52 protein-coding genes and 2 pseudogenes (2 of these 54 only partly in view) are annotated in these 56583 nt (G+C 60.4%); 18 read left to right on the top strand and 36 right to left on the bottom strand.

Annotated elements, in window-relative coordinates; genetic code table 11:
• The 17 genes from RYZ20_RS07270 to mutM all read right to left on the bottom strand — a co-directional run.
• On the bottom strand, positions 1-50 hold the start of the coding sequence (locus RYZ20_RS07270; protein ID WP_317671923.1) for a cysteine synthase A. The gene continues 982 nt to the left of window position 1, outside the view; 50 of the gene's 1032 nt are visible here — the first part of the coding sequence; it begins with the start codon at positions 48-50; its stop codon lies off the left edge, out of view.
• A gap of 62 nt (positions 51-112) precedes the next feature.
• Positions 113-1273, bottom strand: a complete 1161-nt coding sequence (locus RYZ20_RS07265; RefSeq protein WP_317671921.1) for an NUDIX domain-containing protein — start codon at positions 1271-1273, stop codon at positions 113-115.
• A gap of 41 nt (positions 1274-1314) precedes the next feature.
• On the bottom strand, positions 1315-1794 hold the full coding sequence (locus RYZ20_RS07260) for a TrgA family protein (RefSeq protein WP_317671919.1): 480 nt from the start codon (positions 1792-1794) through the stop codon (positions 1315-1317).
• Positions 1795-2045: 251 nt separating this feature from the next.
• Positions 2046-2405: a hypothetical protein gene (locus tag RYZ20_RS07255; RefSeq protein ID WP_317671917.1), complete on the bottom strand. Its 360-nt coding sequence runs from the start codon at positions 2403-2405 to the stop codon at positions 2046-2048.
• Positions 2406-3485: an EscU/YscU/HrcU family type III secretion system export apparatus switch protein gene (locus RYZ20_RS07250; RefSeq protein ID WP_317671915.1), complete on the bottom strand. Its 1080-nt coding sequence runs from the start codon at positions 3483-3485 to the stop codon at positions 2406-2408.
• Complete coding sequence (locus tag RYZ20_RS07245) at positions 3482-4258, bottom strand: flagellar biosynthetic protein FliR (protein WP_317671913.1); 777 nt, start codon at positions 4256-4258, stop codon at positions 3482-3484. Before RYZ20_RS07245 ends, RYZ20_RS07250 begins: the two co-directional genes overlap by 4 nt.
• Entirely contained in the window at positions 4255-6342 is a 2088-nt protein-coding gene (gene flhA / locus RYZ20_RS07240; protein ID WP_317671911.1) for a flagellar biosynthesis protein FlhA, read from the bottom strand. The genes RYZ20_RS07245 and flhA overlap by 4 nt, the downstream gene beginning before the upstream one ends.
• Positions 6342-7115, bottom strand: coding sequence for a lytic transglycosylase domain-containing protein (locus tag RYZ20_RS07235; protein WP_317671909.1), 774 nt, complete (start codon positions 7113-7115; stop codon positions 6342-6344). Before RYZ20_RS07235 ends, flhA begins: the two co-directional genes overlap by 1 nt.
• 150 nt (positions 7116-7265) lie before the next feature.
• Positions 7266-9716, bottom strand: a complete 2451-nt coding sequence (gene gyrB / locus RYZ20_RS07230; RefSeq protein ID WP_317671907.1) for a DNA topoisomerase (ATP-hydrolyzing) subunit B — start codon at positions 9714-9716, stop codon at positions 7266-7268.
• Between the two features lie 81 nt (positions 9717-9797).
• On the bottom strand, positions 9798-10418 hold the full coding sequence (locus RYZ20_RS07225) for a LysE family translocator (protein ID WP_317671905.1): 621 nt from the start codon (positions 10416-10418) through the stop codon (positions 9798-9800).
• On the bottom strand, positions 10415-10843 hold the full coding sequence (locus RYZ20_RS07220; protein ID WP_317671903.1) for a VOC family protein: 429 nt from the start codon (positions 10841-10843) through the stop codon (positions 10415-10417). Before RYZ20_RS07220 ends, RYZ20_RS07225 begins: the two co-directional genes overlap by 4 nt.
• On the bottom strand, positions 10840-11913 hold the full coding sequence (gene recF / locus RYZ20_RS07215) for a DNA replication/repair protein RecF (protein ID WP_317671901.1): 1074 nt from the start codon (positions 11911-11913) through the stop codon (positions 10840-10842). Before recF ends, RYZ20_RS07220 begins: the two co-directional genes overlap by 4 nt.
• Positions 11914-11947: 34 nt before the next feature.
• Positions 11948-13066 carry a DNA polymerase III subunit beta gene (gene dnaN / locus RYZ20_RS07210; protein WP_317671899.1) on the bottom strand — a complete coding sequence of 373 codons (1119 nt, stop codon included), beginning with the start codon at positions 13064-13066 and terminating at the stop codon, positions 11948-11950.
• A 100-nt stretch (positions 13067-13166) separates the two neighbouring features.
• A complete protein-coding gene (dnaA, locus tag RYZ20_RS07205; RefSeq protein ID WP_317671896.1) occupies positions 13167-14525 on the bottom strand; it encodes a chromosomal replication initiator protein DnaA in 1359 nt (452 codons plus the stop codon).
• 457 nt (positions 14526-14982) lie between these two features.
• A complete protein-coding gene (gene rpsT, locus RYZ20_RS07200; RefSeq protein ID WP_317671894.1) occupies positions 14983-15249 on the bottom strand; it encodes a 30S ribosomal protein S20 in 267 nt (88 codons plus the stop codon).
• Positions 15250-15417: 168 nt separating this feature from the next.
• Positions 15418-16194: an enoyl-CoA hydratase gene (locus RYZ20_RS07195; protein ID WP_317671892.1), complete on the bottom strand. Its 777-nt coding sequence runs from the start codon at positions 16192-16194 to the stop codon at positions 15418-15420.
• Positions 16195-16281: 87 nt separating this feature from the next.
• On the bottom strand, positions 16282-17127 hold the full coding sequence (gene mutM / locus RYZ20_RS07190; RefSeq protein ID WP_317671890.1) for a bifunctional DNA-formamidopyrimidine glycosylase/DNA-(apurinic or apyrimidinic site) lyase: 846 nt from the start codon (positions 17125-17127) through the stop codon (positions 16282-16284).
• Between the two features lie 84 nt (positions 17128-17211).
• On the opposite strand from mutM, the gene ubiE reads away from it, so the two are divergent.
• Positions 17212-17964 (top strand): bifunctional demethylmenaquinone methyltransferase/2-methoxy-6-polyprenyl-1,4-benzoquinol methylase UbiE, encoded by a 753-nt coding sequence (ubiE, locus tag RYZ20_RS07185; RefSeq protein ID WP_317671888.1) that lies wholly within the window; start codon positions 17212-17214, stop codon positions 17962-17964.
• A 1-nt stretch (position 17965) separates the two neighbouring features.
• Entirely contained in the window at positions 17966-19498 is a 1533-nt protein-coding gene (gene ubiB, locus RYZ20_RS07180; protein ID WP_317671886.1) for a 2-polyprenylphenol 6-hydroxylase, read from the top strand.
• A 3-nt stretch (positions 19499-19501) separates the two neighbouring features.
• Here ubiB and RYZ20_RS07175 read toward each other — a convergent pair whose 3' ends face one another.
• Both RYZ20_RS07175 and RYZ20_RS07170 read right to left on the bottom strand, forming a co-directional pair.
• Entirely contained in the window at positions 19502-20170 is a 669-nt protein-coding gene (locus tag RYZ20_RS07175) for a flagellar hook capping FlgD N-terminal domain-containing protein (protein ID WP_317671884.1), read from the bottom strand.
• Between the two features lie 10 nt (positions 20171-20180).
• Entirely contained in the window at positions 20181-22034 is a 1854-nt protein-coding gene (locus RYZ20_RS07170; protein ID WP_317671881.1) for a flagellar hook-length control protein FliK, read from the bottom strand.
• A 111-nt stretch (positions 22035-22145) separates the two neighbouring features.
• Between RYZ20_RS07170 and RYZ20_RS07165 the strand changes: the two genes are divergently transcribed.
• From RYZ20_RS07165 to RYZ20_RS07130, 8 genes and pseudogenes are all read left to right on the top strand, one after another.
• Positions 22146-22427: a rod-binding protein gene (locus tag RYZ20_RS07165; protein WP_317671879.1), complete on the top strand. Its 282-nt coding sequence runs from the start codon at positions 22146-22148 to the stop codon at positions 22425-22427.
• Complete coding sequence (locus RYZ20_RS07160; protein ID WP_317671877.1) at positions 22420-22761, top strand: hypothetical protein; 342 nt, start codon at positions 22420-22422, stop codon at positions 22759-22761. The genes RYZ20_RS07165 and RYZ20_RS07160 overlap by 8 nt, the downstream gene beginning before the upstream one ends.
• Positions 22762-22966: 205 nt before the next feature.
• Positions 22967-24202 (top strand): flagellin N-terminal helical domain-containing protein, encoded by a 1236-nt coding sequence (locus RYZ20_RS07155; RefSeq protein WP_317671875.1) that lies wholly within the window; start codon positions 22967-22969, stop codon positions 24200-24202.
• Positions 24203-24291: 89 nt separating this feature from the next.
• Positions 24292-24672, top strand: coding sequence for a flagellar biosynthesis regulator FlaF (gene flaF / locus RYZ20_RS07150; RefSeq protein ID WP_317671873.1), 381 nt, complete (start codon positions 24292-24294; stop codon positions 24670-24672).
• On the top strand, positions 24669-25073 hold the full coding sequence (flbT, locus tag RYZ20_RS07145; RefSeq protein ID WP_317671871.1) for a flagellar biosynthesis repressor FlbT: 405 nt from the start codon (positions 24669-24671) through the stop codon (positions 25071-25073). Before flaF ends, flbT begins: the two co-directional genes overlap by 4 nt.
• Complete coding sequence (locus RYZ20_RS07140; protein ID WP_317671869.1) at positions 25070-25885, top strand: DUF1217 domain-containing protein; 816 nt, start codon at positions 25070-25072, stop codon at positions 25883-25885. Before flbT ends, RYZ20_RS07140 begins: the two co-directional genes overlap by 4 nt.
• Positions 25886-25892: 7 nt before the next feature.
• A pseudogene (locus RYZ20_RS07135) lies at positions 25893-26084 on the top strand (integrase core domain-containing protein); the annotation flags it as partial.
• 161 nt (positions 26085-26245) lie between these two features.
• Positions 26246-26581 (top strand): annotated as a pseudogene (locus tag RYZ20_RS07130) (DDE-type integrase/transposase/recombinase); the annotation flags it as partial.
• Between the two features lie 11 nt (positions 26582-26592).
• Here the strand turns inward: RYZ20_RS07130 and RYZ20_RS07125 are convergent.
• Complete coding sequence (locus tag RYZ20_RS07125; RefSeq protein WP_317671867.1) at positions 26593-27987, bottom strand: phosphohexomutase domain-containing protein; 1395 nt, start codon at positions 27985-27987, stop codon at positions 26593-26595.
• Between the two features lie 343 nt (positions 27988-28330).
• Here RYZ20_RS07125 and RYZ20_RS07120 point away from each other — a divergent pair, with 343 nt between their 5' ends.
• Entirely contained in the window at positions 28331-29146 is an 816-nt protein-coding gene (locus RYZ20_RS07120; protein WP_317671865.1) for a YihY/virulence factor BrkB family protein, read from the top strand.
• On the opposite strand, the gene RYZ20_RS07115 is transcribed toward RYZ20_RS07120, so the two are convergent.
• From RYZ20_RS07115 to RYZ20_RS07095, 5 genes are all read right to left on the bottom strand, one after another.
• Entirely contained in the window at positions 29140-32649 is a 3510-nt protein-coding gene (locus RYZ20_RS07115; RefSeq protein WP_317671863.1) for a translocation/assembly module TamB domain-containing protein, read from the bottom strand. The two genes, RYZ20_RS07120 and RYZ20_RS07115, sit on opposite strands and share 7 nt — an antisense overlap.
• Positions 32649-34430, bottom strand: coding sequence for an autotransporter assembly complex protein TamA (locus RYZ20_RS07110; RefSeq protein ID WP_317671861.1), 1782 nt, complete (start codon positions 34428-34430; stop codon positions 32649-32651). The genes RYZ20_RS07115 and RYZ20_RS07110 overlap by 1 nt, the downstream gene beginning before the upstream one ends.
• 111 nt (positions 34431-34541) lie before the next feature.
• Entirely contained in the window at positions 34542-35069 is a 528-nt protein-coding gene (locus tag RYZ20_RS07105) for an isopentenyl-diphosphate Delta-isomerase (protein WP_317671859.1), read from the bottom strand.
• 102 nt (positions 35070-35171) lie between these two features.
• Positions 35172-35669, bottom strand: coding sequence for a protein-export chaperone SecB (secB, locus tag RYZ20_RS07100; RefSeq protein WP_317671857.1), 498 nt, complete (start codon positions 35667-35669; stop codon positions 35172-35174).
• A 53-nt stretch (positions 35670-35722) separates the two neighbouring features.
• Positions 35723-36205: an FxsA family protein gene (locus RYZ20_RS07095; RefSeq protein WP_317671855.1), complete on the bottom strand. Its 483-nt coding sequence runs from the start codon at positions 36203-36205 to the stop codon at positions 35723-35725.
• A 116-nt stretch (positions 36206-36321) separates the two neighbouring features.
• On the opposite strand from RYZ20_RS07095, the gene RYZ20_RS07090 reads away from it, so the two are divergent.
• From RYZ20_RS07090 to RYZ20_RS07080, 3 genes are read left to right on the top strand one after another with little or no spacing between them, the layout of a single operon-like run.
• Complete coding sequence (locus RYZ20_RS07090) at positions 36322-36981, top strand: Tim44/TimA family putative adaptor protein (RefSeq protein ID WP_317671853.1); 660 nt, start codon at positions 36322-36324, stop codon at positions 36979-36981.
• Positions 36982-36985: 4 nt separating this feature from the next.
• Positions 36986-37873, top strand: coding sequence for an MltA domain-containing protein (locus RYZ20_RS07085; protein ID WP_317671851.1), 888 nt, complete (start codon positions 36986-36988; stop codon positions 37871-37873).
• Positions 37870-38463 (top strand): Smr/MutS family protein, encoded by a 594-nt coding sequence (locus RYZ20_RS07080; protein WP_317671849.1) that lies wholly within the window; start codon positions 37870-37872, stop codon positions 38461-38463. The genes RYZ20_RS07085 and RYZ20_RS07080 overlap by 4 nt, the downstream gene beginning before the upstream one ends.
• Here RYZ20_RS07080 and RYZ20_RS07075 read toward each other — a convergent pair.
• The 11 genes from RYZ20_RS07075 to regB form a co-directional block, all read right to left on the bottom strand.
• Entirely contained in the window at positions 38460-39539 is a 1080-nt protein-coding gene (locus RYZ20_RS07075) for an alpha/beta hydrolase (protein ID WP_317671847.1), read from the bottom strand. The genes RYZ20_RS07080 and RYZ20_RS07075 overlap by 4 nt on opposite strands.
• Before the next feature lie 64 nt (positions 39540-39603).
• Positions 39604-40905 carry an ATP-dependent protease ATPase subunit HslU gene (hslU, locus tag RYZ20_RS07070; protein WP_317671845.1) on the bottom strand — a complete coding sequence of 434 codons (1302 nt, stop codon included), beginning with the start codon at positions 40903-40905 and terminating at the stop codon, positions 39604-39606.
• Between the two features lie 17 nt (positions 40906-40922).
• Positions 40923-41480, bottom strand: coding sequence for an ATP-dependent protease subunit HslV (hslV, locus tag RYZ20_RS07065; protein WP_317671843.1), 558 nt, complete (start codon positions 41478-41480; stop codon positions 40923-40925).
• A 123-nt stretch (positions 41481-41603) separates the two neighbouring features.
• On the bottom strand, positions 41604-41924 hold the full coding sequence (trxA, locus tag RYZ20_RS07060; RefSeq protein ID WP_317671841.1) for a thioredoxin: 321 nt from the start codon (positions 41922-41924) through the stop codon (positions 41604-41606).
• Positions 41925-41979: 55 nt separating this feature from the next.
• Positions 41980-45360 carry a double-strand break repair helicase AddA gene (gene addA, locus RYZ20_RS07055; RefSeq protein WP_317671839.1) on the bottom strand — a complete coding sequence of 1127 codons (3381 nt, stop codon included), beginning with the start codon at positions 45358-45360 and terminating at the stop codon, positions 41980-41982.
• Entirely contained in the window at positions 45357-48284 is a 2928-nt protein-coding gene (gene addB / locus RYZ20_RS07050) for a double-strand break repair protein AddB (protein WP_317671837.1), read from the bottom strand. Before addB ends, addA begins: the two co-directional genes overlap by 4 nt.
• Positions 48281-48970, bottom strand: coding sequence for a nucleotidyltransferase family protein (locus RYZ20_RS07045; protein ID WP_317671835.1), 690 nt, complete (start codon positions 48968-48970; stop codon positions 48281-48283). Before RYZ20_RS07045 ends, addB begins: the two co-directional genes overlap by 4 nt.
• Positions 48946-49947, bottom strand: coding sequence for an aminoglycoside phosphotransferase family protein (locus RYZ20_RS07040; RefSeq protein WP_317671833.1), 1002 nt, complete (start codon positions 49945-49947; stop codon positions 48946-48948). Before RYZ20_RS07040 ends, RYZ20_RS07045 begins: the two co-directional genes overlap by 25 nt.
• A complete protein-coding gene (gene tsaE, locus RYZ20_RS07035) occupies positions 49940-50422 on the bottom strand; it encodes a tRNA (adenosine(37)-N6)-threonylcarbamoyltransferase complex ATPase subunit type 1 TsaE (protein WP_317671831.1) in 483 nt (160 codons plus the stop codon). Before tsaE ends, RYZ20_RS07040 begins: the two co-directional genes overlap by 8 nt.
• 42 nt (positions 50423-50464) lie before the next feature.
• Positions 50465-52063, bottom strand: coding sequence for a PAS-domain containing protein (locus tag RYZ20_RS07030; RefSeq protein WP_317671829.1), 1599 nt, complete (start codon positions 52061-52063; stop codon positions 50465-50467).
• Between the two features lie 98 nt (positions 52064-52161).
• Positions 52162-53556, bottom strand: a complete 1395-nt coding sequence (regB, locus tag RYZ20_RS07025) for a sensor histidine kinase RegB (RefSeq protein WP_411572336.1) — start codon at positions 53554-53556, stop codon at positions 52162-52164.
• A 94-nt stretch (positions 53557-53650) separates the two neighbouring features.
• On the opposite strand from regB, the gene RYZ20_RS07020 reads away from it, so the two are divergent.
• The 4 genes from RYZ20_RS07020 to RYZ20_RS07005 all read left to right on the top strand — a co-directional run.
• A complete protein-coding gene (locus tag RYZ20_RS07020; RefSeq protein ID WP_317671827.1) occupies positions 53651-54301 on the top strand; it encodes an SCO family protein in 651 nt (216 codons plus the stop codon).
• 49 nt (positions 54302-54350) lie between these two features.
• Positions 54351-54902, top strand: coding sequence for an ActR/PrrA/RegA family redox response regulator transcription factor (locus RYZ20_RS07015; RefSeq protein ID WP_317671825.1), 552 nt, complete (start codon positions 54351-54353; stop codon positions 54900-54902).
• Positions 54903-55003: 101 nt separating this feature from the next.
• Complete coding sequence (locus RYZ20_RS07010) at positions 55004-56497, top strand: hypothetical protein (protein ID WP_317671823.1); 1494 nt, start codon at positions 55004-55006, stop codon at positions 56495-56497.
• Positions 56498-56559: 62 nt separating this feature from the next.
• On the top strand, positions 56560-56583 hold the start of the coding sequence (locus tag RYZ20_RS07005) for a TldD/PmbA family protein (protein ID WP_317671821.1). The gene runs 1326 nt beyond the window's last position; only the first 24 of its 1350 coding nucleotides appear in the window; it begins with the start codon at positions 56560-56562; its stop codon lies off the right edge, out of view.

The raw sequence follows: 56583 nt of genomic DNA, 5'->3' as shown, positions 1-56583 counted from the left end.
ATAAGCGGCGTGTTTCCGATTGCCGAAGCCAGATCCTCACAAATCCGCATTGCGTTCTCCTGCTGCACTTTGGTCCAGTTCCTGAAATACTTAGGACGCCCGTGCCTGCGCCTCAAGCCGAAACCGGCCCGCGCGTGTCGGCAATCCCCGCTTCGGCGCGCAGTTTCGGGCGCAACCGCTCCAGCCAAAGCGCGAGGACACACAACGGCCCATTGCGCGCCTCTCCGCTCTCCACCATCGCCATAAGCTGCGCGAAAGGCACCAGATGCGAGCGGATGTCCTCGCCCTCGTGCTCCAGACCTCCTCCTTGCGGCAGGGTGTCGGGCAGATCGGCGAGCGCGATGTAATTATACAGAAATTCCGCTTTTGCCGCAGGTGAGGGATAGTAATTCGGCGCCGCAACCAACCGATCGACGGACAGCCCCGCCTCCTCGACCGCCTCGCGCCGCGCGGCCTGCTCCGGCGTTTCATCGGGGTCGACACGCCCCGCAACCGGCTCCAGCAGCCACGGCGAGCGATCCCCGCGCGCCATCGGGCCGGGGCGAAATTGCTCGATCAGCAGCACACGGTCACGCACCGGATCGTAAGGCAGCAGGCAGGCCGCATCGGCCGAAATAAACACCGCCCGCTCCAGATCGGCACCCTGACCGCCGGCGAATGTCTTGTGCGCAAGCGTGTAATCCTCGACTGCGAAGAAATTGGCGTAACCCAAGGCGCGCGATTTCACCGAGACATCCGCAGCCGTCATCGGCCGGTCCAGCGTATCTGGCACCGTTTCGGCCTCTGCCCGCAGACGGGACGCGGCACGCGCAAGGATCAGCGGCCTGCGCGCCGCCATCACGCTGGCCGCATAGCGCCCGAAGCCAAGCATCACATCGCTTGCCGCGGCACGCACCAGGGCCGCGCGCTCGGTCGTCCATACATCGAATGACCAGCTCCGACCGCCCGACCGCGCCCCGTCAACGGCAAGCCGGTAACAAAGCGCCGGAACAGTCTCGTCAGCAACCTCGACCTCAACCTGCTCGGCCGACAGACCGTATTCATAGAAATCGACGCGGTCGCGTTCTGGCGTGGACAGCCGCACAAGCGCGCCCTCGACCACCCCCTTGCCCTCGTCCAGAACCGGAAGATCCGGCCCCGGATCGTCCCGCGACACATGCGTCACGCAATACCCCCGCAGGAGTGCAGGCTGCGCATGAGAAGGCCGCCCTATCACGATCCTGCGCAGGCTTTCATCCCGCAAGGGGCCGTAAAAGAAGAAAAATTCAGACACTAATGGCTCCGCTTACACGAGCGGGCAGGCAGGTTCCCCGATCAGGACCAGCGCCGCGCGCCCCACCGCGCCACCATACCCGAAAGCGCCCCGCCGACAAGCAAGGTCGCCAAAACCTGAGGCTGCGCCAAAACGACCGAGAAATAGAGCCCCTGCGTAAAGATATCGAGCAGCGCCTCGAACACCCCGTCATACTGCTGGTTCATCGACAAGCGCAGCATTTGCGCAGCACCCAGATAGGTCAGCGTCCAGAAACAGACATAGACAGCGGCACGAAGCCCCGCCCCGATCGACTGCACAAAGCCATAGCTTTTCATTGGTGTCATGACGCGCCAGCCAATCAACAACCCGAAGCTCGCCGCAACCACAGGGAGCACCTCGGCACCACGCAGCATGAGGGGCAAGACCGGCAGCACCAGATTCCCCAGACAAAGCCCGGTTACCGCCATTCCGGCCGCCCCGAAAAGCTTGGCGATGGTTGGCATCTGGTGCGAGATATTTCGCTGAACTACACGTTGCATTTGGCTTACCTTAACACTCAAAAAACCCACTTACGGGCGAACAAAGCCCACATATATTGACATAATGCGGCGAAAATAAGGTGGGCGTCCAAGCCTGTTTGTGGAGCGACGAATTGCCAGATCCGTTCCGGAAATCTCGGGCCGATTGGTTCCTTGCCCGGATTTGCCCTGGACCGTCTGATCTGCTCTCTCGCGGATTGCCGGGATTTTGTGCCTCGTATTGAGCGCGAAGCGTCAGTCTGCCCGGAAGTTCAAGCCACCGACGAACTCCGGTTTCTCGATTGCGCCCGCAGCTTTTTTATAGCCTGCGATTTCCCGAAATCGAGCCGCGCCTGTTCCTTTAGCTGTGCAGCATTTTCTTGTAACCGCGCAGTTTCACTCTCCAAATTAGCACACCGGATGCGCACCCAGTCCCGATATTTGCCAAGCGCCTGAACCTCCAGTGCGGTCATCGCCGAACGGGCAATGTGCGAAAACCGCCGCTCCAGCTCCTGCTTCTCACTTTCCAAAGTGGAAATCTGACGGTTCACCTCGGCCAACCGCGCCAGCGCAAGGTCGCTTTTCGTATCTGCTATCACCTGTAGCCGCTGCAAAGATCGTCCGCGCTGCATCTAGAGCCTCTTCTTGGCGGCTTTGCGCAGTTTCTCGGCAAAGCGGATCGCGGCGGCAACCGGTTTATAGTGTTCCGGTCTGATTTCATCGCCGACGTCGATTGCGGCGAACAAAGCGCGGGCGGTGGGCGGGTCTGAATGAATCGGAACGCCGGATTCCATTGCGATCTCGCGAATTCTGCGCGCAATTTCATCAACACCTTTCGCAACGCAGATCGGGGCGCGCCCGCTTGCGCGGCTCCATTTCAGGGCAACCGCATAATGGGTCGGGTTGACGATAACAACATCCGCTTCCGCCACATCCTGAAGCATTTGCTTTGTCGCGATCTCAATACCCTTTTGGCGACGTTGCTGCTTGAGATGCGGGTCTCCTTCGGACTGCTTCATCTCATCCATTAGCTCTTTGCGCGTCATGCGGTTGCGGCGCATAAACTCGAAATACTGCCACAAATAGTCTATGGCGCCGAAAACAACGGCGACCAGCATGACAAGCGCGAGAAACTGAACAACAAGTTGCCCAAGCGCCGCGATTACTTGCGCGGCCTCCTGCCGCTGGGTCGCCAGAACAACACCGGATTTCCTGACCAAGAATGTCCCAAGAAACACCGAGATTATTGCCAGCTTCACAAAGCTCTTTACAAACTCGAACAACCCGCTCCGCCCGAATTTCTGTTTCGCGTTCGCAATCGGGTTAATACGACTGAGCTTCGGTTCAAGTTTCGAGCCAGAAAACACAATCGCCCGCTGCGCCATCAAAGACACCAGAACCAGCGCGGCGGGCACCAGCAGCCATGGCAGGACAGCCACGGCAAATCGTGCCAGTAACGGCCCGATAACTGCAGAACCACCCTTGAACACTTGCTCTGACAATGGCCCCGCCTGTTCAATGATCTGCGCCGCCGTGCCTCCGAAGCGCGAGATCGAAAACCCGGACATTCCAAGAAAGGCAATCAGAAGCCCCGTATATGTGGCCGCTACCGTTATTTCGTTCGAGCGAACAAGCTCGCCACGTTTGCGCGCCTGTTCAAGCTTTTGCGGGGTTGGGTCGAATTCCTTTTCGCTGTCGTCGGTATCACTCATCGTGAGACCTCGAACGGGTTTGCAAAGAAATCGAGGAAGGCGCCGTGCCAGACCTGAATTGCCATCGGCCCGGAAATCGCAAGCAGGATAAGCCCGCCAGCGGTTAGCGCCGGAGCCCCGACAAACGCGACCATAAGCTGCGGCATCGCACGGTTGATCGCACCAAGGGCAACATTGTAGATTAGCCCCGCAATAACAAAGGGGGCAGCAAGCACAAACGCTTGCGAGAAGGCGCGGGATACCCCGCTGACCCCCCAGTCTTTCAAGATGACAAGTGTCGGCAGCGTTCCAATGGGCATGGCGTCATAGGACTGGATCAAGAACTCCGCCAACCGGACGTGCAGCCCCAGCCCCATCGCGAAGGCCAGCGCTCCAAGCATCAGCAGGTTGCCAATTGCTGGCTGTGGCTCTCCTCCGGTGCCACCGAATAACTGCGACAGCGATGTCGCTTGAGCCGCGATAGTTCCGGCAAGCTGGAGCGCAATGACGAAAAATCGCAGCATGGCCCCCATTGACAGCCCGATCAGAGTTTCCAGAAGAATCCATGCGGACAGTCCTTGCTCGGCGATCCGGGCGGATAGAGTCTCGGAAACCGCCGGGGTTACAACCAACGTAAATGCAAAGGCTATGATTAGCCTGAACTGCGTCGGGATACTTCGCTCTCCGAAACCCGGCGTCAGGGCCATCATCGAGCCGACCCGCAGAAGCACAACAAACCAAAGCTGAAGGCTCTGGGTTCCAAGCGCAAGAATTTGGGCCAGTGCCTCTGTCATACTGGCACCACACCAACCATCGCAGGGCGCGCATCAAGGCCGATTTCATCGAAGCTCAGCACGGGTGCGGCCAGCCCCTTCGCTCCAACCACGGCCTTCACGAACCGGCGGCGGCGCGACGACGTAACGATCGCGGGGAAGACCCCGTTCTCGCCCGCGCGCGACAACCGGTCGGCAATATTGGAGGCCAGCCGGTTAAATTTGTCCGGGGGCAAGGCGATGTCCGCCGGACCGCGTTCCGCCGGAAGCTGATAGGTCGTGAACAGGTCTTCCCACTCGGGGGCGAGCTGGATCAGGGGAATCGACCCATCCTCACGGCGCAACTCGGCCACAAGCTGGAAGCCGAGGCGCTGCCGGACATATTCGCAAATCGCGTCGGGACTTTGCTGATGGCGCGCTTCGGCAATCGCTTCAACGACAAGCATCAGGTTGCGAATCGAGACCCGCTCTTCAAGCAGCAGGCGCAACACCGCCAACAGCATATCAAGCGGAACCTTATCCGGGATCAATTCATCCAGAATTCGGCGATTGGCATCGGCGCGTGCCGGATCGGACAGGTTGGTCGTTTCATCAAGCAGCCGCTTCAGGGCACGCAGCGTCATCAGGCGCCCGAAATTCCGCTTGATAACCTCAAGCAGATGCGTTGCCAGAACCTCGGTCGAGGACACCACGGTCGAACCCGCCAGAGCCGCCTCCTCTTGTGCCGACGACGGCACCCACCGCGCAGGCGCGCCATACACGGGTTCGCGCACGTCCTCGCCATCGGGCAAGAAATCACGGTTATCCGCGATCAGCGCCAGAACGTGGTCAGGGCGAAGCCGGTCCTTTGCCTGCTCGGCCCCCTGAATGCGAATACGATAGCACCCCGCAGGCAAGGAGCCGTCATCGGTCAGCCTGATCTCGGGCAGGATCAGCCCGAAAGCCGTGGCGACATGCTGGCGCATATTCGCGATGCGTGCATCCAAGCCGGTCGCCGGATCAAGCGCCATATTCACAAGGTCAGGGGCGAATTCCACATGGATGTCATCCATATCCAGCACATCACCCATAGATTTTGCACGCGGCTTTTCCTCTGGCGCAGGCATTTTCATCGCCTCGCGTTTCCGGCGTCGATCCTCTTCGCGCTTCAGCATAATCGCCGAGCCGCACAGGATAACCGCCCCCGCCATGAACGGCAGAAACGGCAGCCCCGGAACAAGCCCGAATAGCGCCATCAAGATGCCGACTGTCATCAGGGCCGGCGGAAACTTTCCGAGTTGACGGAACAGTTCCAGGTCTGCCGAGCCTTTCGACCCGCCACGGGCCAACAAAATTGCTGCTGCGATCGAGATAATCACCGCTGGAATCTGGCTGACCAGACCATCACCGACCGTCAGGATGGCATAGGTTTCAAGCGCGCGGCCTATGGGCATTCCATGCACCACCGTGCCGATCACCAGCCCCATGACAATGTTGAGCATGGTGATTAGCAGGCCAGCAACGGCGTCACCCTTCACAAACTTCGATGCACCGTCCAGCGAGCCGAAGAACGTTGTTTCGGCTTGTTCCTTTTCGCGCCGCGCCTTGGCCTCGGCGTGGTCAATGGCCCCCGCATTCATATCGCTGTCGATCGCGAGCTGCTTGCCCGGCATCGCATCAAGGGCAAAGCGCGCGCCCACCTCGGCCATACGGCCTGCGCCCTTGGTAATGACGATAAAATTGACGATCAGAATGACACAAAACACCACAAGCCCGATCAGAACTGATCCCCCCATGATAAAATTGGCAAAACCCTGGATCACATCACCCGCCGCGCCGGTGCCAGTATGGCCCTGCCCGATAATGAGTTTCGTCGACGAGACATTCAGCGATAGCCGCAGCATCAACGATGCCAGCAGGATTGTCGGAAAGGCCGAGAAATCAAGCGGACGCTCAATGAAGAGGGTCACTGTGAAAATCAGAATTGCGATCGCAAAAGAGGCCGCCAGACCGATATCCAGCACCCATGCCGGCACCGGAAGGATCATCATGACGATCACCGACATAAGCGCCAGAGACAAGAGGATCGTCGGCTGAAACACCTTCTGAAGCAGGGCGGCATTCATTATTGCACCTGCGATTTTTCAAGTGCCGATGCAAAAAGGCTCGCCCCAGCCGCCCCCCCCATGCGAGCAGCTTGGCCCTCTTTTCGAATGAACAGAGGGAAGGTGTTGATCCGAGGCTTGGCAGGAACTGCTACGGGCCTCTGCGCTGCCGCGACGATGTCAGGTATATCAGGGATCGCCTCATTCACCTCGGCGTAGGCCACACGCAGTTTGCCTGATCCGTCCTCTTGCAGAAATTTCTGCCGGAATTTTGTGAAGCGCGCGGCATATTTATCGGCATATTTCGGTGTGCGCGAATGATACGCCCCTGCCGCTTTGGACCACGAACCGGTTTCGTTATATAGATCTTTCAGAAAGCGCGCGGCATAGAGTCCGTTTTCCAGCGGATCGAACATAGCGTCGATCGAGGAAAATGCCTGCCCATGCCATTTGTAGTTTATCTGGAAACAGCCGACATCAAAACTGCGCGCGCCGCGCTTGAACTCTTTGAAAACAAAGGTGCGCGCCTCGTCCAGCGAGTCAAACCAAAAGCCCTTTCCCTCCATATTCACGGTCCAGGCCCACGGGCGGAAGGCACCGCCGGATTTGCGGCCGGTTTCGTTCAGTGAAATAGCCTTTAGAACGGAAACAGGGACCCCCGTTTTTTGCGCGGCAATCTCGGCTGCCTGCTCACAGACGGCAGCAAAATCAGCCGTGCGACCAGCCATAGCGGGACCAACACCAATGCCCGCAAAAGCGAGGCCGACCAGCGTCAAAATAATGCGTCCGAACATGGGCTTCACCCTTCACAGCAATTCTTGCTGCTCTCAGGGGTAGGCCGTCATGGTTTAGAAATGGTTTCCAAAAAGAGAAAGCGCACAATTTGCGGCAATAAAAAACCGCGCCCAACGAGGGGCGCGGTGAATGATAATCTGTGGTCCGCGTCAGAAGTCGAGATTTTCAACACTCAGCGCGTTTTGCTGGATAAAGTCGCGGCGCGGTTCAACCACATCGCCCATCAGCTTGGTGAAGATGTCATCGGCTTCTGCGACATCCTCGATCCGCACCTGCAACAAGGTGCGCGCGGACGGGTCGAGCGTGGTTTCCCAAAGCTGCTCGGGGTTCATCTCGCCCAGGCCCTTATAACGCTGGAGTGACAGCCCTTTCTCGCCTTCCTGCAGGATGGCATTCAGCAAGGCAATCGGCCCGTGAATAGCGACTTCGCGGTCTTTACGCACAAGTTTCGCGGGCTGCGCATAAACCTCACGCAGGGCTTCGGTGTGCTGCGACAGGCGTCGTGCCTCGCCCGAGCGGAGCACGGGACCATCAAGCGTGCGCGCCTCTTCGACGCCGCGCAGAACGCGGGTGAACCGCAGCCCGTGGTCCTGCGTCGGACGACCCTGCCAGCCGCGCTCATATTCCAGCGCAACCAGATCAAGACGCGCAGCAACCTCATCTGCGACGCCTTGGGCATCAGCGTCAATGCGGCCCGGCAGAAGCGCCCCTGCGATTGCCGATTGTTCAACGATATGCTGCGGATAATGCGTTGGGAATGCTTGCAGAATCCGGCGGATCACACGGGCCTCTTCGACCACGCGCGCAAGATCCTGACCAACGATTTCCTGCCCGTCGCCAAGGCGCAGGATCGCCCCTTCAACGCCTTGCTGGATCAGGAAGTCCTCAAGCGCGGCCTGATCCTTCAGGTAAACCTCGGACTTGCCGCGCGCCACTTTGTAAAGCGGCGGCTGCGCAATGTAGAGGTAGCCGTGCTCGATCAGCTCGGGCATCTGGCGGAAGAAGAAGGTCAGCAAAAGGGTGCGGATGTGCGCGCCGTCAACGTCAGCATCGGTCATGATGACGATCTTGTGGTAGCGCAGCTTGTCGATGTTGAATTCGTCACGCCCGATACCCGTGCCAAGCGCAGTAATCAGCGTGCCGATCTGGTCGGAAGAAAGCATCCGGTCAAAGCGCGCACGCTCGACGTTCAGGATTTTACCACGCAGGGGCAGAACTGCCTGATTTTTCCGCTCGCGCCCTTGCTTGGCCGAGCCACCTGCCGAGTCACCCTCGACGAGGAAGACTTCGGACAGCGCCGGGTCTTTTTCCTGACAATCCGCCAGCTTACCGGGCAGCGAGGCCACGTCCATCGCGGTTTTGCGCCGCGTTAGTTCGCGGGCTTTGCGGGCAGCTTCGCGCGCCAGCGCCGCTTCGATGATCTTGCCGACGATGCTTTTGGCTTGCTGCGGGTTCTCTTCGAACCACTCGCTCAGCTTTTCATTCACAAGGTTTTCGACCGCCGGACGAACCTCGGAGGACACCAGCTTATCCTTGGTCTGGCTGGAGAACTTCGGGTCTGGCACCTTGACCGAAAGCACGCAGGTCAGCCCCTCGCGCGCGTCGTCGCCGGTAAAATCGACCTTCTCTTTTTTCGCGATCCCCGAGCTTTGCGCGTAGTTGTTGATCGTGCGCGTCAGCGCACCTCGCAGACCCGCCAGGTGGGTGCCGCCGTCGCGCTGCGGGATGTTGTTGGTGAAGGGCAGCACATTTTCGTGGTAGCTGTCGTTCCACCACATCGCGATTTCCACACCGATGCCGCGCACCTCGCCAACCATATAGATCGGCTCTTCCATCACGGGCGTCTTCGAGCGGTCGAGGTATTTGACGAATTCCTTGACCCCGCCGTCATAGAACAGCTCGGTCTTCAGCGGCTCGGCGGGGCGCTCATCCTCGATCAGGATACGCACGCCCGAGTTCAGGAAGGCCAGTTCGCGCAGGCGCGTTTCCAGCGTCTTGAACACATAGTCTAGGTTCGAAAACGTGCCTTCAGGGTCCGCCACTTTGGACGACGCCATAAAGCGAACCTCGGTCCCCTTTTCGCCGGGCGCATCCCCGACAACGCGCACATGCTCGACGCATTCGCCCTTTTCGAAGCGGGCGTAATATTCCTTGTCGTCACGCCAGACGCGCAGCTCCAGCCAATCGGACAGCGCATTCACCACCGACACGCCCACGCCATGCAGACCGCCCGAAACCTTATAGGCGTTGCCGTCGTCGTCGGTGTTGTTGAACTTACCGCCCGCGTGAAGCTGGGTCATGATGACCTCGGCAGCCGAGACCCCCTCTTCGGGGTGCATATCAACCGGAATCCCGCGCCCGTTATCACGCACCGAGACCGAACTATCGGCGTGAATTTTGACCTGAACGTAGTCCGCGTGCCCCGCAAGCGCCTCGTCGATGCCGTTGTCGACGACCTCGTAAACCATGTGATGCAGGCCCGAGCCGTCATCGGTATCACCGATATACATGCCCGGCCGTTTGCGAACGGCCTCTAGCCCCTTGAGAACCTTGATAGAATCCGCGCTGTAATTGTTTTTCTTGGGGGTATTGTCGGTCATGCCCGCCCGTCCTGTTCTGTGTTGCGGATTTATAGTGGTTTGGCGCGCCAATGTCACGCCAAAGACACAATATTTGGGGGCTTAAGTCAGGGCGATGGCCAGCCCGACCACAATCATCAGCCCACCCGCAATCCGGTTGAGGCGTGCCAGCTTGCCACGGCTGGTCACAAAGCTGCGAATGCGGTCGACAAAGGCCGAAAGCAGAAGGTTTCCGCTGAGCGGCATCAGGCCGGAAATCAGGCAGACCACAACAATATCGACCCATGTCATCGAGCCGACCGGAAAGAAGCCCGGCAGGATGCCCATGTAAAACAGGATCGCCTTGGGGTTGCCGATAATCACGATCAACCCAGCCACAAAGCCCGCCCATTTTCCGGGGCGCGTCAGCCGGCTGTCCGAGGAAATCTTATGGTCGGCGTGGCGGATCAGCAAAACCCCCATCACGATAAACATGCCCACCGCGACCCATCGCAGGACAATCAGGAAAGAGGCGAACTCCTGCACGAACCACGACACCCCCAGAATGGCGAGCACGGGCCAGACCATATCGCCTATGCTTACGCCCAAGGCCAGCGGCCACGCGCTTGCAAACCCGCCGGCCATGCCGCGCGCCAAAAGCGCGAGCCACACCGGGCCGGGCGTCAGGAACAGCACCAAAAGTGCCCCCGCATAAAGGGCGACCTGCGTCAATGTCAGCGTCATTTAAGGGTTAACCCTCCATTCGCGTCCAAGGGCCAAAACGGGTTCATGGCCAGTTCCCAGACATGGCCATCGGGGTCGGCGTAATAGCCCGAATACCCGCCCCAGAACACCTTTTCGGGTGCTTTCAGGGGCGTTGCGCCCGCCGCAAGCGCCGAAGCATAGGCGGCATCGACATCGGCCTCGGTATCGAAATTCTGCGCAAGGGTCATCGCGCCGGTGCCAAGGTCCGCACCCGGTCGCCCCTGATCTTTCGCCAGATCAGTCTTGCCGAATAGCCCCAGAACCATCCCGTTCATCTGGTAGAATACAACGCCTTCGGGCGCTTCGGCGGGCTGCCAGCCAAGCGCCGCATAAAAGGCGCGCGCACGCCCAAGATCGGTAACGCCAAGCGTAACAAGGGTAATCCGTTGCTTTGGATAGCTCATGAAACATCCCTTTCGGTAACGCAGGACAGGCCGGCATCTTCCTGCACGTCAAAATACTGTGCGCGTGGCCCGAGTGTGTCGAACAGCTCGGCCCCTGTGCCGGTCATGAAGGCCTGAACCCCGAGCGTGCAAATCTCATCATAAAGTGCGGCGCGACGGGTCGCGTCAAGATGGGCGGCGACCTCGTCCAGAAGAACAAGCGGCGCTTCGCCCGTTTCGTGCTTAAGCGCGCGCGCATTGGCAAGGATCAACGAGATCAGAAGCGCTTTCTGCTCTCCGGTCGAACATTGCGCGGCGATCTGGTTTTTCGCGGCATAGCGCGCCTCAAGGTCAGCGCGGTGGGGACCGGAAAGGCTCCGCCCCGCCTGCATGTCGCGCATACGGCCTTCGGCCAGAGCCTCGGCCAGATCGGCGCTATCATCATTCACAATCGCCAGATCCGCCGCTGGAAACGCGGTTTCCGCAGCCGCCTGCGCTGTGGCCAGACGTCCCAGAGCGATTTGGCGGTTCGTGCGGATGTCGCGCGCGGCCTCGCCCATCCGCGCCTCAAGCGCGCCATACCACGAAGCATCCCGCACCATATCCTTCAGCAAACGGTTCCGCTCGCGCATCGCCTTTTCGTAGCTCAGCACAGCATCGGCATGGGCAGGGATAAAGGACATGGTCAGCCGATCCAGAAACCGCCGCCGCCCCTCGGCACCTTCGATCCACAGCCGATCCATCGCGGGCACCAGCCAAACCACGCGCAACATGCGCCCAAGCGCCACTTGCGGCGCGGATTTCCCGTCGATCTGCACCTCACGCGAGGCACCGGGCTGCGCGCTTGTCTCAATCTCTTGTCCGTTCGAGAGCGCCGCTTGCAACTTCCAGCCCACAGACTCGTCACGCCGCATCAGTTCATCCCCCGAGGCGCGGCGAAGCCCGCGACCCGGCGACAGCAGCGACACCGCCTCAAGGATATTGGTTTTGCCCGCCCCGTTCGGCCCGTAAATCGCCACGGGCCGCCCATCCAGCGTCAAATGCGTGCGCCGATGCGAGCGGAACTGCAAAAGGGTCAGTTCCGTTAACATCGCGGCACCGTGGAAACAGGATTACGGCGTTCGATCACACGCGCATCGGCATGACGACATAGACCGCAGACGTGTCATTGCCTTCACGCATCAGCGTCGGGTCACCCGAGGAATTGAACAGGAATACTGCATTCTCGCGATCGACCTGATCGGCAATCTCTTGAAGGTATTTCGCGTTGAAACCGATCTCCAGCGGCTCATCCCCGTAAGCGACGGCCAGTTCTTCTTCTGCCGCGCCCGCATCAGGAGCGTTGACCGAAAGAACCAGGCGATCCTCGTCCAGCGAGAGCTTCACCGCGCGCGAACGCTCGGACGACACTGTCGCCACACGGTCAACCGCTTTCGCAAATTCCTTGGCATCCACCTCAAGACGGCGCGTATTGCCCATCGGGATAACGCGGGTGTAATCGGGGAAAGTGCCGTCGATCACCTTTGAGGTCAGCGTCACGGCAGGCGTTGCAAAGCGCACCTTGGTTTCCGAAACCGAGACCGCGATTTCTGCGTCGTCATCGTCCAGAAGTTTGCGCAATTCGTTCACGGTTTTGCGCGGCACAATCACGCCGGGCATCCCCGCAGCGCCTTCCGGCAGAACCGTATCAATGCGCGCCAGACGGTGACCATCGGTCGCGACACAGCGCAGAACCTGACCATCCTCGCCAGTCGCCGTGTGCATATAAACGCCGTTCAGGTAATAGCGCGTCTCTTCGGTCGAGATCGCGAATTTCGACTTATCGAACAGCCGCTTCAACTCGCCCGCCTTGGCCGCGAAATTCGCCGAATATTCCGACGAGGCCATCACGGGGAAATCCTCTTTCGGCAGCGTCGCGAGGTTGAAATTCGACCGCCCCGCCTGAACCGAAAGGCGGCCCGCCGCAGGATCATCCGACAGCGACACCAGCGCGCCATCGGGCAGCTTGCGCACAATCTCATGCAGCATCACGGCGGAAACGGTGGTGGCACCGGCGCGTTCGACCTGCGCCGCCGCCTTATCCACGACCTCGATATCAAGGTCGGTCGCGCGGAATTGCACGTTACTTCCCTCGGCCTCGATCAACACGTTGGCGAGGATCGGAATGGTGTTGCGGCGCTCGACAACCGATTGCGCTTTGGAGATCGCGTCCAGAAGAGCGGCGCGTTCAATGCTGATTTTCATATCCATCCCTCACGGCAGTCCGGAGCGGAAACCTAACATTTTTCCGCTCGGGCTCAAGATTTTTTCAGACATTCAACCGCTTTGAGCGGGGCGTCAAGGCTCAGGCTTCGAGAAGACGCCGCAGCAGGTCAATATCTTCGGCCAATTGCGAGTCCGCGCCCTTCAGCTCTTCGATCTTGCGGATGCCGTGCATGATCGTGGTGTGATCTCGCCCGCCAAAGCGCCGCCCGATCTCGGGCAGGCTGCGCGTGGTCAGCGATTTCGCCAGATACATCGCCACCTGACGCGGGCGCGCAATGGTGCGCACGCGCTTGGGACCAACCAGATCCGAAAGGCGCACGTTGTAATGTTCGGCCACCTTGCGCTGGATTTCCTCGATCGTGACCTTGCGGTCCGAGGCCCGCAGAATGTCGACAAGACATTCCTGCGCCAGATCGAGTGTGATCTCACGCCCGACAAGCGAAGCGAACGCGAACAAGCGGGTCAGCGCGCCTTCCAGCACACGCACGTTGGTCGTGATGCGATGCGCCAGGAACTCCAGCACGCCATCGGCAATTTGCAGACCCGGATACTGGTTGCGATAGGCTTCGGTCTTGGTTTGCAGGATGCCGAGGCGCAATTCGTAATCGGTCGGGTGCAGATCGACGACAAGACCACATTGCAGACGCGAGCGGATACGCTCTTCAAGGTCTTTGATCTCGCCCGGCGCGCGATCGGCGGAAATCACGATCTGCTTGCCCTGATCGACCAGCGCGTTGAACGTATGGAAGAACTCTTCCTGCGTCGAATCCTTGCCCGCGATGAATTGCACATCATCGACCATCAGCACGTCGACCGAGCGGAACATCTCTTTGAAGTCCATAATCTGACGCTCGCGAAGCGCCTGCACAAAGCGATACATGAATTGCTCGGCCGAGAGGTAAAGCACGCGCAAATCGGGGCGGCGCGTCGAAAGCTCGTGCGCGATTGCGTGCATCAGGTGCGTCTTGCCAAGGCCAACGCCGCCATACAGAAACAGCGGGTTGAAGGTAACAGGGCCACCCTCGGCCACGCGGCGCGCAGCGGCATGGGCCAGCTCGTTCGGCTTGCCCACGACAAAGCTGTCAAAGGTAAAGCGCGCATCCAGGGGTGCGCCCGGCAGATCGGTAGCATCCTGCATCGCGGGCTTGACCTGCACAGCTGCGGGTTTGCCAGCGGAGTTTGCGGGGACAGACCGAACATCGGCGACGCGAATCTCGACACGATCCACATTCGCACCAGCCTTACGCAATTCGTGCAAAATCGGATCGGCGAAATTGCGCGACACCCAGTCACGCATAAACTTGGTCGGCGCTTCGAAGGCGGCAATGCCCTCGTCCAGATCAATGATCCGCAGCGGCTCAATCCATGTCGAGAAGCTTTTCTTCCCTACTGACTTGAGAATCTCGTTTCTGACCTGCCCCCAGGTTTTCTCGCTCATTTTATTTGCAGCCTATAAACACACAAAATCAGTTCAATCCGGCCCCCAGAGCGCAGGCTCTGCCGTTAGATGCGGCAGAAACAGAACATGGAAACCCCTCCGGAAAACCCGGATGGTTTCTTGCCGAGAATCGGGGTGCCCCCCTGAAATCGGATTCGCATTTTTCCACGGCAGAGTGCCGGCTTGTTTTCCTTGTCGTGGCAGACTTTTACGCCCGTTCAGACCGTGAAAAATTGCGTCATGTCCCCCTAGGCGACGTGAATCGCAGGGAGACGCTAGCAAGCGTTTACCCCTGTCCGCAACTGATCTTCGCGCTTGACGCCGGATTCAGGAAAACGAATCTGTCCGGGCACTGCGGGCATGCAACATGCATTTATTAAGATATTGTTTGTTAATAAAAAAATGAAAAGGCGGGGAAATCCCCGCCCTTCAAATACTAAAGACTGTTCGCCTTAAATCAGACGGTCAGCGCTTTCACGCGAGCCGACAGGCGCGACATTTTGCGCGCAACAGTGTTCTTGTGCATGACGCCTTTGGTCACGCCACGAGCCAGCTCGGGTTGAGCGGCTTGCAGAGCGGCTTTCGCAGCGTCGGCATTGCCCGAAGCAATCGCTTCTTCGACTTTGCGCAGGTAGGTGCGGATGCGCGAACGGCGGGCTTTGTTGATGTCTTGACGACGCTCGTTCTGACGGGCGCGTTTTTTGGACTGGGGCGTATTGGCCATGATGTCTTTCCCAATTTCCGGGTCTGTTACAGTTCGATTGCGCAACAAAGCCCAGTCTTCCCAGAGAACCGGATGATTCTAGCCTGAGCGGGCTTCACGCGCATGTATGCGGCGCTCTTAGTGCAAAAGCGCCGCAAAGAAAAGGGGCTTATCCGTAGAAACCGACGATCATTTATCGCGGAACTGCGGCTGGCGCTTTTCGAGGAAGGCCGACATGCCCTCTTTCTGGTCTTCGGTGGCGAACAGCGCGTGGAACACACGGCGTTCGAACCGGATGCCTTCACTCAACGTGGTCTCGTAAGAGCGGTTCACCGCTTCTTTCACGACCATCGAGGTCAGCACGGACTTTTCGGCGATCTTCTTGGCGGTGGCCATCGCTTCGGGCAGCAGCTTGGCGACCGGAACGACGCGGCTGACCAGCCCCGAGCGTTCTGCTTCGTCCGCGTCCATGAAGCGACCGGTCAAATGCATATCCATCGACTTCGACTTGCCGACAAAGCGCGTCAGGCGTTGGGTGCCACCGATGCCTGCAACCACGCCGAGGTTGATCTCGGGCTGGCCGAATTTGGCGTTATCGGCGCAGATGATGAAGTCGCACATCATGGCCAGCTCGCAACCGCCACCAAGCGCATAGCCCGATACCGCCGCGATGACGGGTTTGCGGGTGCGGGTGATGGCGTCGCCTTCGGTGCCGAAGAAATCCGACCAGAACATATCCACGAAGGATTTGTCGGACATTTCCTTGATGTCGGCGCCAGCCGCGAAGGCCTTTTCCGATCCGGTGATGACGATGCAGCGCACCTTCTCGTTCGCGTCGGCAGCTTGCAGCGCCTCGACGAGTTCTCCGAGCAATGCGGAGTTCAGGGCGTTCAGGGCTTCGGGGCGATTCAGCCGGATCAGAGCAACGTAGTCTTCGATCTCGACGATCAGGTTTTGGTAGGCCATGTGGCGATGCCTCTCCTTGATTTCGAGGGGGAGTCCTATCAGGACCGGCGCGATTATCAAGTAACGATAACGCCGGAACGTCGCGTCCTATCGCTGACACTGTGGACAATAATAGCTCGAACGGCTGGATTGCACGATCCTGCGCACCGGCGCGCCGCAGGTCACGCACGGTTCGTCCTCGCGGTCGTAGACACGAAAGGAATGCTGGAAATACCCCAGCTCGCCATCCGCCTGACGATGGTCTTTCAGGCTGGAGCCGCCCGCCTCGATCGCCTCGGAGAGGACATCGCGGATAATCGGCACAAGCGCGGCGATCCGGCTGGCGGCTATCCGTTTCGCCTGTCTACGCGGGTCTATTCCTGCGCGGAACAGAACTTCCGACACATAGATATTGCCTAATCCCGCGACGATTCGCTGGTCCAGAAGAACCGTCTTTATCGGGCTGGAGCGCTTTTTCAGCTCTGCCGCCAGATAATCTTCGTGGAATTCATTGCCAAAGGGTTCCGGCCCAAGCCCTGCCAAGAGCCAGTGTGCCGCCTCGCGATCCGTCCGCACCAGATCCATCGCGCCAAAACGTCGCGCATCGTTAAAGGTGACGCGCCCGCCGTTTTCCATATGCAGCACCACATGGTCGTGCTTTTGCGGCGCCGGATGGTCAAGGTGGAAATCCCCCAGCATGACGCCCGAAACCAGCATCCGCCCCGACATACCCAGATGAATCAGCAGGCTTTCACCCGTATCAAGGTCTGCCAGAATATATTTCGACCGCCGCCGCAGCCGTTCGACCCGCGCGCCTGTCAGGCGCGCGGCCATCCGGTCAGGTAACGGCCAGCGCAGATCGGGCCGGTTGACCTGCGCAGTTAGGATGCGCTGCCCCTCCATCGCGGGCAGCAGACCGCGACGAACCGTCTCGACTTCGGGCAATTCGGGCATGTGGTGCTCCTGTTGCATTGTCACCGGCGCCAAGCCCCCTATAAGAAGGGGTATATTTCCGGATCGGCAAGGCCACTGATACAGATGAGTTCCGAGCAAACCAAGACAACCCATTTCGGGTTCCAGACGGTAGATGAAGACGCCAAGGCCGGAATGGTCCACGGCGTGTTTTCGCGGGTGGCGTCGAAATACGACATCATGAATGACCTGATGAGCATGGGTATCCACCGCGTCTGGAAAGATGCGATGATGGATTGGCTTGCTCCGCGGCCGAACCAGAAGCTTCTGGATGTGGCGGGCGGCACGGGCGATGTGTCCTTCCGTTTTCTGACCCGCGCGCCCGGTGCCCATGCGACCGTCTGCGACATGACCGAATCGATGCTGGTCGAGGGTCGCAAACGCGCCGAGGCCGAGGATATGGCCGACCGCCTTGATTGGGTGGTGGGCGATGCGATGGCGCTGCCATTTGCGGATAACACCTTCGACGTTTACACAATCTCGTTCGGCATTCGTAACGTGACGCGCATCCCTGACGCCCTGCGCGAGGCTTACCGTGTCCTTCGTCCGGGTGGGCGCCTGATGGTGCTGGAGTTCAACCAGATTCCGAACGAAATGATGCAGAAAGCCTATGACCTGTATTCGTTCAACGTGATCCCCGTGATGGGTCAGATCGTGGCGAATGACCGCGACAGCTATCAGTATCTGGTCGAGTCGATCCGCAAATTCCCCAACCAGGAACTGTTCGCCTCGATGATCCGCGAGGCAGAGTTCGAGAATGTGAAATACCGCAATCTCTCGATGGGGATCGCGGCATTGCATTCGGGCTGGAAAATCTAGGATGCGCGGGCCTCATAACATCTGGCGGCTGATCCGCACCGGCGCCACGTTCGAGCGGACAGGCGCGATGAATGTTGCGCTTGAGGCGATGGATGTGCCGCCGCGGCTGCGGGTGCTGGCGCGCGTCATGGGTTGGCCCTTCAAATGGATCGGCTACAAGGGCGACCCTGCGCTGCCGCCGGTCACGCGGGCGATTACCGCGCTTGGGCCAGCCTATATCAAGTTCGGTCAGGTCCTTTCGACGCGCCCCGATGTTGTCGGCCCCGAACTGGCTGACCAGTTGCGGGTGCTGCAAGACAAGCTGCCACCGTTCTCGATGAACGAGGCCAAGCGTGCCATCCAGAATGAACTTGGCGCCCCCGTTGAAGATCTGTTCTCGGAGTTTTCCGAACCCGTTGCCGCCGCGTCTATCGCACAGGTCCATGCGGCGCGTGTGGCGGAGACGGGCGAAAAGGTTGCGGTCAAAGTGCTCCGTCCGGGTATTGAGCGCGCTTTCCGCAAAGACCTTGATGCGTTCCATTTTGCTGCCGCGATGATCGAGGCTCTGTCTCCCGCGTCGCGTCGCCTGCGCCCTTCGGATGTGGTGAAGCATTTCGAAGGCGTGGTGATGGGCGAGCTGGACTTGCGGCTTGAGGCGTCGGCCGCGTCGCAGTTTGCCTCGACGACCAAGGACGACGCAGGTTTCGCAGTGCCAGAACCCCTCTGGCATCTCTCGGCGCGCGAGGTCATGACCCTTGGCTGGGCCGAGGGAATACCTCTGGGTGATGTCGACGCTCTGAAAGCCGCAGGCCACGATGTGATCGCACTGTCCGAACGGGTTTTGCAGCTGTTCCTCAGCCACGCTTTGCGCGACGGCTACTTCCACGCGGATATGCATCAGGGGAACCTCAAGGTCGCCCCGAACGGCGATGTCATCGCCTTCGATTTCGGTGTTATGGGGCTGATCGACGAATATACCCGCCGCGTCTATGCCGAGATTCTGATGGGCTTCATCCGGCGCGATTATCGCCGTGTTGCCGAAGTGCATTTCGAGGCGGGCTATGTCCCCGCAGACCGCGACGTCAACGAGTTTGCGCTGGCATTGCGCGCGGTGGGCGAACCGATCTTCGGGATGAACGCGACACATATCTCGATGGCGCGTCTTCTAGCCTATCTCTTTGAAGTCACAGAGAGATTCGGAATGCAAACACGCACCGAGCTGATCTTGCTGCAACGCACTATGGTTGTCGTCGAGGGGGTGGCGCGGTCGCTCAACCCGTCGATCAATATGTGGGAAGTCGCACATCCTGTCGTCGAGAAATACATCCGCGAGAACCTTGGGCCGCAGTCTATCGTGCGCTCTCTGGGCCGCGCTGCGCAAGTGATGATCCAGTTCGGCCCGCGCTTCCCCGATCTTCTGCGCGAGGTGCTTGAGGGTCAGGCCAAAGCCGTGCCGGAAAAGTCGCCTACCCCACGTCGTTACAAAGTTCTCAAGGTTGCGATTCCGGCCTTGCTGGCGGCGGGCATTGGCTTCGGTGCCGGGATGTGGTTCTGACGCTTACGCCGTAGGTTCACGCAACGCGGTCACATCCCCCGTTCCGATTGTGATCCCCCCCTCCAGCAGCAGCACCGTTCCCGACGCCGTGCCTTGTGCCTCGACGATACGGCTGTAAGTTTCAACCGGATCGGTCTGCAGTAGCTCGCCGTTCTCATAGCTCTCGAGCTCGAAGCTGTAGTTGCCCTCGGGCAGGGTATTTCCCGCCGCATCTGTTCCGTCCCAGCTTGTCTGCTCGGCCGATACATCGATCGAGCGGGAGGAAACAACATCACCGGCCTCATTCCTGACAACCAGAACCGCCCGATCCGCCGCGACGGGAGGATTGGGCGCCAGCCGAACCGGATCACCCGAAAAATGCGCCGGTGACGCAGAGCGCGCCTCCATCCCGACCCATCCCGCAAGTTCAGACATGCCCATCAGCCCCAGTTGCGAGGCAAGACCTTCCAGCAGTTGATTGGTCTGCACTTGCTGCTCGACCCCCGAGAAAGTCGCCAGCTGCACTGCGTAATCCGAACTCTCGATCGGGTTCATCGGGTCCTGATTCTGCATCTGGACCGTCAGCATTTTCAGAAATGTCTCGAAATCACCACTCAGGGCCGAACCCGTCGTCGCTGAAGAACCGGTCGTGGATGTCGCAGTGGCAGATGTAACCGCATTCACCGTAGTCATGGTTTTCTCCTTAAATCCTTATGTCCAGACCACTGTCAGTTCCCATCTCAAGGGACGACAGCCGTGGATGGTGCGAGATACTGAGTTCTTCCGTCTTCGGGCCTGCACTCTCATCGGCCGCCTCCGGTCGGGCCGGCTCTGCCCCTGTAAAGAAGGCTCCCTGATCCGACTGCCCCCCCCCGAAATCGAAAGCGACTGCGTCATATCCCAACTCAGCCAGATCACGCGCCAAAACATGAACATGGCGCCGCATCAAATCGAGCGTCTCTGGCCGGTCGGCATGAAGCCCGACCATCAGCCCACTCTCCAGCGGCTGCAATGTCAGTCGCACTTTTCCGAGCTCTTCCGGCGACAGTGAAATTTCAATCTGGCCAGCATCCATTTCGGAAATGACGACGGCCACCTGCGCGGCCACGGAAGAGCCCAACGGAGTATGCGGCGTGATTGTCGAGGCGGCTTGGGTGTGGGTGGAGGTGATACTGCCCGACACCGGAGGCGGAACTGAGGAGATCTCTGCTCTGATTGGATCAGCCAGGGAAATCTCTTGTGCTTTTTCAGGCGAAGCCTGTTGCCCCAACGCGGTGTCGCGATCGGCAATGGCCTGCCGCGCGCCCACGTTCGTGCGAGATGTCTCTTGCGACGGCGGTCCGGCAACGATTGCGGCATGGTCCGGCAAGATATGCGGCCGCGCCCCATCCATCGGCGCTTTGGCTTCTTGCCGTTTCCCTTCGGGTGGACCCGCTTGCGCACCAGATAGCGCAGGTTCATCAAGGGCCGGGGGGGCTTCGCGCTGAACACTATGGAACCGCGCATTATCCGATGCCCGCTCAAAAGCACGCTCGGACGGTTGTGGAACGGCTGCGCCTGGCGCTGGCTCCCGCTCTGGCCGCATCACCTCGTTCTTGGGCGGCAACTGCGACTCGTGATCACCCCGCTCCGCGCGAACCGCAAGCACCTCTACTGTGGCAGGTCGATCCGCGACGGGGGATCTTCCGGCTGGCAGATCGTCCTGCCCGGCGCGAGGCGTCCCCCGTGACGGCGCAGGCAGTTGTGCCGCTGCTTCGGGGTCGTTTTCCGTCACGTCCGTCGCCTGGAGCGGCACTTTTACAGGATGCGTATGTGCAAAAGTATTTTTTGAGTTCTCCGGCGAACGGCCCCCCGTCGGATCAACCTCCTCATGCGTGAAATTCCCGACAGCCCCGGGTGAAGGTGTCAATCGCGCTGCGCCCAGATTCGAGTCAGGCTGCGCCGTATTCTCGTGCGCATGGCCGGATTGAGCCGTCATGACCTGCGCGATGTTTTCAATTGGCTGCGCATCCTTACGGGCGACAGCGGCAGTCACTTCGGCCCGCCCCGCTCCGGTTTGAACCGGCGCCATACGAGCGGAGGGAACCACCAATTCAACGCGGTTCGATGCGGGTTCATCCGGCGGGGCGACATCCGCCCCAAACGCCATCCTCACAGGCGGCGGATGAGCCGCCACAGCCACAAGAGGGCCACTATCCGCCGTCAACAGTCTTTTTATACCGCTCGCGCGGGGCAACGGTATTTCCGGATCATCGGACATAGCCGGTTTTGCATCCGCAACAGCGCTTTCAACCTCTGCATCTGAAACGACTTCGCCAGAAGCCTCGCCCCCCAGATCCGGCGGCGTGAGAAAACGGCCATAGACGAAGGCTGGCATCCCAGCCGGTTGATTCGCCTGAACGCCCTGCCACGCAATCGGGACGATAGTCTCCTCCGTCGGAGAAAACTCCGACATGAACCCATCTTCGTCCGGAAATGCCGCGTCTCTGGCAACCGGTTTTTCGCCGTCGGGCAATGCCTGCCTGGAGGCTCCGTCTGAAATTAGAATCGGAAACATGGTCCTCATGACTTTCTGCCATCACCCGGACAACTTGGCATGAGGAAGTTACCGCTTCTTTACCCCGATCTGCCAAGACTAAGGAAATTCGTTTCAATTGGAGCAATCAGAATGATCGATCCAACCCCGACTATCCCTGCATCACGAGGGCCATCCGCAACGACCGAAAAGCTGCGTGAGACGGCGATCAAGCTTGAGGCGAGCTTTCTGGCCGAGATGCTTAAACACACCGGCCTGGGGGCGACACCGGACGGGTTTGGTGGGGGCGTCGGGGAGGAGCAGTTTTCCTCGTTTCTTCGGCAGGAGCAGGCAAATCTTATGGCTCATCGAGGCGGCATCGGCCTTGCAGAGACGATCTTTCAGGCTCTGAGCAGGAGTGCATCCAATGACTAAACCAATTCGCAACTTCGAAGAGATCAAAAACCTCCTCCGGCTGGAACGCGAGGCAATTTCCACTGCGAATTTCGACTACCTCGAGAGCATCGTTAACAAAAAGGAAAAGCTGATCGGCTCTTTGGGGGGGCTCTCGTCCCAAGAGCTTGCCGAGCTGAAAACAATCGCCCTAACCAACCACCGCCTTCTCGGAGCAGCGATGAAGGGGGTGCAGGCCGCACAGCGCCGCCTCGGGCAGATTGTCGAGGCATCCAAAGGCTTTACCACCTACGATACTACCGGCCGGAGCAACCGGATTTCGACGCGCGGCAATTCCATCGAAAAGAAAGCATAAACCTTGAATCAAATCTTTTCTTCAAAGGGCCGGCCAAATTGGTCGGCCTTAGTCATTCGTTAGGGCTTCTTTGGAAGGGTGAGTGTGCATCTTCCGGGATGGCACGGCCACGAAACACGGCCGTACAGGTCAGAACGCCACAATGTGCCGCTCAAGTGCGGTGAGTGAAACCTGGCGCAAAGCGCCAAATAATCAGGGATATGACATGTCCAGCATTCTGACGAACAGCAGCGCAATGGTGGCGCTGCAAACCCTCAAAGGCATCAACTCCGGTCTGGCCAAAACGCAGGCCGAGATTTCTACCGGTAAAAGCGTGTCATCGGCAACCGATAACGCAGCCGTCTGGTCTATCTCGAAGGTGATGGAATCCGACGTCAAAGGCTTCGAAACTATCGGAAATTCGCTGGCTCTTGGCGAATCGACTGTTGCGGTCGCGCGCCAAGCCTCTGAATCGGTGACGGACCTTTTGGTTCAGATGAAAGAGAAGATCGTCTCCGCTCAGGAGCAGAACGTCGACGTCAGCAAAATCCAAACCGACATTGATGCGCTTGAAGAGCAAATCAAATCGGTCGTTGGTTCGGCGCAATTCAATGGCCTCAATCTTCTTGATGGCTCGACGGGTTCATCGATCAAGATCTTGTCGTCGCTTGACCGCGATTCCAGCGGGGCGGTGAAGGCATCGCACATCAGTGTTGCGACGCAGAACCTTTCTGTCGGCAGCTATACAGCGAAAGCGGCGTTTACCGGTTCGGCAGGCGTTTCGTCGGCCAAAGATTCAGCAGCGACTACGCTGGCAACTACGGACACGACGGGCGTGAAACTGGTGCTTGATGACGCCGTTTCTTGGGCAGAAGGTGACACAGTCTCGATCGACATTGGCGGTCAAAGTGTCAGCTACACACTTTCGGCTGATGATGCCACCCAAACGGGAACCGCCCGAACCGATCTGATCGCTGCTGGCCTTAAATCCGCCGTCGATTCGCTGGGGATTACTGGTCTTCAGGTAGATTTCACTGCAGGCGTCAGCACAACGTCGGATTCCACTCTGACGTTCAAGGCTACGTCGTCGGGGGCGACCTCGCAGGATCTGACGATCGTATCGCAGTTCCATAATGCGGGTTCGGGTGGCCTGGGTGCGGTAGCATCTATCAATGTTGAATCCGATGCAGCCGGGGCTCTGGCCTCCATCGACACGCTGATTGCCAAAGCGACAGATGCAACTGCAGCCTTCGGCTCGGTGGAATCGCGCATTTCGACCCAGTCTGACTTCATCTCGAAGCTGTCGTCGGCGATGAAGGTTGGCATTGGTTCGCTTGTCGACGCGGATATGGAGGAGGCCTCGGCTCGCCTTCAGGCGCTTCAGACCCAGCAGCAGCTTGGCATCCAGGCGCTCTCGATCGCGAACCAGCAACCGCAGAACATCCTGTCGTTGTTCCGCTGATAGTAATCCCGGAGGGCGTTTTGAAGGCGCCCTCCGATCTTCTGCGGCAAAGCCGTGAATCGACGTAATCAGCACAGGAAGGATTTCCCGTGAACGCCTCGTCTTTGGCCATAAAGGCCTACGCAAACCCAGAACAGCCGACGCGCACCCTACGCGGGACCGAGTATGAGCTGTTCGCCCGCATCACGCATAAACTGAAGCGTGCCTCCGAAAGCCGAGACGGAACAGCATTCGCGGCTCTGGCCCAAGCTATCTACGAGAACCGCCGGATGTGGTTGGCATTGGCGTCTGATGTGGCGCTTCCTCAAAATGGCTTACCCCAGCAGCTTCGCGCCCGACTGTTTTATCTGAACGAATTTACGCAAGTGCATAGCCGAAAGGTTCTTTCCGGTACTGCAACTGCTGACGCGTTGATCGACATCAATACGTCCATTATGCGTGGCCTTCGGACAGAGGGCGGTGCAGAATGAGCGGCTTGGTCCTGAAACTCGCACCGAAGGAACGGGTCTTGATCAATGGCGCGGTCATTGAAAATGGCGAACGCCGTTCGCGGTTGGCTATCATGACGCCGAATGCAAATATCTTGCGGCTGCGCGACGCCATCCACCCTGAAGAGGTGAATACACCCGTTCGTCGCGTCTGCTATGTAGCCCAGCTTGTTCTCTCGGGCGATGCCGATGCCACAGAGGCGCGAATGCAGCTTCTCAGGGGAATTGAACAACTGAGCCAGGTTTTCACCGACGCCGATAGTCGTAGCAAGCTTGCCGAAGCCACAGCCGCCGTTATCGACGACCAACATTATCAGGTTCTCAAAGCCCTTCGCGCACTTCTGCCTCGCGAAGAGCGGCTTTTAGCAGCAGGCCAAGCATGAGCTATTCCCCAGTCATACCTGTTTCAGGATATGCTGGCTGGGTGTTCCTGAACAAAACAAAAGAACAGCAGCAGGCAGCATTTGTTGCCTCTGCTGGGTTCCAACACAATAAGACCTACTTTCGAGAGAAGATCGCGAATATCAAAACGGCGGACGAGCTTGTATCCGACCGTCGACTGATGGCTATCGCACTTGGCGCCTTCGGTCTCGACGAAGATATAAACAATAAGTTTTTTATCAGAAAAATTCTGGAAGAGGGCACCTTGGACTCAAGCTCTCTGGCAAACAAGCTCTCCGACAAACGATACAAAGAGCTTTCGAGCGCCTTTGGCTTCGGAGATTTTTCTGTTCCGCGAACCGTCCTGTCCGATTTTCCCGAAGAGATTCTTCAGAAATACGAGCAAAAGCAATTTGAAATCGCGGTCGGTGATGTCGATGAGTCGATGCGCCTGGCCATGAATGCGCAGAATGAGCTGCCGGAAATCGCGAATTCAACTGCCTCCGAAAACGCCAAGTGGTTCAAGATTATCGGATCCGCCCCGCTAAGCCTCTTCTTTCAAGGCGCGCTTGGTTTGCCCAAAAGCATTGGTGCGCTTGATGTTGACCAACAAGTCTCGATCTACATGGACAAGACAAAGCAGAAACTCGGAGTAAACTCTTTGGCCGAACTCTCCAATCCAGAGTTGCTCGAGAAGGCCGTAAAGACATTTCTGCTTCGATCACAGGTCGCACAGATGTCCATTCCAAACAACGGCACTGTTGCCCTACAGCTCCTCCAGGGAGGCAGCGGAAGCTTCTCGTTGCGCCTCTAGAGTTTTTCCTGGAGCGAACGCATATATCGAGCGCTACAATCAGACGGTTCGCCATGAGTGCTGGGCCAATACATCATGCGAAAGCATCGAGGAGGCACAGAATCAAGCCACGCAATGGCGACGGACTTACAACAACGACCGTCCCAACATGGGCATCGGCGGCATCACCCCCGCCAAGAAACTGAAAATGGCCGCGTAGGTTCTACGCTCGCGCCCCGTTTAAAATGGGGAGATTATCGGTGTTGTCACATTAACGTGCCAAAGATTGGCTGTGTAGTGAAGTCGGCATAGGTGGTGCTGATGCAAATTCAGAACATCAGTTACAAGCGCTACCGGTTTCCGCCCCAGATTATTGCTCATGTTTTGGTCAAGCTGATGAAACGCTGGGGCTTTGTTCCCAAAAGGATTATTACGGGCAAATTGCGATCCTACGGCGCCGCAAAACGCAAGGTCGCTCCGGGGCTTGAACATTGGCCTCACAAGGGGCTTAATAATCGCGCTGAAAACAGCCACCTGCCGTTCGGAAAACGAGAACGGGTGATGCAGGGCTTTCGATTTCCGGGCAGACTGCAGCGTTTCGTCTCCATGCATTCCGCAACCCGAAATCAATTTTGTGTCCCACCCCACCGCCGCTCCGCTCTCACAATCCGATACCACCGCCTGGAAGCATACGACGCCTGGAAATCCGCAGCCTAAGTCGCCTGATTTTACCGCGTCTCAGTGATCTGAAGCCCGTGCATGTTATGTGACAACACCGCCTGCGCCCTTTGCAGGAGGGACGCCGCCTCGGTGTCTGAGCCGGCTTCGACATAAATCCGAAACTCCGGCGCGTTCCCCGAGGACCGCAGGTGCAATATTGACCCATCGTCACAGGTCATCCGCAACCCGTCCGTCCGGTCGAGCGCAACGCAGGCCCGGTCGAACGTTGCAAGCAGAGCATCCAGCCGCCCTTCCAGGCCAGCCAGAAAGGCCCGTGCAACCTCTGGCGGGACATCCTGCAAACGGGAGGCAGCAGTAAAGCGACCCGGCTCTTGCGCCACAAGCGCCGCAACACCGCCCGCACGGCGAGCCTCGGCAAGAACCGCCACAATCGGCAACAGACTGTCACGCGTCGCCAAGGCCGCAAGCGGCCCCACCGGGCCTTGCGCATCAAACCCCAGAAGGAAGCCACCATTGGCCTCGTAGCCCACGACCTTACCGCCCAGTTCCGCCATTCCGGCAATCACATAGGGCGAGCCGATCCGCGTCCGCAAAACGCGGGAAAATGCACCGCAGCTATCAACGCCGGAATTCGAATTGACCGGGGTCACCACATTTGCCGCCCCGACACTCCGCGCGGTGATCTGCCCTAGCACGTCGCCCGCAACCTGCCGCCCACTGGCATCCATAAGAAGCGGGCGGTCACCATCTCCATCCGTTGACACAACCGCGTCCAGCCCTTCGCGCTGCGCCGCAACCGACACCATATCCAGCACGGATTGCGGCACCGCTTCGGTATCGACGGGGATAAATATGTCGGAGCGACCGATCTCGGTCACACGCGCACCCAAGCTTGCGATCGCCTCGATCAGCAGATCGCGGCTGACGGCTGAATGGCTCCAGATCCCCACGCGCAACCCCGCCAGCGCCTCTGCCCCGAAGGCACGCAGATTTCGCGCCACCCATTGCGCCCCGACATCGTGGCGTTCGGCGACCGCGCCCTTAGCGACCGCCGCCGCAGGACATTCGAGCGCCGCCAGAATTGCGGCCTCATCCGCTTTGGAGATCTCACCGTCCGGGCGATAGAACTTCAAACCGTTGCGGTCTGCGGGAATATGGCTTCCCGTCACCATGATCGAGGCAGCACCCGCACCCATCGCAGCCAAAGCCAGCGCTGGCGTCGGAACCTCGCCGCAGTCGGTCACATCCACCCCCGCGCCGCGCGCCGCCAAGATCACCGCTTCCGAAATCCGGCGCGAGCTGTCGCGCAAATCGCGAGCAACATACACCCCCGTCCCCGAGCCGCAGACCTTCAGGAAAGCCCGTGTATAGCGCGCGACAAGATCGCTGGTCAGATTATCCGCAAGGCCACGCAGACCGGAGGTTCCAAATTTCGGCGCCATGATCCCCAACCTCCCAAACCGCGTCACCAAACCGGTTCCGCAGATCGCAGTCGCACACCGCCAGAACCCCACGGCACGACCTTAGAAAGCCGATCCCTACTTTCCAAGGGATTGTCAGCCGCGATCAGGATGTTTCGTTTTTTCAGAGCAAATCTTCTCCGCCAAAACGCGATGGCATCGAAGCCCGCCGCGGGCTACTGTCCGGGTGTATTAACGAGGCAAAGCCTATGCGGACGATCTGCGAAGAATGCACCTCTCGCGTCAGGGGCGCGCAAACCCTCCCCCGGGCAGTCTTGCCGCAGATGCGGCGATCCGGTTTCGGCCGATAGGCACGGCGGGTTCGATGGTCCGGTTCTCACACAGCCTTCTGGACAGACTGCTTCGGGCGAACATCAGCCTGATTTCCGCCGGTGTCGCCTTTTATGCAATGCTCGCGATCTTTCCGGGACTGTCGGCAACGATCGCGATCTGGAGCACATTCGCCGATCCAGCGGTGATCCAGAATTACCTGACGGTTGCGGATGACTTCATCCCGCCCGCCGCCTACGGAATTCTGGAAGAGCAGATCATGGCGCTGTTGCAAGGACCGCGCGGGGGGGTCGGGCTTGGCACCTTGCTGTCGGTTGCGGTTACGCTGCTGTCCGCGCGTGCAGGCGTGGGGGCGCTGGTTCTGGGGCTGAACGTGATCCACGGCACCCGTCCGCGCGCGACGCTATGGAGCTTTGTCTTTGGCTACGGGCTGACGATTGCGCTGGTTGGCGTGATGCTGGTCGCGCTGGCCACGGTTGTTGTCGCGCCAATCATGCTCAGCCTGCTGCCGTTCCACACCGTCGCCAGTCAGTTGTTATCGGGGACACCGTGGATCGGGATGTTACTTTTGGTGCTGAGCGCGCTTGGCATTCTCTATCGTTATGGACCGAATGCGGCACATGCGCGAGATCCGTTGCTCTCGGTCGGCTCGGTAATAGCAACCGTTGTCTGGAGCATCGCCTCGCTGGGGCTAACCTATTATCTGGCGAATTTCGCCGGATATAACCGCGTTTACGGCTCTATCGGGGCGGTCATAGCGCTGCTGATGTGGCTCTATATCAGCGCGTTTTCGGTTTTATTCGGCGCAGCCCTGAATGCCGAGATCGCCAGCCGTCGCTCCGGTCAGTAGTCCTTTTCAAAGAAAACACCCACACCGCTATTGCCATCCGACCCAAGCGATCCGCGCGCTGTCAGGTTAGGCGTTATATCAAGGTTCAGGTTGATCTCGGACTTGCCCGCGCTGTCGATGGCAACATCGGTGTAAAGGTTGTCGCTTAGATATTTGCCCGCCTTCACCGTCGCCGCGCCTGTTTCGTCGGTGCTGATGTCCAGATCGTCCAGCCCCGTGCTTTCGCGTAGGTTATCCAGCAACCCCGTGCCCCCCTTGCCCGCCAAAGTCGAGATCGCCGAGGCAAGCTGCGCCGCCTGCAAGGGCGACAGTGTGGTCACACCGCGATTGAACAAAAGCCGCGCGAGAACCTCTTCTTCGGGCAGCTCTGGAACCGAGGTCAGGGTGATCTTCGGCTCGTCTGCGCGCCCCTCGATGCCGATGGTCGTGGCGAACTCGCTTTGCTGGGTCGTGGCGAAGAACTCGATCCACGGGATCAGCGCGCCTTGCAACGCAATTCGACCCTTATCCAGCGTAAAACGCTTGCCCAGAATATCCAGCCGCCCCCGCACCAGCGCGAATTCGCCATCGGGGCGCACATCGGCAGAGGTGCCGCGCAGGCGCAGCGCCCCGCCCAGTTCTGCATCCAGCCCGCGACCGCGCACAAAGATGCCGCGCTCAGCCGCGATCCGCACATCCAGAGGATAGGCCGCGCCGCCATTTTCCGAAGCCGCCGCAACCTCCAGCAAGCCCGCGCGACGGCGGGTTTCATGCACGGGGGCCGGTTCGGATTTATGGACGATCAGCGGAATATCGGACACGCCACCCAACCCGCCCGAAGGGATTTGCACCTCAGTCTCGGCCAGCGTCAACTGGCCCGACACCCGCGCAGAACTGGCCAAGGGTCCATTTACCGAAATCGCGCCCGAAACCCGTGTGTCGTAAAGTTCCGGGTCGCGCAGGCGGGCGCGGTCAAAGGCAATTTCCAGCGCGCTGTCAAACGGCTTTGACAGCGCGATCGGCCCTTTCAGGGTGATCGTTCCCCCCGCCTCAAGCTGCCCCTTTGCCACCAGATCAGCACGCGCATTGGCAAGCTGCGCGTCCACATCCAGCTGCTTCAGCACGACTCCCAGCTTCGGCGCGACAAACCGCGCGCCATCCATTGAAACGCGCCCCGACAGCGCCGAGACGGCGGGCTTGCCCTTCAGCCGCAGATCAAAGCGGATCGGCCCGTTCAACGAGCGCGGCGCGATAAAAGCATTCGCAATCGCCGCCTCGGTCACACCCGTAATCGCAATATCCGCCGATTGCAGAGCGTAGTCTATGCCGCCTTTAATCCCGGCCTGCGTGCCCCCCGGCCCTTGCCCCGTCAGATCCAGTTGATAGCCCCCGCCGGTATCAACAATCCGTCCGCCGACCTTTGTGGCACCGGGAAACCCGGGGGCCAGAACAGAGGTATCGGCTAGCGTGGCACTCAGATCGAGATGGCTGCTCTCGGCCTCAAGAATACCCTTCGCAACGGCACTAAACTGCCTCGATTCCAGCGAAAGATCGTCAAGTCGGACACGCCCGTTTTGCTCTCGCAGCTTGATCGCCAGCATCGCATCTCCCGCCAGAAGCCGGTTCAGCTCGGGCTGCGCAGCGCCCAGATCGCGCCCCTTCGCAGCTATTGCCGCTGTCTGTGCGCCACCGTCTATTGCGACCTGCATATCGGCAGAAATCGACCCGCGCAGACCACGGCCAAGACGCTTCAGATCGTCCAGCTCCGCGTGCAAAGTTCCGGTCATGCCCTCTGCATTCATCATACCTTGCACGCTTGCGCGGGCGGTATCGGCCCGCAATTCAAACGACTTCAGATGCAGCCCCACCCCATCGCGCGACGCCTGAACCCGAACCGCGGACGCGCCCCGAAGCAGCGCATCCAGATCAGGCTGGGCGACCGAAACATCCCGCCCGCTCACACGCCCCGTCCCGTCAAAAGCACCGCTAAAAAGGTTGAAATCGCCCGCCAAATCACCGCTCACCGCGCCGGACAAGGGCCGGTTCATCACGCCCGAGAGACGCGCCAAATCCCGATGCTCGGCCTCGATCCGCCCGCGCCCCTGAATCCCCGCCGCCAGATCGTCGAGCTGCGCGTTGGCATGCAAACGCAGATCTGCCCCCAACACATCGACATTCGACAGGCGCAAAGGCGCGCCAGCCTGCCACGAAAACAACGCCTTGCCGATCAGCGCAGCACCAAGAGCTTCGGATAGCGCCGCATCATCCGATGTCACATCATTCGCCGCAAACCGGAGCGTCCCGCCAATCGCCGCTGGCCTGATCCGCCCTGACCCCGCGATCTGCATATCCCCGACCTGAAGCGTTCGCGTGGCAAGCTGCGTGGCAAAACCCGACAGCACCCAGCCATCGCTGCGCGCACGATCATAGCGCAGCGACAGATCGGCACCGCTCAGACGGGTCGTGCCACCTGAGACAGGCAAGACAACCGCTGCACCGGTTTCAAGCCCCAGCTTGACCTGCAACTCCGCCGTTTCGGGTAACCCGCCCGGAGCAATTCGAGCAGCCCCCGTGACGGACATAGCAGCGGTTTGCACGGACAGACCGGAAAGGTCGATCATACCGTTTTCATCGCGCGCGCCGGCAAGTGAAACAGAGACTATTTCACCGAAAAACGGACGAAATTCACTTGCAAGCATCGGCGCGACATTCCCCGACAACTGCGCCTCTACCCCACTGGTGCCTGCAAAGGATATACTTCCCGAAAGGCGCTTCACACCGTCGGTTGCCAGCGAAATATCCGCTGAGAATTGCTCCAGCGGACCTTCACCCGCCAATGCCAGTGTAAGCGCGGGGCGATCATGGATATTCAACGCCGACGCCGCAACACCGTCCGCACCTTCGTCGAACAACAGGTCCAGAGAAAGTTGACGGTTCGCGTTTGAAAACCCGCCTTGCAGGGCAATCTTGCCGCGCTTTCCATCAGTCCGGTCAAAATCCAGCTTCGCAGAGCCTTCACCGCCGCCCAGCCGGAGCGAGCCTGACAGCTTAGCCGCAAGTTTCTGCCCCAGAACCGGCGCACCCAGAACGATCTTTTCCGCAGAAACAGAGCCTATTTCAACAGAGACCGGCAACTCTGGAAGCGCAAACGGCTGCGCCGCAGCAGCGGGTGTTTTCCTGGCTGAGGCGGGCATACGGTCCAGTAATATCTCTTTGGCCGAAAGCTCCTCGACCTTGATCTCACCGCTTAGCAATGCCGACCGCTGCCATTGCAATGCGCCATCGTGGATCGTCAGCCAGATGCCTTGGCCGTCAGAAATGGTCAGGGTTTTGAACGTCGCCTTTGACGAAAGCGCTCCCTCGAACCCTTCAAGCACAACACTTCGTTCAGACGAAGACAGATTATCCTCGATCAGCGCGGTCAGATAGGATCGGTCCCGCGCGCTGACCTCTGCCGCCTCATCCTGGGCCAACGCGGCCAAGGGCCAGAGAGCAGCGGCGGCGATGAGTAGCTTCTTCAACATCAGAATGCCTGCCCGATTCCGAGGTAAAGCTGCACTCCGCCCCCCGTATCACCGCCAACCGGCCCCGCCACATCAAGCCGCAGCGGGCCGATGCCCGTCATATAGCGCAGCCCCAGGCCTGCGCCTGCGTGCCAGTTTTCCTCGGTCGCTCCGCCATAATCGGCGCCAACGAAGCCCGCATCGTAAAATGCCACCATTCCGATGGTATCCGTTATCCTGCCCCGCAACTCGGTCGAGAAACCAAGGTATTGCGTGCCACCGGTCGCGACCGTGCCGCCGTCCAGAAGCGTGACATCCAACGCGTGATACGGCTGGCCACGAACAGAGCCGCCCCCGCCCGAATAGAACAGGTAATCGCGGGGCGTTTGAGCCAGATCAGAGCCTAAAACAGTGCCAAATTGCAGCCGTCCAGCCAACACAAAACGATCCCCAACCGCCCTATAGGCCCGGAAATCACCCTTGATCTGGCCACCCGTTCCGGTCGCTCCAAAGCCCACAAACGGAGTCAGAACCAGATTCCCATAATACCCCTTGTGGGCGTCCAGCGCATTGTCACGATTATCCCACGTCGCGGTGATGGGTAGCGCGAGGTTGCTATAAAGCGTCTCGCCCGAGGTGTCGTCGACCGTCGAGCGCGCGTATTCAACCGAGGCTCCACCCGTCAAGCGCGGGTTGAACACATGCTCAAGCCCGAACCCCAGCCGATAGCCGCGTGCGTCATAGTCATCCTCGCCGGTTTTGTAGATTTCGGCCTCAAGCACGGCAGAAGTATCCGGCGTGAAGGTCGCGGGGCGTTCGAGCCGCGAACCAAGGCTGAAGTCGGGACCACTGTTGCCAACGCCAATACCGGAGACACTTGCATCAAACCGGAGCCTTTCGCCCCCGCCCCACATATTCCGGTGGAGCCAGAATCCTGACAGGTTCAGCCCGTCAAGGCTGGACAATTCGCCCCCGTAACCGATCCGGCGCAGGGGAGCCTCGGCGACGGACAACGTAGCATCAAGCGTGTTTTGCGCTGAAATAGTCTCTGATTCAGTGACTGATACGGACGAAAACACCCCCGAGCGACGCAGCCTCGCGCGCACTTCGTTCAGGCGCTCGGGCGAGAACCATTTGCCGGTCGGATAGCCCGCAATCTCGGCCAGCCGCTCGGGGCGCATCCGCTTGTAACCCCGCATCGAAAGCTGCCCGAAACGCAGCCGCGGCCCCTGATCAAGCAAGATCCGCGCGTCCAGCACCGCCAAAGCATGATCGGCGGTGATCGACTGGTCTGTGACCTTCGCCTTCGCGTAGCCCTTGGCGCGCCAACCATCGACTCCATCGCGCGCCGCCTGCTTGATCGCGCCAAGCTGTGCAACCTCGCCAGCGCGAAACGCCGGTGTAACAGTCGTATCATCAGCCAGAGGCGCGACAAGCGCCTCGCCAAAGCGGAACTCGCGCCCCGCACTCACGCGGATCGTCACAGCACCGATTGCCGCAGGTGCATCAAGGGGCTGGATACCCGCCGCCTCGCGCCCGTCGATCCGGATGGAAATCTGCCCCGAATAGTAGCCCGCATCATAAAGCGCCGCCAAAAGCCGCCCGTAATCCGCCTGCGTCGCTGCCAGAATGTCCTGCGGGGTCGAGGCCGCATTCGCCACCGCCCCCTGCGTCAGTGACGCCGCCCGCAGCGCATCACCCAAAGCGTCAGGAACCTGCGAAAGATCCATCGTCAGCGTCGCAGCACCAAGCGGGCCACCAAGGCCGACCAGTGCCACCAGAGCATAAACAGAACGGACCACGCGCACGATAGCCTTCCCCCACGGATTGCCACCACAGAATCGCAGCAACGCGGGCAGAAGACCAGAGCGATAAGGCGCCCCCACGCACGGCTAAGCGGAAAAGTGATCAGCCTAGCGGATCAGCGTCCCGAAAATACGATCCAGATGCGACGACAGGTAAATCGCCAGCCATTTCGAGTATTTTTCGGGGTGGCGCTGCACATCCGCCACCAGATCATAGAGGCCGATCCATTTGACCTCTGACACTTCTTCGGGCGCGGGGTCGAGCGTCATATCGGGGCGGGCATAGGCGATGTAGATGTCGACAAGCTCGTGCTCGATCAGACCATTTCCGACATCGGCGCGGTATTCGATGCGGTCTGTATGGGCCGGATAGATCCCCGTAATCCCCAGTTCCTCGCGCAGCCTGCGCAGCGCGCATTGCTCGGGCGGCTCCCCCCAGTCAGGATGGGTGCAGCAGCTATTCGACCACAGCCCCCCCGAGTGATATTTGCCATCCGCGCGGCGTTGCAAAAGCGTCTTCTCGCCGTCGACAACGAAAATCGAGATCGCCTTGTGGCGCAGGCCAAGGCGGTGCGCCTCCAGCTTGTCAACGGGGGTCAGTTGGCCATCGACCCATGCGGGGATCAGGGTGCTCATACGCAGGACATCTCATAAAGGCGCCGCCACAGTCTGACAGGCTGCGGCGGCGCGGTCACTTGGTCAGCTTGCCTCTGAGGCAGCATGACGCGGGGGCGCGGATCAGGCCTGCGGAGCCTCTGCTGCCTGTGCTTCGGCGCGACGGGCCAGCTCGGCGCGATACAGAGCTACGAAATCAACCATATCGAGGTTGAAGGGCGGGAAACCGCCGTCACGCGTCACATCCGAAACGATGCGGCGCACGAAGGGGAACAGCTGGCGCGGGCACTCGATCAGCAGGAAGGGGTGCATCTGCTCTTCCGGCACACCTTCGATGTGGAAGATGCCGCCGTAGTCCAGCTCTAGAATATAGAGCGGCGAGCTGGTCGCGGTGTTGTTAGCGATGATCTTGAACTTGGTCATCACTTCATACTGGTTGTCAGCCGGACGCTTGCGCGCATCAAGGCTTACCTGAACCTGCATTTCCGGTGCGACTTCGCCGGCTTGCAGACCCTTCAGGGCAACCGCATTCTCGAACGACATATCGCGGACGAACTGCGCAAGGATCTTCATGTTCAGTTGCGGCTGCGCGGGGGCTGCGCCATTGGCTTCTTCGGTCATGTGTTTCTCCGGTATGTGTTTGCGCAAGGGTGTAGCACCCTGCGCCGCCTGCCTCAATGGCGAGTCCAGCCCGAGTTGCCGGGCGTCGGGCGGGAATCGTCGTCAATCTCATCCGCGTCGATGATTTGCGGATCATGCGGGCGCTGGTGCGGGGGGCGCTGATGCATTGACCCCATGGTAAAGCTTTGCATCCGCACGCGCCGCGACAGGTATTTCAGCACCGCCTCGCGCACCGCCGGGATCAGCAGCGCAATCCCCGTCGCGTCGGTAAAAAAGCCGGGCGTCAGCAGCAAAGCGCCCGCAAACAGGATCATCGCCCCATGCGCCAAAGGCTTTGTCGGATCATCAAGCCGCGCCATCGAACCGCGCAGATCATTCAGCGCCTGCGCCCCTTGCGAGCGCATCAGGCTCATGCCGACAAAGGCCGTCAGCAGAACCAGACCCAACGTCGGCCACAGGCCGATCAACCCGCCGACCTGAATGAACAGGCCGATCTCGATCAGAGGGACAAGCACAAAGGCCAGAAATAACCACATTTTCGGTCTTTCGGATTAATTCATCATCTGTCGGGCGCCGGTGGACTTGAACGCGCCCCTGCCCTACATAAGTGAGGACAGTCAAAATACCAACCTACCCGATCAAAGGTCTCCGAATGTCCAGTGCCATCATCCAGCTGATTGTTCTCGCGGGGATCGCGATCTTCCTGATTTTGCGTCTGAAAAACGTGCTTGGCACCCGTGAGGGATTTGAACGCCCCGATCTGCCCGAGGACCAGCCCCAAATCGCGGAGCGGCGCAATTTCGATGTGATCGAGGGTGGACCGGATCATGACATCATCGACAATGTGCCCGAAGGCTCGCAACAGGCCACGGCGCTGGCTGCGATGAAATCGGTTGAGCCGTCGTTCCAGGTGTCCGAGTTCCTGAAAGGCGCTCGCGGTGCCTATGAGATGATCGTGATGGCGTTTGAGACCGGCGATCTGTCCAAGGTAAAGCCTTTCCTTGCTGACGATGTGCGCGAGGCATTCGAGGCCGCCGTCGCCGCGCGTGAGGAAAAGGGGCTTTCCGTCGAGGCCGAGTTTTTGGGCCTGCGCGAAATGGTGCTGCAAGAGGCCGAGTTCGACCGCCCCTCGGGCGAGGCGGAAATCACGGTGCGTTTTGGCGCCGAGCTGATCTCGGTCGCGCGCGACGCATCCGGCGAGGTGGTCGAGGGCGACCCGAAAGCGCCGCGCAAGCAACGCGACGTCTGGACCTTCGCGCGCCGCATGGGGGTCTCGGACCCGAACTGGCAGCTCGTCGCGACAGGCGGCTGATCGCGTGCGGGTGCTCGACTGGCCAGACCTTCCCGGCTGGAGGGCCGACGACCACGCCGCCGCTTTGGCGGCGTTTCGCGTTTCCGAAGACCTGTTCGGCCTAAACGCGGGCACCGAGGCGGCTAAGGCGTTTTTTGAAACATATTTCGAACCTGTCGAGGTTGCCGCCACAGGCGACGCCCATCTGACCGGATATTACGAACCCGAGGTCAGCGGATCACGCCAGAAATCGGATCGGTTTTCCCACGCGCTTTATGCACTTCCCGCTGGAATAGAGCCTGATTTGCCTTGGTTCAGCCGCGCCGAGATCGTGGCGCGTGACCTTCTGAACGGGCTGGAACTGGTCTATCTTGAAACCGCGATCGAGGCGTTTCTGGCACAGGTTCAAGGCTCCATCCGCGTGCGACTGGCCGAGGGCGACTCACTCCGCCTTGGGTTTGCGGGCAAGAACGGGCATCCCTATGCCTCGATCGGCAGGGAACTGGTCGCGCGCGGTGTCGCGCCAGCGACGGACATGACGCCCGCACGAATACGCCAATGGTGCGCCGAAAACCCCGATGACGAGCAGGCGCTTTTGAACACCAACCCGTCTTTCGTGTTCTTCAAACCGCTGGATATTGCGCAAGACAGCGGGCCTTTGGGCGCGATGGGGCGGCCCGTCACCGCAGGCCGGTCGCTTGCCGTTGATCCCGCGATTATTCCGCTAGGCAGTCCCGTCTGGATTGAAACCCCGGAAACCGGCGGACGGCTGGTCATCGCGCAAGACATCGGCTCGGCCATCAAGGGCGCAGGGCGGGGCGACCTGTTTTTCGGCACGGGCGATGCGGCGGGCATAGCCGCAGGCGCGCTGAACGCGCGCGGGCGGATGGTGCTGTTGCGGAGGCGCACATGAGCCGACGCCGCAAACTCAGCCCCGAAGAGCGGGAGCTTTGGTCGAAAGTTGCCGCCTCGGCGCGGTCTTTGCGGCCCGAAAAGCGCAACCATGCCGAAACGCTCCCGACCCCTGCGCCCGAGATCACCCCCAAGAAAGCCCGCCCCGACGTGCGCGATTTCCGCATCGGGCAATCCGCGCCGGACTATGCTTTCCGGCACGATCTGGCCCCCTCCATCGCCGAAGGGCTAGAGCGCCAGCCCGTGCTGATGGACCGCAAGGCGCATCGCAATATGACCCGCGGCAAGCTGGAGCCGGAGGCCCGGATCGACCTGCACGGCATGACGCTTGCGCAGGCGCATCCCGCGATGACGCGCTTTATCCTGTCATCCCATGATCGCGGGTGCAGGCTGGTTCTGGTGATTACCGGCAAAGGCAAGCGCGGCTTTGACGAAGGCCCGATCCCGCAGCGCCAGGGCGTCTTGCGCCATCAGGTGCCGCAATGGTTGCGGATGCCGCCGCTTGGCGCGGTGGTCATGCAGGTGTCGCAGGCGCATCTGAAACACGGCGGCGCAGGCGCATATTACGTCTACCTGCGCCGCCCCCGCTAACCGCCAAGCGGCGCAAGAACGATCTGCGTCGCATTGCGGACGGTCAGCACGACTCCCGCGGCCAGATCGGGATGGGCGTTTTGCTCGCCCTCCAGAACCGCTGCCACCTGCCCCGTCGTCTGCAAAAGGGCAATTAGCGCAGGCGAATCGCCCACGTTGAAATGGCCGCCTCCCGTGCTGAAGGCTGCTGTATCAATCACCGTCACGCTTAGGTCCGCCAGCCGCCCCACGTCGTCAAGCGATCCAAGTCGGTCGGTCTCGCCGGAAATCCGCGCGGACAGACGCAGCGCCAGATCCTTTTTCGAGGTGAAAATGATGAAAGGCTGCGGCAGAGGGGCGATCTTGGCCGCCTGCGAGCGGAACAGATCAATGTCAATATCCGGCGAAATCAAAACCACCGCCGCGATGCGCGAAATCGTCTCTGAATCGCCTGAAATCCGCAGCTGTCGCAGCGTTTCCATCGTCAGCGCCGCGCCCATCGAGTGCCCGACAATAATGATCCGCCGTGCACCAGACGCACGCAGCTCTTTCAGCAGGGTCGCAAACCCGTCGCGCGCAAAAAGAGCCGAGTCCCGATCATAGGCATAGCCCAGGACATGCGCCTTCGAGGGCCATGAATAATGCACCAGAACGCCCGGCAGGTTGAAATCGGTGCCAAGCTGCGCCACCCGATACAGACCTTCGGCAAAGTTCATGTTGTAGCCATGGACAAAGACCACCGCTTCGCCGTCATTCCGCGCCAAGGATTTCTGCAAATCACGGCGAAACAGAGCCTTTTCCGGATAGGTTTTCTGGCCCGCAACCAGAAAATCCTTGCGCGGGTTCGGGGCGCTAATGGTTGTCGGGTAAGAGATCTCTCCGGGCGCCCGATCCGGTGGCACAGCAATATCAAAACGCGCGCGGGTAAGACCTTGCTGCCGTGCGGAGCCGAAAAGCTCGGTCTCGCTTTCGGCGCGCGTGGTCGCCACGAAAACCGCGCGGCTTGCGGCCACATCAGCGGGCGCCATCACCAGCTTGCCTCGCGGCGCACAAGCCGGAAGCAACAAAACAACCACAATCAGAAATCGCAACAGCATAGAGCCTCCGGTCCGGTCATCTTGGGCAGAATAGCGCACCTGCCCTAACTTCCCGACCGCAGATTTAAAGAACGTAGCGGCTTAGATCGGCCGAGCGCGACAGTTCGCCCAGATGCGTCTCGACAAATGCCGCATCCACCGTGATCGCCTCGCCCGAACGGTCCGGCGCGGTGAACGACAGCTCTTCGAACACCCGTTCCAGCACGGTGTAAAGCCGCCGCGCCCCGATGTTTTCGACGCTACGGTTCACCTCGGCCGCGATTTTAGCAAGCGCCGCAATGCCGTCTTGGGTAAAGCTGACCGTTACCTCTTCGGTCGCCATAAGCGCGGTATATTGCAGGGTCAGCGCATTGTCGGTCTCCGACAGGATGCGCGTGAAATCCTCTTCGGTCAGCGCCTGAAGCTCGACGCGGATCGGCAAACGGCCCTGAAGCTCTGGCAACAGATCCGAGGGTTTCGCGATATGGAACGCACCCGAAGCGATGAACAGGATGTGGTCGGTCTTTACCGGCCCGTATTTCGTGCTAACGGTCGTGCCTTCGATCAGTGGCAGCAGGTCGCGCTGCACGCCCTCGCGGCTGACATCCGCCCCGCGGGTTTCCGCGCGCGCGGCCACCTTGTCGATCTCGTCGATGAAAACTATCCCTGCCTCTTGCACCGCTTCCAGCGCCGCGGCCTTGACGGCCTCGTCGTCCAAAAGCTTGTCAGCCTCTTCCGAGATCAAAATCTCATAGCTTTCGGCCACAGTCATCTTGCGGCGCGTTTTGCGGCCCCCGAACGCCTTGAACAGCTCTTCAATCCCCTGAAGCTGCATCTCCATGCCCGGCCCACCCATACCCATCATCGGGCCAGATTGGGGCGCATCTGAGACTTCCAGCTCGATCTCTTTGCTGTCCAGCTCGCCTGATTTCAGCTTGGCACGGAACATATCCTTGGTGCCTTCACGGGCGTCTTTACCCGCCAGCGCCTCAATCACGCGGTCTTCTGCGGCGCGGTGGGCACGGGCCTTCACATCCTCGCGCATCCGCTCACGCGTTTCGATCATGGCAGCATCGGTCAGGTCACGGATGATCTGTTCGACATCGCGGCCGACATAGCCAACCTCGGTAAACTTCGTCGCCTCGACCTTGATGAACGGCGCTTTCGCAAGCTTCGCCAGACGGCGCGAAATCTCGGTCTTGCCAACGCCGGTCGGACCGATCATCAGAATATTCTTGGGATAAACCTCTTCGCGCAGATCGTCGGGCAGCTGCTTGCGCCGCCAGCGGTTGCGCAAAGCTACCGCAACGGCGCGTTTGGCGTCTTTCTGGCCGATGATAAAGCGATCAAGCTCGGAAACGATTTCGCGGGGCGTGAGATTGGTCATTGGGGTCGCTCCACTTCTCAGGCGTCGATGGTTTCGACGGTCAGATTGCCGTTCGTATAGACGCAAATATCGGCTGCAATCGCCATGGCTTTGCGCGCAACGGCCTCGGCGTCGAGATCGGTTTCCATCAGCCCGCGCGCTGCCGCGAGGGCATAATTCCCACCCGACCCGATAGCCGCGATATCGTGCTCCGGCTCAAGCACATCGCCCGCGCCGGTCAGCACGAACAGATCTTTACCGTCGGTCACAATCAGCATCGCCTCAAGATTGCGCAGGTATTTATCCATCCGCCAATCTTTCGCCAGCTCGACGCAGGCGCGGGCGAGTTGCCCGGGCGCGGCCTCCAGCTTTTTCTCCAGCCGTTCAAGCAAGGTAAAGGCGTCCGCCGTCGATCCCGCAAACCCGGCGACCACATCATGCCCGCCCGGCGTCAGGCGGCGCACCTTGCGCGCGGTGCCCTTGATGACAGTCTGACCAAGGCTCACCTGCCCGTCGCCCGCAACAACAACCTTGCCGCCTTTGCGCACACCGATAATCGTGGTTCCGTGCCAACCGGGAAACTTGTCTTCAGCCATAGCCGCCTTCCTGTCCGTTTTGCCAAAACTATATGGGCCGCGCGCAGGTGTGACACAAGCCCCGCACGCCAAACAGAAAAGGGCGCCCGAAGGCGCCCCGTTCCCAATGCTTTCACGCAAAGATCAGATCGCGTCGTTGATCCAGCTTTGCAGCGCGGCTTTCGGTGCAGCGCCAACCTTGTTCGAGACAACCTCGCCGCCTTTGAACAGGAACAGCGCCGGAATACCGCGAACGCCCAGAACTGCGGGGCTTTCAGGGTTTTCATCAACGTTGATTTTGACGATTTTCACCTTGCCGGCCATCTCGTTCGAGATTTCTTCAAGTGCCGGGCCGATCTGGCGGCAGGGGCCACACCATTCGGCCCAGAAATCGACAACAACGGGAATCGGGGAGTTGCGCACTTCTTCGTTGAAAGTGGCATCGGTGACAGCGACGGTAGCCATGGTGCTCTCCTGAGGAATTGGTTGGGCAAGAACCTAGGGCGCGCCCCGTGGGGCGTCAAGATGCAGTATCCGCGCATAGCGCCACATCTAGCTGTGCTTCTGTGAGCAGAGTGCGCGAGGCATCCGCCGTCCACAGGATCGAACATTCGATCTGATGGGCCGGGTAGATCTGGCGCAAGGCGGCGCGATAGGCGGCCATCTGGCGGATGATCCCCAAGGGCACCTGATCGGCGCTTGGCGGAACGGTCGCGTTCGACTTGTAGTCGAGAACCTTAATCGTGGTCGGCGTGACGACCATCCGGTCGATGGTTCCATGAATACGCGCGCCATCCAGTTCGGGCAAAGAGGCCGTGATTGGAACCTCGGCCAGCGCCTCGGGCACAAGGAACCCCGCCATCGCAGCAGATGACAGAACCCGCCGCGCCTCGATCAAAAGCGTCTCTGTTTCGGCTGAATCGACCCGAAATTCGCTTGCTTGCAGGATCGGCATGGCCATCAGCGGCCACTCGGCTTCCGGGTAGTCGGGAAGGTGTTCAAGCAGCTGGTGTAATAGCGTCCCGCGCCGCATCGCAGCCTCGGGGTCAAGATAGGCGTTCTCGCCAGGCAGAGCCTTCGCCCCTCCCAGATCAGACGGCGACAAGACCTTCTCGGCCCGCTCTGCCGAAGAGGCCGCCTGCCGCAGCCAATCGGGCAAATCCGCCTGTGCAGCAGGCTGCGCGTGTTCATCAGAAACCCGATCAGCGGGCCACGCCCCGAACGACATGCGCCGCACCGCCCCCAATTCACCCAAAGCAGCGGAATAGGGCGTAATAGTCTCTGTTTTTTCGGGCATGATCGCCGCATCGAAGGCCAGATACCAACTGTCCTTATTCGCGCCAATATCCCCCGATCCGGCCACAATCAGCCATTTTTCGGCCCGCGTCAGAGCGACATACAACAGCCGCATCCGCTCTTCGTTCTGGGCATCCTGAAGCTCGGATAGCCGATCCCCCACAACCTGCGGCAAGTCGTCCTTGCCGGTTTTCCAGACGGCGAATTCGCCCTCAAGCGGCACTATTTCACCGCGATGACCGCCCTTTCGCTTGGCGGTCTCGGGTAAAATCACGATCGGAGCCTCAAGCCCCTTGGAGCCGTGCACCGTCATCACGCGGATCGCGCGCCCGCCACTTTCAAGCTGCCGTTTCACCTCGACCTTATCGGCCGCAAGCCATCCCAAGAAACCGGTCAGGCTTGGAACTTCGTTCTGTTCGAAGGCCAGCGCTTGCGCGATCAGCTCGTCGATACCGTCCTCGGCCTCGGGACCAAGCCGCGCCAGAAGTTTCTCGCGCCCGCCGTGACGGTTCAACAGGCGTTCGATCAGGTCATAGGGTCGCAGATAGTCGGCGTTATTGCGCAAATCCTGCAACAACGCGACGGTTTCGGGATGCGCCTCGTCATGGCGCAACGCCTCCCATAAATAGCCTTTTCGGGGCTGCGCGAGGGCAAAAAGCTCCTCCTCATCCCAACCCAGAAGAGGCGAGCGCAGCGCCTCGGCCAAGGCCAGATCGTCCTCGGGCGTCGCCAAAAACGCCAGAACCGAGCGAATATCCTGCACCGCCAGCTCCGCCCCAAGCTCCAGCTTATCAGCCCCCGCAATCGCAAGACCGCGCGCCTTGCAGGCCCGGATAATCTCGTTGAACAGCTCTTTCCGGCGCTGGACGAGGATCAGAAAGTCGCCCTCATGCACAGGGCGCGAGCCGTCCTTTTCGGGCAATTGCACCCCGCGCGCGATCATCGCCGCGATTTCCTCGGCAATCGCCTGAGCCAGAATCACATGCTCGGCGCGCTCGGCCTGCAAATCGACGGGCGTCTCCCAGTCCTCCGGCTCTTGCGCATCGGTTTTCGGAACGACCGGCCACAGATCAACGCGGCCCGCGTGTTCAAAAAACGCCAGATGGGTCGGCACGCCACCAAGCCCGCCCGCGACATCGGGCGTGAACGTCCGGTCAACCGCCGACAAAACCGCAGGCGACGAGCGGAAGGAATGCTCCAAAGCCTCGGACCGCAGCGGCCGGTCAATCGCCGCAAATTTCGCAGAAAAATGGCTCTGCATCGCCTCAAAATGGTGCAAATCGGCACCTTGGAACGAATAGATCGACTGCTTGCGGTCGCCCACAACAAAGATCGTGCGAGGCGCCTGACGCGCGGATTCTCCGGCGGTGAATTCGTCGGCCAGCTTTTCGATCACAAGCCACTGGCCGGGGCTGGTATCCTGCGCCTCGTCCACCAGAATGTGGTCGATCCCGCCATCCAGCCGGAACAAGACCCACTGCGCGACCGAGGGGCTGGACAACAATTGCCCCGCGCGCTCGATCAGATCGTCGAAATCAAGCCAGCCCCGCGCCCGCTTGCGCGCGGCATACAGCGGCAAAAACACTTGGGCAAAGCGATGCAGCGCCCATGTTTTACCCGCAGCGAACAGCGCAATGCGGGCCTCGCGGGCTTCGGCAACGCGCTCCATCAGATCGTTCAGTGCGTCAACCACAGACGGCTCCAGAGACTCGCGCAAGTCCTTGGTCGGAAGCGCGTTCAGCTTGGGTCCAAACGGATTTTTCGCGCCACCCCCATAGAGCAAAACCTGCTCAAGCTGGCGCAAGGATTGCTCTGACACCGTCTGAACCGCAGCGAAGCTGGCAGCCAGCTTTATGTCGCTGGATTTCCCGCGCGCAAGCTTTTCGACAAGGCTGTGAAGCAGGTCCAGATCGTCGCGCGTCAGGGTGTGCGCGACCAGATCTTCGACTGTCCGGTCGGGCGCGCCAAGCGTCTGGTTCACCGCCTCGCGGGTCAGATCATGCGGAAAAGCGGCGCGATTCGAGATAATTTCACCCAGAAACCTCTCGATCTCTGAGCCGGTATAATAGGCGGCCAGCCCATCAAAACAGTCTCTATTATGGCCTGATGCTAGCTCTTCCAGCAGATCACGCCGCAACAAAAGTCCCGCGCGATCATCCATTTCGGAAAACCCGTGCGGCACCCCTGCCTCAAGCGGAAAACGGCGTAGAAGCGAGGCGCAAAACGAGTGGATCGTCTGGATCTTCAGCCCGCCCGGCGCCTCGATCGCCTTGGCAAACAGACGCCGCGCCTCGGCCAGTGTTGTCGCATCCAGAGTCTCGTCCGCAATGCCAAGCTTGGTCAATTCGCGCCGCAATTCGGGCTCGGGCAGCATTGCCCATTCGCCCAGACGTCGCAAAAGCCGGTTCTGCATCTCGGCGGCGGCAGCCTTGGTATAGGTCAGGCAGAGGATCTTTTGCGGCTCTGTTCCGCGCAAAAGCAGCCGCGCGACGCGGTCGGTCAAAACCTTGGTCTTACCCGACCCGGCGTTCGCCGAAAGCCAAACCGAATCGTCAGGTGAAGCAGCCGCGTTTTGTCTTTGCGTTGCGAGATCCGGCACGATCATGTCCCCTCCTCTCCCTCAGGAAGATCCGAAAGCTCCCATTCGCCAAGGCGCGAGAGGTGGTCATAGTCGCTTGCGTCAGAACTTTTCATCATTGCGCGCCGCGCGGTGTAGCCCTGCTCGGGCTGGAAATAGCGCGCGATCAGCTTGCCGAGCTTTGCCCATGCCTGCTCGACCGTCTCAAGCGTCTCATTGACCGCTTGCACCTTCGCGTCAGCGCCAAGGCCGATATAGGTCATCCCCGAGGTCTCCCGCGGGCCGATCTGTGAAAATGCCCCGCGCGCCGCCATCGCAGCCTCAAGCAAGAGCTGCTTGTCGTAATGCGCGATCTGTTTATCGGTCGGTATCTGGCCGGATTTGTAATCGTAAATCTGCACCGTTCCATCGTCACACATATCAATGCGGTCGGGCTTGGCGGTCAGGATAAAATTAGCGTTTTGCAGTGAAACAGAGCCTTTTTCTTCGACAATCACCGGCGCGCCACGGTGGCGGCGCTCGGCTTCGCCCGCGACGAAAACATTCGCGATCCGGCGCAACCGCGCGAGCCAAAGCCTCTGCGCACTGGGAAACGGAATGTCCTCGGCCAAGACGTGCTCGGCAATGCCCATAAGACGTGTAACACCCGCCGCAGGTTCTTCGACCTCGGGCTGCCCGCGAACGTAAAGCTCGACAATCTTATGCAGCGTCATGCCGCGCATCCTGGCATCAGGTTGCGCCTGAACAGGGTCTAGTTTGCGCAGTCTCAGCACCCGCTGTGCGTAAATCTCATAGGGGTTGCGGATCAGCGTCTTGATCGCCGTCACCGGAAGCTCGCGCGGGCGGGCCTCAACCGGCGGGCGCGGCGAGGGGCGTTTGGCGGGCGGCACATCTTCGCGCCGCTCTTCCAGGCGCTGCGCCATCTCCAGCCAGCGATCTCCCCGCGCACGCATGTCTTTCAGCGCCTCTTCCCCGCCATTGGCCTTAAGGCCCGCGATCAGGTTTGTAATGCGGTTCAGCCAGCGTGACGGGATCGTCTCGGCCTCGGCATCACGGCGCGCGCGCGATAAAACCACCCCGGGTGCAGCAATCGCTTGCTGGAAATCATGCGCCGAAAGGCCGATCTGGCGCTCGGGCAACAATAACCCTGCCTCAAGACGCATCTTCCGGCTAAGCCAAGGGTCGGGCGCGGGCACCGCAGGCCAGACGCCCTCGTTCAGACCCGCAAGAATCACGCGATCCGCCCCCTGCGCACGCGCCTCCAGCGTGCCGAGGATCGATATTTTCGGATGCACAATCTGCGCACGCCGGACCATCCCGCCCTTCAGCAGCTGCGACAACAAATCCGCAAAATCCGAGAGCGAAATCTCGCCTCCGAACCCCGCCTCGTCTTGTAACTGCTGCATGATCGAACGGCACTCGGCGCCCCCCTCGTCCAGCCACAGTTCACTTGCCTCGATTTGGCCATTCGGGCCGGAACAGAGCCTTGAAACAAGGTCAAGCTGTGCTTCCAGATGCACCGAGAGAGGCGCAATGGGGGGCTGGTCGAACAGGGGCAGGATCGTGGCCAGCCACGCAGTCCAATCCGACCGATCCTCAGGGCGCTTATCCGCCCATTTCGTCAGCGCTGCGGGTGTCGGAAATGCAGGACCATAGCGGCGCAGGTGCAACTCAAGATCGCGGGTCAGGCGCAGGTGGTCACCGCGTATTGCCGAGCCCGTCGCCACCAGCGGATGCTTGAGCAAAATCAGCAGCGCCTCGATGGTCAAAGGCCGTCCCATCGCAGCGGCGACATGGCGCACCAACCGCCCCGGAGCCGTTTGGTGCAGCGGTTCGCCCGCACTGTCATCGGGGCGGATACCCCAACGGTCCAGCGCCGCAGCCACGCGGCGGGTAAGCAGCCGGTCGGGCGAGATCAACGCCGCAGAAAGCCCCTGCTCCAGCGCATCGCGCAGCACAACCGCAATCGCATTGGCTTCACTGCGCGGATCGGGCGCTTCGATCAACGCTATCCCTTCGCAGGCCCGTCCGACCTCACCCAGCTTCGGCCCTTCGCTCATCCACTGATCGGTGACGGGCGCAGGCCGCAGCGCAAGCGACACCAGCGCGTTGCGCGCCGGATCGACAGGCCGGACAGCCGTCCAAGGGGCGATGTCGGCCGGGGAAATTTTCAGCCGCTCACACAGCGCCCTGAAGCGATATTGCGGATGATCTTCGATCGGTATTGCGCCGGAATCGAGACTATTCCAGACCCTCGGAGGCGTAGAAAAATCGAACCCTGGCAGCACAATTTGCCCGTTGGGCAAGGCCGCAACGATCTGCATCAGATCCGCTGTGGTCCCGCGTGATCCGGTCGAGCCGGCGATGATGATACTCTCCTCCGGCTGCTCCACGGCCCATCTTTGGCCAAGCGCCTCGACCAGCTTGCGATAGCGCGCGTCGGAGTCCAGATCGGCGCCTTGATCGAAATATCGCGCGACAATGCGGATAAATCCAAGGCTTGCACGCCAATGCTCGGCGTGGGTTTCATCGACATCCAGCGCCTCGATGTCGTCGATGCTGACACCCTCGCTCTGCATCTCGGCCATCAGCTTGGCAAGGCTGTCAGCCAGCCCGAAAATCCCTACGGCAGCTTCGAAATCCGGCAGACGCGCAACGAATCCCTCAACCAGTTGCGCCAGTTCAAGCCGCCTGCGTAGCGGCGGGATCGCGGCAGGCACATCCGAAATCTGGCCAAGGTCGGTAGTCAGCGAAATCCGCGGCAAGATCAGCGTGCCAAAGCGGTCGAATTCCTGCTGCACCCGCCGGACCATCCGCCCGGAGTTCAGATAGAGACGAATCCGCGCCATTGCCTCGGGCGGCTGGCCCTTCTGGCGCGCGATAAGCCCCGCAACAAGCTCCTTCGGGAAATCGACCCCCGGCGGCAGGGCAAAGATTTGCGGCGCGCTCATGCCCCACCCCGCAGCATGGTTTCGGCCAGTTCGATGCTTTCTGGCCGCCCCACATCGCACCAGCGCCCCTGATAGCCGGAGCCATAGGCGCGCCCGGCTGAAATCATCCGATCCCAAAGCAGGTTCAGCGAGAATGCTTCCTCCGAAATAGTCTCTATTCCAGCAGGATTCAGGATTTGCGCGCCGGTATAGACATACCCCGCCCCCCGCGTGATCCGCCCCCCATCGTCAAGCGTAAAGTCCCCCGTTCCGCGATGCCCAAGGGTGTTTTCCGGCGGCACCACCGCCAGAAGCGCATCCATGCGCGCAGGCTCCCACGCGGCCAGAAGCTGCGAAATCACGTTCGGCCCGCGCCAGATCGCATCGGTATTCATCGTCAGAACCGGCCCATCCCCCAAGAGCGCAAGCGCCTTGCGTAAACCGCCGCCGGTTTCAAGAATCGCGCCCCTCTCGTCCGAGATCATCACGCCGGAACCCTCCAGATGCGCGATAATCTGCTCACCCAGATAGTGCACGTTCACAACAATCCGCGTGATCCCCGCCGCGCGCGCAATGTCGAGCGCGTGATCCAGCATCGCTTTGCCCGCGACCTCGATCAGCGGCTTGGGGCGACTGTCCGTCAGCGGTGCCATGCGCGTTCCGAAACCGGCGGCAAAAAGCATCAGGGAAGGGGGCGTGTTCCGCATTGGTCCTTGAGTGTCTGCAAAAGGGTTTCATCGGGGGCAGGGTAGGCGGAGAAAACGGCATTTGCGAGAGGGCGCAGGCGCGGGTGCGCAAGATTGCGTTCGATATAGCGCCAGCTTCGGGGGATCAACTCGACGTAATGAGCCTTGCCAAAAGCCAGACTGAGCCGCGCAAAAATGCCCAGAATTCGCAAAGATCGCTGCGCCCCAAGCAGGGCGTAGATCGCCTCGAAGCGGGCCTCATTCAGCCCTTTTTGGCTGGAATAGTGCCTGATTTCGGCGTGTTCGACCGTGGCCGAGACATCTCGGCGGGCATCTTGCAGGACAGAGACCAGATCATAGGCCGGATGTGCCGCAACGGCGTCCTGAAAGTCCAGAAGCCCGAGCCGCGCCACGCCTTCGCGCGCAGGCAGCCAAAGGATATTCTGCGCGTGGAAATCGCGCAGGCACATGACGGGGGCTTCATGGTTCAGCGCGTCATAAAGCTGCGCGATCAGAGCGGGGATTTCCTCGGCTGCGGCTTTCGAGAGCACCGGATACCAATCGGGCGTCAGCGTCACCAGCTCCGCCAATCCATCCCCATCCAGAGGCGCAAGAAACTCGGGCGCGGGACGGGCGTGCAGGTCAAGCAGGAAATCCGTTATCGCACGATAAAGCCCCGCCTCACGCGCGGGATCAGCCGCTACCAGCGTGGCGATCAGGTCATCGCCCAGATCCTCCAGCAGCAGCAAGCCGCGTTCGGGGCTGGCGGCCAGAATATGCGGCGCGGAATACCCTTCGGCAGACAGCCATTCGGCCAGTCCGACAAACCGCGGAGTATCGCCACCAACAGGCGCATCCATCAGAACCGCGGTTTTAGCCCCCATCGCCAGCCGCTCGTAGCGCCGCGCCGAGGCATCGCCCGCCAGAGGCGCGCAGGCCGCCTGCCCCCAGCCGGCCACAGCCAGAAACCCGGCGATTTCCAAGGCGCGATCAGTCATGGCAAATTCCGGCCCTTGCCAGACGCACAGCCCAGTCCGCTCCGCCCGAAATCACCACATGGCGGGACGCGCCATTGTCACGCAATTCAAAACCAAGCCGCAGCGCCCCTTCGGGCACCAGAGACCCAAGGCGATCCGGCCATTCGATCAGGCAAATCGCCGCTTCGAACGCCTCATCCAGCCCGAGTTCAAGCACTTCGTCCGGGTAGGTCAGGCGGTAAAGATCGGCGTGCCAGATTTCACAGTCGGCCTCGTAAGTCTGGATCAGGGTGAATGTCGGCGAGGGTATATCCTCGACTGCACCAACCCGCGCCAGACGCGCGGTGATCGCCGCGCGGGCAAAATGCGTTTTGCCCGCACCGATCTGTCCCTCAAGCAGCATCACGTCGCCTGGCTCAAGAAGGTCGGCAAACGCCTGCCCCAGACGCGCGGTCGCGTCCGGTCCAGCCAGATCAAGGGAGCAAATCAATGTCATGCGGGCAGTTTTACTGCCTTGGCAGGCCACCGCAAGCCGCGATCACGCGGCGGGAACTCCCATCGGCTGCATCGCGCGTCCAGCCCGCACGCGATCGGGAACCTCGGAGCCGGTTTTCGGGATGAACCGCACCATCAGCCGCCCCCCCTGAAGCCGCGACAGTCGGCACTCCAGTGCCTCACCGGCAAGCTGTGGCAGCTCCAACTGCAGCGATTTTCGCTCGCCGCGCTCGGAGGCGAATTTGCGCATCAGGTCAAAGCGGGCGTCGGGCGCGGCGCCTGCTTCCCAAAGCTGCATCGATTCACGCAAAGAGACCTGTCCGAGGGTCGCCTCCGGCTCGACCGACCAGAACTGACCATAGGCGGCATTGGACAAAAGCAGCTCGCCCGTCGGCTGGAACACCGCAATCGCATCGGTAATCTGGTCCATCATCTCGTAACCCAGCTCGATTTCCGAACGGAAACGGCGCGTCAACGAAACCTCGGCCGAAATATCCTCGAACAGAAAGGCCACCGCTCCGTCAGGGTGAGGACGCCCCGTGACCCGATAGGTCTGGCCATTGGGAAGCGACCATGTCTCCGAATGGACCCCCGAGGCCGCAGCGCGCTCCAGATGCGCCATCTGCTCGCGCCAGCTTCGGTAGTCCTTGGGTTCCGGCATCATGCGGGCCTCGCGCAGCCGGTCGAGAAAGGCGTAGAGCGTCGGGCGGGCCGAAAGAAAATCGGGCGCGAGCTGCGTCAGGTCCAAAAGCGCGGGGTTGAACAGTTGCAACTGGCGCTGACGATCGAAAATCGCAAGCCCGATCGGCAGATCCGCAAAAGTCTTGGTCAGCGTCTGCACAAACTCGCGCAAGGTTTGCTCGGCCCGCACGGTCGCATCCACCGGCACGGCGAAATGCAGCTTCCCCGCGCCATAGGGAAAGCGCGAGCAGTCGAACCAGACGGGGCCATCGCTTTCGTGCAGAATTTTTTCGCGGCGGGCCAATCCGTCGAGAGTTGCCTCCTCGGGCGCGAACAGGGCCGGAAGAGGCCAGATCATCGTATCATCGCTCGCCTCGAAAGCACCCGAGCGCAGGATATAGGCGCGATTCGCCCATGTGATCGCACCGCCCTCATCCTCGCGCCAGATCAGCGCGGGCGAATGGTCGAGCGTGTGGCGCAGCCAGTTGACCTCGTCCTCCATCGCTTGCTGCGAGAACCCGTCCACCAGAATACCGCGCCCCTCGGCGGAAGGGTCGATCAGGGAAATCCGCGCCAGGCCCGATATATCCTCGGCGATCAACTTGATCGTATAGGGGGAGGAGCCATCTTGCCGCGAGGTCAACTCGACCCGGCCCTTTTCGGAAAGCTCCGCCATCTTTGTTGGTAGATCCGCAAAGCGCGGCGCAAGAAAGGCCGCCAGTCGCGACCAGTCCGTCGCCGCAAGGGGCGTCGCCTCTAGCAGCGCGCGGGCGGGCGCGGTGGCGTCGACAAGGCTCTCGTCATCAAACAAGAACACCGTCGCCTCGATTTCCCGAGAATGTGCCGTCACCGCTACCTTGCGAGAGCGCCGATGTAACACGGCGGCAACAACAAAAAGCGCAAATGAAGCCGACACGATAGATGTAAGTGCGATCAGAATCGCTTGAATCACATGATCCATGGCTGGCAGCCTTTTTTACCTGTCCCGCTGCGAGGATCGCTCATTAATGGTTAATGGGGCGTTAAGTTAAGATGGGCTTTACCGTTCTTGCGGCCAAATCAGCCGGTCATCGGCTGGTTTTCTCCCAAAGGACCATCATCGGCAGCCACAAGCCTTGCGGCCGGCCAGGCGACCGTCACCTCCGCCCCCGAACGGCAGGGTTGCGCCGGATCGAACGACGGCTCGGCGCCGCCGTTCGCAAATGTCAGCCGCGCGCCGGTGCGCTCCAGCAGGGTTTTGGCGATAAACAGGCCAAGCCCCATGCCGTCATAGCCCGGACGCTGGCGCTCTTGCGCAGTGGGGCGGTTGTGCAGGAAGGGGTCACCTATGCGCCCGATCACCGCGTTCGCATATCCCGCACCGTCATCCGCCACGCGCACGGTGATCTCTTTCTCGGTCCATTCGGCATCGACCCAGACCGTGCTGACTGCGAAATCTACCGCGTTCTGAACCAGATTGCGCAGCGCGTGGATCAGCTCGGGATAGCGATAAATCGTTGGCTGCTTGTCCGCACCTCCGGCTCCGGGCACCGCATCGAAATAGATCACCTTGCCGCGTTCCAGATGCGGTTCTGCCGCCTCGCGCAGAACGGCCAGCAACGGCGCACTGCGCAGGTGCAGATCGTCCTTACCTGCGCGGCCCATCGAATGCAGAATATCGCGGCAGCGGTCCGCCTGCTCGCGGATCAGGCGGGCGTCGTCGCGCAACTCGGGCTGGTCGTCCAGCTCGTCGATCAGTTCCGACGACACAAGCTTGATCGTCGCCAGCGGCGTGCCCAATTCATGCGCAGCCGCGGCAACCACCCCCCCCAGATCGGTGAGCTTCTGCTCGCGCGCAAGGGCAAGCTGCGTCGCGACAAGCGCATCCGACATGGTGTGGATGTCCTCGGTAATCCGGTTGGCATAGCCGCCCAGAAACGCCACCCCGATCACGATCGCCAGCCAGTAGCCGAACTCGAAAATCGGAGAGGTGCCAACATATTGCCCCGAAGCTGTCACCAAAGGCGTGTGATACAGCGCGGCCAGCGTCACCATGCCAATCGTCGCCACCCCCAGAATGATCGTCGAGCGGCGTTCAAGCGCAGTGGCGCCAATCGTCACCGGCGCAAGGATCAGCAGCGCAAACGGATTGTTCAGCCCCCCCGTCAGCGACAGCAATAGCGCAAGCTGCGCCGTGTCGAACATCAGCGTCGCGGCGGCCTCTGGCTGGGTCAGGCGCTTGTTTTCGGGAAACAGGAAGATCGCAACCAGATTGGCCGCGACCGCCGCGCCGATGGTCGCAAGGCATAGCGGCAGATCCAGATTGATGTCATAGGCCAGAATCGCCACGAAGATCGCGCAAAGCTGGCCGGCGACCGCCGTCCAGCGCAGAAAAATCAGCGTGCGCAGCCTCACCCAATCGTGATGGGTTTCGGTTTGATCCAGCGCAAAGTTATTTTGTCCGCCATTTGACAAAAGATAAATCTCAGCAGCAGCTTTACCGTTAAGGTTGCCTTCAATAGACCTTGCGCGACACGAAAAGCAAAGCCGAAAAGCGGAACGGAGAACAATGGCAGTATCGACACGCAGCTATGCCATCGCGGCGACCGTCGCAGTAGTGGCGGGCCTTGGCATCATGTGGGGGGCGCCGGTGTTATTCCCGTCGCAAGACGGCGATGACATTTTCGCCCAGTGCCGCCGTGGCGTGGTTGGTGGAACCGGCGCTTTGGGCGGCGCGTTCACCCTTGTGTCCGAAACCGGAGAGACCGTCACCGACAAGGAAGTTATCACCAAGCCGAGCCTCGTCTATTTCGGCTATACGTTCTGCCCAGACGTCTGCCCGCTGGACAGCACGCGCAATGCCGAAGCCGTGTTCTTGCTGGACGAGCGCGGCTATGATGTGACGCCGGTCTTCGTTTCGGTCGACGCGGCGCGCGATACGCCCGAAATGCTGGCCGAGTTCACCGACATCATGCATCCGCGCATGATTGGCCTAAGTGGCAGCGAAGAGCAAATTCAGGCAGCCTCCAAGGCCTATCGCACCTACTATAAGGTGCAGGATCCCTCAGACCCTTACACACTGATCGACCACTCGACGCAGACCTATCTGATGTTCCCCGACATCGGCTTTGCAGAGTTCTTCAACCGCGATGTCTCCCCCGAGAGCATGGCCAATCAGGTCGCTTGCTTCGTTGACGCCTATAACGCCAAAAGCAAGTGACATCGCAGCCTAACAAGGTTAATTGAGTGCACCGACAAGAGGAAAAGGTATGGCCGATCAAGACCTCGACCTGGGAACCGACCGTTCACTTCTGCTGGTGGATGATGACGCACCGTTTCTGAACCGTCTTGCCCGCGCGATGGAGAAGCGCGGCTTCGAGACGACGACGGCGGAAACGGTGGCTGCGGGCAAGGCAATTGCACAGTCGACCCCCCCTGCCTATGCGGTTGTTGACCTGCGGCTTGAGGATGGCAACGGGCTTGATGTGGTCGAAGTGCTGCGCCAGCGCCGCCCCGATGCGCGGATCGTTGTGCTGACTGGCTATGGGGCGATTGCGACCGCCGTGGCTGCTGTCAAAATGGGCGCGACCGATTACCTGTCGAAACCCGCGGATGCGACCGACATCGTTAACGCGCTCCTGGCCCGCAAAGAGGAACTCCCGCCGCCGCCGGAAAACCCGATGAGTGCGGATCGCGTCCGTTGGGAGCATATCCAGCGCGTGTATGAGCTGTGCGACCGAAATGTCTCGGAAACCGCGCGGCGGCTGAACATGCATCGCCGGACGCTCCAGCGGATTCTGGCAAAGCGCAGCCCGCGCTAGGTTTCACGCTTTCGGGATAGCCCGCGCGCTCTCTTCCTATTGACCCTTCGGGGCGCAAACAGGAAGGTAGGACCGCGTATTTGTCACCGAAAGGAATTCTCATGGCACGCAGGGCAGGTGCAGCTTTCACCTCGGTTCTGACGACCGGCTTCGTATTGGCCGCCAGCACGGCTTTGGCCGATGTTACGGCCGAGCAGGTCTGGCAGAACTGGTCCGGACAATACGAAACCTACGGCTATACGGTTTCTACCGACAGCGTTGATAAATCCGGCGACACGCTGGTTATTTCGGGGCTTGGGCTAAAGCAGGTTCTGGACGATTCCAGCATGACGCTTCGCTTGCCGGAAATGCGCCTGCGCGAGCAAGGCGACGGCACGGTCGAAGTGTCCTTTGCAGATGTATTCGACGGCATCGCAACCAGTCAGATCCCCGGCGAACCCGGGTTCAGCCTTGCGATGAAAATGCGTCAGGCGGGGATGCATGTGATCGTTTCAGGCGCACCCGAGCAAATGAACTACGATGTCACGATGCCCGAGTTCGTTGTCGAGATGGACCAATCCGTCGCGGACGGTCAGGCGCAGGTGCCGGTGAAGCTCTGGCTGTCGATGTCAGGCGGCAACGGCAGCTATCAGGTCACCGAGGGCGCGGTGCAGGACACGACCTCGCAGATGAAACTTGGCGGGTTGCGCATGACGATGTCGGGCGCCGATCCGGAAACGGGCGGGGTGTTCTCGCTCGAAAGCGATTTTGTGAACCTCGATCTGGCAAGCCGCATCTCCCTGCCCAAGGGCGTGTCGATGAACGACCTTGGCACCGCGCTTGAGGCCGGCGCCGCTATGTCGTTCGATCTGTCATACGGCCAAAGCAAGACAAAGATGAATGTCGAGGCCGAGCAGGACAGCGTCAACCTTGCCTCGGACGCGCAATCGGGTGACCTGCATTTCGCGATGTCGGGTGCCGAGCTGGCCTATTCGGGCAAGGCAGAGGGTGTTTCCGTTAGCGCCTTGTCGCAGGCATTCCCGCTTCCGGTTTCAGCCTCGATGGCCTCGGCCGAGTTCGCACTCAGCCTTCCGGTCTCGCCCGCGCCAGAGGCGCGCCCCTTCACCGGCAAGGTCGCGCTGCGTGATCTGGCGGTCTCGGAAGAACTGTGGGGGATGGTCGATCCAATGGCCCAATTGCCGCATACACCTGCGACGCTGGTCGCCGATCTGGGTGGCACAGCGCGCGCCACGATGAACCTGTTCTCTGTGCAGGCCGCCGCACAGCCGGTGCCGCCGATTACGGTGGAAACCCTCAATATCAACGCGATTGATCTTTCGCTGGCCGGCGCGCGTCTAAGCGGCGACGGGCTGATGGACATTGATAATACGATTGGTGTGCCGATGCCGGTCGGGCAGGTCAATCTGCGCCTTGAGGGGGCGAATGCCTTGATGAACAGCCTCGTCGCGATGGGTCTTTTGCCCGAAGATCAGGTGATGTTCGCGCGCATGATGCTGGGGCTTTATGCGGTTCCGGTGGGTGAGGACGCGCTCGAATCCCGTATCGAGATGAAAGAAGGCGGGGAAATCCTCGCCAACGGCCAACGCATCCAGTAAGGAAAGCCACAGTTTCGGGCCGCTCGGAGCCTCCGGGCGGCCCGTTGATTTCAGGAGAGACCATGACCCAGGCGCGCCTGTCCGAT

This window comes from Pseudothioclava alba, from assembly GCF_033100795.1.
Lineage (GTDB): Bacteria > Pseudomonadota > Alphaproteobacteria > Rhodobacterales > Rhodobacteraceae > Pseudothioclava.
The sequence above is the reverse complement of the archived record's forward strand: the minus strand, read 5'-3'. Positions and strand labels throughout refer to the sequence as shown.

Excerpts from the sequence above, each read along its gene's own strand:
- RYZ20_RS07175 (WP_317671884.1), bottom strand. The coding sequence starts at position 20,170 with ATGACTACGGTGAATGCGGTTACATCTGCCACTGCGACATCCACGACC.
- RYZ20_RS07155 (WP_317671875.1), top strand. The coding sequence starts at position 22,967 with ATGTCCAGCATTCTGACGAACAGCAGCGCAATGGTGGCGCTGCAAACC.
- flbT (WP_317671871.1), top strand. The coding sequence starts at position 24,669 with ATGAGCGGCTTGGTCCTGAAACTCGCACCGAAGGAACGGGTCTTGATC.
- RYZ20_RS07245 (WP_317671913.1), bottom strand. The coding sequence starts at position 4,258 with ATGACAGAGGCACTGGCCCAAATTCTTGCGCTTGGAACCCAGAGCCTT.
- addA (WP_317671839.1), bottom strand. The coding sequence starts at position 45,360 with ATGATCGTGCCGGATCTCGCAACGCAAAGACAAAACGCGGCTGCTTCA.
- RYZ20_RS07250 (WP_317671915.1), bottom strand. The coding sequence starts at position 3,485 with ATGAGTGATACCGACGACAGCGAAAAGGAATTCGACCCAACCCCGCAA.
- RYZ20_RS07235 (WP_317671909.1), bottom strand. The coding sequence starts at position 7,115 with ATGTTCGGACGCATTATTTTGACGCTGGTCGGCCTCGCTTTTGCGGGC.
- RYZ20_RS07170 (WP_317671881.1), bottom strand. The coding sequence starts at position 22,034 with ATGTTTCCGATTCTAATTTCAGACGGAGCCTCCAGGCAGGCATTGCCC.
- rpsT (WP_317671894.1), bottom strand. The coding sequence starts at position 15,249 with ATGGCCAATACGCCCCAGTCCAAAAAACGCGCCCGTCAGAACGAGCGT.
- hslU (WP_317671845.1), bottom strand. The coding sequence starts at position 40,905 with ATGACCAATCTCACGCCCCGCGAAATCGTTTCCGAGCTTGATCGCTTT.
- mutM (WP_317671890.1), bottom strand. The coding sequence starts at position 17,127 with ATGCCCGAATTGCCCGAAGTCGAGACGGTTCGTCGCGGTCTGCTGCCC.
- dnaN (WP_317671899.1), bottom strand. The coding sequence starts at position 13,066 with ATGAAAATCAGCATTGAACGCGCCGCTCTTCTGGACGCGATCTCCAAA.
- RYZ20_RS07165 (WP_317671879.1), top strand. The coding sequence starts at position 22,146 with ATGATCGATCCAACCCCGACTATCCCTGCATCACGAGGGCCATCCGCA.
- ubiB (WP_317671886.1), top strand. The coding sequence starts at position 17,966 with ATGCGCGGGCCTCATAACATCTGGCGGCTGATCCGCACCGGCGCCACG.
- RYZ20_RS07115 (WP_317671863.1), bottom strand. The coding sequence starts at position 32,649 with ATGTTGAAGAAGCTACTCATCGCCGCCGCTGCTCTCTGGCCCTTGGCC.
- hslV (WP_317671843.1), bottom strand. The coding sequence starts at position 41,480 with ATGGCTGAAGACAAGTTTCCCGGTTGGCACGGAACCACGATTATCGGT.
- RYZ20_RS07220 (WP_317671903.1), bottom strand. The coding sequence starts at position 10,843 with ATGAGCTATCCAAAGCAACGGATTACCCTTGTTACGCTTGGCGTTACC.
- RYZ20_RS07095 (WP_317671855.1), bottom strand. The coding sequence starts at position 36,205 with ATGTGGTTATTTCTGGCCTTTGTGCTTGTCCCTCTGATCGAGATCGGC.
- RYZ20_RS07090 (WP_317671853.1), top strand. The coding sequence starts at position 36,322 with ATGTCCAGTGCCATCATCCAGCTGATTGTTCTCGCGGGGATCGCGATC.
- RYZ20_RS07160 (WP_317671877.1), top strand. The coding sequence starts at position 22,420 with ATGACTAAACCAATTCGCAACTTCGAAGAGATCAAAAACCTCCTCCGG.
- RYZ20_RS07030 (WP_317671829.1), bottom strand. The coding sequence starts at position 52,063 with ATGGATCATGTGATTCAAGCGATTCTGATCGCACTTACATCTATCGTG.
- RYZ20_RS07105 (WP_317671859.1), bottom strand. The coding sequence starts at position 35,069 with ATGAGCACCCTGATCCCCGCATGGGTCGATGGCCAACTGACCCCCGTT.
- RYZ20_RS07010 (WP_317671823.1), top strand. The coding sequence starts at position 55,004 with ATGGCACGCAGGGCAGGTGCAGCTTTCACCTCGGTTCTGACGACCGGC.
- gyrB (WP_317671907.1), bottom strand. The coding sequence starts at position 9,716 with ATGACCGACAATACCCCCAAGAAAAACAATTACAGCGCGGATTCTATC.
- secB (WP_317671857.1), bottom strand. The coding sequence starts at position 35,669 with ATGACCGAAGAAGCCAATGGCGCAGCCCCCGCGCAGCCGCAACTGAAC.
- RYZ20_RS07045 (WP_317671835.1), bottom strand. The coding sequence starts at position 48,970 with ATGCGGAACACGCCCCCTTCCCTGATGCTTTTTGCCGCCGGTTTCGGA.
- RYZ20_RS07255 (WP_317671917.1), bottom strand. The coding sequence starts at position 2,405 with ATGCAGCGCGGACGATCTTTGCAGCGGCTACAGGTGATAGCAGATACG.
- recF (WP_317671901.1), bottom strand. The coding sequence starts at position 11,913 with ATGTTAACGGAACTGACCCTTTTGCAGTTCCGCTCGCATCGGCGCACG.
- RYZ20_RS07080 (WP_317671849.1), top strand. The coding sequence starts at position 37,870 with ATGAGCCGACGCCGCAAACTCAGCCCCGAAGAGCGGGAGCTTTGGTCG.
- RYZ20_RS07120 (WP_317671865.1), top strand. The coding sequence starts at position 28,331 with ATGGTCCGGTTCTCACACAGCCTTCTGGACAGACTGCTTCGGGCGAAC.
- flhA (WP_317671911.1), bottom strand. The coding sequence starts at position 6,342 with ATGAATGCCGCCCTGCTTCAGAAGGTGTTTCAGCCGACGATCCTCTTG.
- RYZ20_RS07125 (WP_317671867.1), bottom strand. The coding sequence starts at position 27,987 with ATGGCGCCGAAATTTGGAACCTCCGGTCTGCGTGGCCTTGCGGATAAT.
- tsaE (WP_317671831.1), bottom strand. The coding sequence starts at position 50,422 with ATGACATTGATTTGCTCCCTTGATCTGGCTGGACCGGACGCGACCGCG.
- RYZ20_RS07260 (WP_317671919.1), bottom strand. The coding sequence starts at position 1,794 with ATGCAACGTGTAGTTCAGCGAAATATCTCGCACCAGATGCCAACCATC.
- addB (WP_317671837.1), bottom strand. The coding sequence starts at position 48,284 with ATGAGCGCGCCGCAAATCTTTGCCCTGCCGCCGGGGGTCGATTTCCCG.
- RYZ20_RS07140 (WP_317671869.1), top strand. The coding sequence starts at position 25,070 with ATGAGCTATTCCCCAGTCATACCTGTTTCAGGATATGCTGGCTGGGTG.
- dnaA (WP_317671896.1), bottom strand. The coding sequence starts at position 14,525 with ATGAGCGAGAAAACCTGGGGGCAGGTCAGAAACGAGATTCTCAAGTCA.
- ubiE (WP_317671888.1), top strand. The coding sequence starts at position 17,212 with ATGAGTTCCGAGCAAACCAAGACAACCCATTTCGGGTTCCAGACGGTA.
- RYZ20_RS07040 (WP_317671833.1), bottom strand. The coding sequence starts at position 49,947 with ATGACTGATCGCGCCTTGGAAATCGCCGGGTTTCTGGCTGTGGCCGGC.
- RYZ20_RS07225 (WP_317671905.1), bottom strand. The coding sequence starts at position 10,418 with ATGACGCTGACATTGACGCAGGTCGCCCTTTATGCGGGGGCACTTTTG.
- RYZ20_RS07020 (WP_317671827.1), top strand. The coding sequence starts at position 53,651 with ATGGCAGTATCGACACGCAGCTATGCCATCGCGGCGACCGTCGCAGTA.
- trxA (WP_317671841.1), bottom strand. The coding sequence starts at position 41,924 with ATGGCTACCGTCGCTGTCACCGATGCCACTTTCAACGAAGAAGTGCGC.
- RYZ20_RS07015 (WP_317671825.1), top strand. The coding sequence starts at position 54,351 with ATGGCCGATCAAGACCTCGACCTGGGAACCGACCGTTCACTTCTGCTG.
- RYZ20_RS07075 (WP_317671847.1), bottom strand. The coding sequence starts at position 39,539 with ATGCTGTTGCGATTTCTGATTGTGGTTGTTTTGTTGCTTCCGGCTTGT.
- RYZ20_RS07195 (WP_317671892.1), bottom strand. The coding sequence starts at position 16,194 with ATGGCCTACCAAAACCTGATCGTCGAGATCGAAGACTACGTTGCTCTG.